General features: G+C 66.2%; 49 protein-coding genes and 1 riboswitch (2 of these 50 cut by a window edge). Of the genes, 19 read left to right on the top strand and 30 right to left on the bottom strand.

What is annotated here, in order from left to right; all coding sequences use genetic code 11:
* The 15 genes from tssM to tssA form a co-directional block, all read right to left on the bottom strand.
* A protein-coding gene (gene tssM / locus EU800_RS13145; RefSeq protein ID WP_129633053.1) for a type VI secretion system membrane subunit TssM crosses the window boundary here: on the bottom strand, positions 1–1,897 show its 5' portion. It extends 1,673 nt beyond the left edge of the window; the window shows 1,897 of its 3,570 coding nt (coding positions 1–1,897); its start codon is at positions 1,895–1,897; the stop codon falls past the left edge of the window.
* A complete protein-coding gene (gene icmH / locus EU800_RS13140) occupies positions 1,897–3,327 on the bottom strand; it encodes a type IVB secretion system protein IcmH/DotU (RefSeq protein WP_129633051.1) in 1,431 nt (476 codons plus the stop codon). The genes tssM and icmH overlap by 1 nt, the downstream gene beginning before the upstream one ends.
* Before the next feature lie 21 nt (positions 3,328–3,348).
* Positions 3,349–4,686 (bottom strand): type VI secretion system baseplate subunit TssK, encoded by a 1,338-nt coding sequence (tssK, locus tag EU800_RS13135; RefSeq protein WP_129633049.1) that lies wholly within the window; start codon positions 4,684–4,686, stop codon positions 3,349–3,351.
* 19 nt (positions 4,687–4,705) lie between these two features.
* Positions 4,706–6,304, bottom strand: coding sequence for a type VI secretion system-associated FHA domain protein TagH (gene tagH / locus EU800_RS13130; protein WP_371685629.1), 1,599 nt, complete (start codon positions 6,302–6,304; stop codon positions 4,706–4,708).
* A 131-nt stretch (positions 6,305–6,435) separates the two neighbouring features.
* Positions 6,436–7,035 carry a hypothetical protein gene (locus tag EU800_RS13125; RefSeq protein WP_129633044.1) on the bottom strand — a complete coding sequence of 200 codons (600 nt, stop codon included), beginning with the start codon at positions 7,033–7,035 and terminating at the stop codon, positions 6,436–6,438.
* 9 nt (positions 7,036–7,044) lie between these two features.
* Entirely contained in the window at positions 7,045–9,210 is a 2,166-nt protein-coding gene (locus EU800_RS13120; RefSeq protein ID WP_129633042.1) for a type VI secretion system Vgr family protein, read from the bottom strand.
* Between the two features lie 77 nt (positions 9,211–9,287).
* Positions 9,288–11,990: a type VI secretion system ATPase TssH gene (gene tssH / locus EU800_RS13115; protein WP_129633040.1), complete on the bottom strand. Its 2,703-nt coding sequence runs from the start codon at positions 11,988–11,990 to the stop codon at positions 9,288–9,290.
* Positions 11,991–12,024: 34 nt separating this feature from the next.
* Positions 12,025–13,056, bottom strand: a complete 1,032-nt coding sequence (gene tssG, locus EU800_RS13110; protein WP_129633038.1) for a type VI secretion system baseplate subunit TssG — start codon at positions 13,054–13,056, stop codon at positions 12,025–12,027.
* Positions 13,020–14,894, bottom strand: coding sequence for a type VI secretion system baseplate subunit TssF (tssF, locus tag EU800_RS13105; RefSeq protein ID WP_129633036.1), 1,875 nt, complete (start codon positions 14,892–14,894; stop codon positions 13,020–13,022). Before tssF ends, tssG begins: the two co-directional genes overlap by 37 nt.
* A 4-nt stretch (positions 14,895–14,898) precedes the next feature.
* The gene (tssE, locus tag EU800_RS13100) at positions 14,899–15,396 is read right to left on the bottom strand and encodes a type VI secretion system baseplate subunit TssE (protein WP_129633034.1); all 498 of its coding nucleotides are present in this window, start codon (positions 15,394–15,396) and stop codon (positions 14,899–14,901) included.
* A gap of 4 nt (positions 15,397–15,400) precedes the next feature.
* The gene (locus EU800_RS13095; RefSeq protein WP_242500567.1) at positions 15,401–16,252 is read right to left on the bottom strand and encodes a type VI secretion system accessory protein TagJ; all 852 of its coding nucleotides are present in this window, start codon (positions 16,250–16,252) and stop codon (positions 15,401–15,403) included.
* A 97-nt stretch (positions 16,253–16,349) separates the two neighbouring features.
* Complete coding sequence (locus EU800_RS13090) at positions 16,350–16,835, bottom strand: type VI secretion system tube protein Hcp (RefSeq protein WP_129633030.1); 486 nt, start codon at positions 16,833–16,835, stop codon at positions 16,350–16,352.
* Positions 16,836–16,917: 82 nt separating this feature from the next.
* Complete coding sequence (gene tssC / locus EU800_RS13085; protein WP_129633028.1) at positions 16,918–18,414, bottom strand: type VI secretion system contractile sheath large subunit; 1,497 nt, start codon at positions 18,412–18,414, stop codon at positions 16,918–16,920.
* A gap of 3 nt (positions 18,415–18,417) precedes the next feature.
* A complete protein-coding gene (gene tssB / locus EU800_RS13080; RefSeq protein WP_207209904.1) occupies positions 18,418–18,936 on the bottom strand; it encodes a type VI secretion system contractile sheath small subunit in 519 nt (172 codons plus the stop codon).
* Positions 18,937–18,990: 54 nt separating this feature from the next.
* Positions 18,991–20,010 carry a type VI secretion system protein TssA gene (gene tssA, locus EU800_RS13075; RefSeq protein WP_371685628.1) on the bottom strand — a complete coding sequence of 340 codons (1,020 nt, stop codon included), beginning with the start codon at positions 20,008–20,010 and terminating at the stop codon, positions 18,991–18,993.
* Positions 20,011–20,196: 186 nt separating this feature from the next.
* Between tssA and EU800_RS13070 the strand changes: the two genes are divergently transcribed.
* Genes EU800_RS13070 through EU800_RS13050 form a run of 5 tightly spaced genes read left to right on the top strand, consistent with a single transcriptional unit; the run spans position 20,197 to position 24,048 of the window.
* Positions 20,197–20,661: a hypothetical protein gene (locus EU800_RS13070; protein ID WP_242500565.1), complete on the top strand. Its 465-nt coding sequence runs from the start codon at positions 20,197–20,199 to the stop codon at positions 20,659–20,661.
* 4 nt (positions 20,662–20,665) lie between these two features.
* Entirely contained in the window at positions 20,666–21,292 is a 627-nt protein-coding gene (locus EU800_RS13065; protein WP_129633022.1) for a MotA/TolQ/ExbB proton channel family protein, read from the top strand.
* A 28-nt stretch (positions 21,293–21,320) separates the two neighbouring features.
* A complete protein-coding gene (locus tag EU800_RS13060) occupies positions 21,321–21,740 on the top strand; it encodes a biopolymer transporter ExbD (protein WP_129633020.1) in 420 nt (139 codons plus the stop codon).
* Positions 21,737–22,141, top strand: a complete 405-nt coding sequence (locus tag EU800_RS13055) for a biopolymer transporter ExbD (protein WP_129633018.1) — start codon at positions 21,737–21,739, stop codon at positions 22,139–22,141. The genes EU800_RS13060 and EU800_RS13055 overlap by 4 nt, the downstream gene beginning before the upstream one ends.
* On the top strand, positions 22,138–24,048 hold the full coding sequence (locus EU800_RS13050; RefSeq protein ID WP_129633016.1) for a DUF4384 domain-containing protein: 1,911 nt from the start codon (positions 22,138–22,140) through the stop codon (positions 24,046–24,048). The genes EU800_RS13055 and EU800_RS13050 overlap by 4 nt, the downstream gene beginning before the upstream one ends.
* A 120-nt stretch (positions 24,049–24,168) precedes the next feature.
* Here EU800_RS13050 and cobM read toward each other — a convergent pair whose 3' ends face one another.
* From cobM to EU800_RS13020, 6 genes are read right to left on the bottom strand one after another with little or no spacing between them, the layout of a single operon-like run.
* Positions 24,169–24,933, bottom strand: coding sequence for a precorrin-4 C(11)-methyltransferase (gene cobM / locus EU800_RS13045; RefSeq protein ID WP_129633014.1), 765 nt, complete (start codon positions 24,931–24,933; stop codon positions 24,169–24,171).
* Positions 24,930–26,756 (bottom strand): precorrin-3B C(17)-methyltransferase, encoded by a 1,827-nt coding sequence (cobJ, locus tag EU800_RS13040; protein ID WP_129633012.1) that lies wholly within the window; start codon positions 26,754–26,756, stop codon positions 24,930–24,932. The genes cobM and cobJ overlap by 4 nt, the downstream gene beginning before the upstream one ends.
* Positions 26,749–27,447 carry a precorrin-2 C(20)-methyltransferase gene (cobI, locus tag EU800_RS13035; protein ID WP_129633010.1) on the bottom strand — a complete coding sequence of 233 codons (699 nt, stop codon included), beginning with the start codon at positions 27,445–27,447 and terminating at the stop codon, positions 26,749–26,751. The genes cobJ and cobI overlap by 8 nt, the downstream gene beginning before the upstream one ends.
* Positions 27,444–28,640: a precorrin-6y C5,15-methyltransferase (decarboxylating) subunit CbiE gene (gene cbiE, locus EU800_RS13030; RefSeq protein WP_129633009.1), complete on the bottom strand. Its 1,197-nt coding sequence runs from the start codon at positions 28,638–28,640 to the stop codon at positions 27,444–27,446. Before cbiE ends, cobI begins: the two co-directional genes overlap by 4 nt.
* Positions 28,637–29,392: a precorrin-8X methylmutase gene (locus EU800_RS13025; protein WP_242500564.1), complete on the bottom strand. Its 756-nt coding sequence runs from the start codon at positions 29,390–29,392 to the stop codon at positions 28,637–28,639. Before EU800_RS13025 ends, cbiE begins: the two co-directional genes overlap by 4 nt.
* The gene (locus tag EU800_RS13020; RefSeq protein WP_129633007.1) at positions 29,389–30,513 is read right to left on the bottom strand and encodes a sirohydrochlorin chelatase; all 1,125 of its coding nucleotides are present in this window, start codon (positions 30,511–30,513) and stop codon (positions 29,389–29,391) included. Before EU800_RS13020 ends, EU800_RS13025 begins: the two co-directional genes overlap by 4 nt.
* Positions 30,514–30,952: 439 nt before the next feature.
* Here EU800_RS13020 and EU800_RS13015 point away from each other — a divergent pair, with 439 nt between their 5' ends.
* The 6 genes from EU800_RS13015 to EU800_RS12990 all read left to right on the top strand — a co-directional run bounded on the left by EU800_RS13015 (position 30,953) and on the right by EU800_RS12990 (position 36,901).
* Positions 30,953–32,932: a cation-translocating P-type ATPase gene (locus EU800_RS13015; RefSeq protein ID WP_129633005.1), complete on the top strand. Its 1,980-nt coding sequence runs from the start codon at positions 30,953–30,955 to the stop codon at positions 32,930–32,932.
* 61 nt (positions 32,933–32,993) lie between these two features.
* Positions 32,994–33,210: riboswitch (cobalamin riboswitch) on the top strand.
* Positions 33,211–33,372: 162 nt separating this feature from the next.
* On the top strand, positions 33,373–34,146 hold the full coding sequence (locus EU800_RS13010; RefSeq protein WP_242500563.1) for a DUF4198 domain-containing protein: 774 nt from the start codon (positions 33,373–33,375) through the stop codon (positions 34,144–34,146).
* Positions 34,147–34,154: 8 nt separating this feature from the next.
* On the top strand, positions 34,155–34,772 hold the full coding sequence (gene cbiM / locus EU800_RS13005) for a cobalt transporter CbiM (protein WP_129633001.1): 618 nt from the start codon (positions 34,155–34,157) through the stop codon (positions 34,770–34,772).
* Between the two features lie 8 nt (positions 34,773–34,780).
* A complete protein-coding gene (locus tag EU800_RS13000) occupies positions 34,781–35,443 on the top strand; it encodes a cobalt ABC transporter permease (protein ID WP_242500562.1) in 663 nt (220 codons plus the stop codon).
* Positions 35,440–36,234, top strand: coding sequence for a cobalt ECF transporter T component CbiQ (gene cbiQ, locus EU800_RS12995; RefSeq protein ID WP_129632997.1), 795 nt, complete (start codon positions 35,440–35,442; stop codon positions 36,232–36,234). Before EU800_RS13000 ends, cbiQ begins: the two co-directional genes overlap by 4 nt.
* Complete coding sequence (locus tag EU800_RS12990) at positions 36,221–36,901, top strand: energy-coupling factor ABC transporter ATP-binding protein (protein WP_129632995.1); 681 nt, start codon at positions 36,221–36,223, stop codon at positions 36,899–36,901. Before cbiQ ends, EU800_RS12990 begins: the two co-directional genes overlap by 14 nt.
* A 12-nt stretch (positions 36,902–36,913) precedes the next feature.
* Here the strand turns inward: EU800_RS12990 and EU800_RS26830 are convergent, their stop codons facing one another.
* Both EU800_RS26830 and EU800_RS12985 read right to left on the bottom strand, forming a co-directional pair.
* Positions 36,914–37,084, bottom strand: a complete 171-nt coding sequence (locus tag EU800_RS26830) for a hypothetical protein (protein WP_165354656.1) — start codon at positions 37,082–37,084, stop codon at positions 36,914–36,916.
* A 117-nt stretch (positions 37,085–37,201) separates the two neighbouring features.
* Positions 37,202–38,731 (bottom strand): UxaA family hydrolase, encoded by a 1,530-nt coding sequence (locus EU800_RS12985; RefSeq protein WP_129632993.1) that lies wholly within the window; start codon positions 38,729–38,731, stop codon positions 37,202–37,204.
* A gap of 219 nt (positions 38,732–38,950) precedes the next feature.
* On the opposite strand from EU800_RS12985, the gene EU800_RS12980 reads away from it, so the two are divergent.
* The 3 genes from EU800_RS12980 to EU800_RS12970 are packed head-to-tail and all read left to right on the top strand — an operon-like array spanning position 38,951 to position 43,594.
* Positions 38,951–39,436 carry a MarR family winged helix-turn-helix transcriptional regulator gene (locus tag EU800_RS12980; RefSeq protein WP_165354655.1) on the top strand — a complete coding sequence of 162 codons (486 nt, stop codon included), beginning with the start codon at positions 38,951–38,953 and terminating at the stop codon, positions 39,434–39,436.
* Positions 39,433–40,509, top strand: coding sequence for an efflux RND transporter periplasmic adaptor subunit (locus EU800_RS12975; protein WP_129632989.1), 1,077 nt, complete (start codon positions 39,433–39,435; stop codon positions 40,507–40,509). Before EU800_RS12980 ends, EU800_RS12975 begins: the two co-directional genes overlap by 4 nt.
* 13 nt (positions 40,510–40,522) lie before the next feature.
* Entirely contained in the window at positions 40,523–43,594 is a 3,072-nt protein-coding gene (locus EU800_RS12970; RefSeq protein ID WP_129632987.1) for an efflux RND transporter permease subunit, read from the top strand.
* A gap of 106 nt (positions 43,595–43,700) precedes the next feature.
* Here EU800_RS12970 and EU800_RS12965 read toward each other — a convergent pair whose 3' ends face one another.
* The 6 genes from EU800_RS12965 to EU800_RS12940 form a co-directional block, all read right to left on the bottom strand.
* Positions 43,701–44,525, bottom strand: coding sequence for an inositol monophosphatase (locus EU800_RS12965; RefSeq protein ID WP_129632985.1), 825 nt, complete (start codon positions 44,523–44,525; stop codon positions 43,701–43,703).
* A 115-nt stretch (positions 44,526–44,640) separates the two neighbouring features.
* On the bottom strand, positions 44,641–45,975 hold the full coding sequence (locus tag EU800_RS12960) for an FAD-binding oxidoreductase (RefSeq protein ID WP_129632983.1): 1,335 nt from the start codon (positions 45,973–45,975) through the stop codon (positions 44,641–44,643).
* Positions 45,972–46,787: an ABC transporter permease gene (locus EU800_RS12955; RefSeq protein ID WP_129632981.1), complete on the bottom strand. Its 816-nt coding sequence runs from the start codon at positions 46,785–46,787 to the stop codon at positions 45,972–45,974. The genes EU800_RS12960 and EU800_RS12955 overlap by 4 nt, the downstream gene beginning before the upstream one ends.
* On the bottom strand, positions 46,784–47,674 hold the full coding sequence (locus tag EU800_RS12950) for an ABC transporter permease subunit (protein WP_129633073.1): 891 nt from the start codon (positions 47,672–47,674) through the stop codon (positions 46,784–46,786). The genes EU800_RS12955 and EU800_RS12950 overlap by 4 nt, the downstream gene beginning before the upstream one ends.
* An 11-nt stretch (positions 47,675–47,685) precedes the next feature.
* On the bottom strand, positions 47,686–48,840 hold the full coding sequence (locus tag EU800_RS12945) for an ABC transporter ATP-binding protein (RefSeq protein WP_129632979.1): 1,155 nt from the start codon (positions 48,838–48,840) through the stop codon (positions 47,686–47,688).
* Positions 48,841–48,926: 86 nt separating this feature from the next.
* Positions 48,927–50,012 carry a polyamine ABC transporter substrate-binding protein gene (locus EU800_RS12940; protein ID WP_242500561.1) on the bottom strand — a complete coding sequence of 362 codons (1,086 nt, stop codon included), beginning with the start codon at positions 50,010–50,012 and terminating at the stop codon, positions 48,927–48,929.
* 158 nt (positions 50,013–50,170) lie between these two features.
* On the opposite strand from EU800_RS12940, the gene EU800_RS12935 reads away from it, so the two are divergent.
* The 3 genes from EU800_RS12935 to EU800_RS12925 all read left to right on the top strand — a co-directional run bounded on the left by EU800_RS12935 (position 50,171) and on the right by EU800_RS12925 (position 53,720).
* On the top strand, positions 50,171–50,854 hold the full coding sequence (locus EU800_RS12935; RefSeq protein ID WP_242500560.1) for a GntR family transcriptional regulator: 684 nt from the start codon (positions 50,171–50,173) through the stop codon (positions 50,852–50,854).
* A gap of 88 nt (positions 50,855–50,942) precedes the next feature.
* Positions 50,943–52,313 (top strand): glutamine synthetase family protein, encoded by a 1,371-nt coding sequence (locus EU800_RS12930; RefSeq protein ID WP_129633071.1) that lies wholly within the window; start codon positions 50,943–50,945, stop codon positions 52,311–52,313.
* A gap of 15 nt (positions 52,314–52,328) precedes the next feature.
* Positions 52,329–53,720 (top strand): aspartate aminotransferase family protein, encoded by a 1,392-nt coding sequence (locus EU800_RS12925; protein WP_129632973.1) that lies wholly within the window; start codon positions 52,329–52,331, stop codon positions 53,718–53,720.
* 30 nt (positions 53,721–53,750) lie between these two features.
* Here the strand turns inward: EU800_RS12925 and EU800_RS12920 are convergent, their stop codons facing one another.
* Entirely contained in the window at positions 53,751–54,914 is a 1,164-nt protein-coding gene (locus EU800_RS12920) for a sialidase family protein (RefSeq protein ID WP_129632971.1), read from the bottom strand.
* 99 nt (positions 54,915–55,013) lie between these two features.
* Between EU800_RS12920 and EU800_RS12915 the strand changes: the two genes are divergently transcribed.
* Complete coding sequence (locus EU800_RS12915; protein ID WP_129632969.1) at positions 55,014–56,330, top strand: FAD-binding oxidoreductase; 1,317 nt, start codon at positions 55,014–55,016, stop codon at positions 56,328–56,330.
* Between the two features lie 100 nt (positions 56,331–56,430).
* Positions 56,431–57,671, top strand: the 5' portion of a protein-coding gene (locus EU800_RS12910; RefSeq protein WP_129632967.1) for a DNA polymerase IV. 13 nt of this gene lie beyond the right edge of the window; only the first 1,241 of its 1,254 coding nucleotides appear in the window; it begins with the start codon at positions 56,431–56,433; the stop codon falls past the right edge of the window.

Raw genomic sequence — 57,671 nt, 5'->3', positions numbered from 1 at the left:
CGACCAGTGCCTCGAGATGACCCAGCAAGTCCAGCCGCAGCGGCTCGCGGACGGCGCCTGCGTAGAACTGCTCCCAGTCCTGCTGGAACCAGTCCATCACCTGCTCCTTGTTCACCGGTCCCTGCTGGCCGAGCATGAGATAGACCTTGAGCGCCTCGTAGAGCCGGTCCGGGTCGTTCATCGAGGCCTGCATGTATTCGTCGAGCCGCAGGATGAGGCGCGGAAGCATGTGCTGGTTGAGAGCGGCGCGATAGGTCTGCGCCGTCGAGTTGCCCACCAGTTCGCCCTGGTATAGGCCGAAGCCGAGGCTCGTCGGGCGGTCGGTGTCCTGGGTGCGCGGGTTGACCGGCACGTCCCGCAGGATGTTGAGCGCCGGCACGATGCTCGGGAAGTCGGTGTCGCCGATCGGGCTTCTCGGGATCAGCGCCGCGGATTCCTGGTAGGCTTCGACGCGAACGGCCGCGTCCGCGATCAGCGCCTGGTTTCCGAGGTAGCTGCGGGTCCAGAGCCCGCCGATGGCCAGCACGACCAGAACGGACGCGGCGATCGCGATCCGGCGCGACCAGCGATAGCGGCGCGCCACCTTGTCGTCGATCGAGACGAGGCCCGCCTCGGGAAAGACCACGCCCTCGAAGAGGCGGGTCAGGAAATAGCTGCGGCCGGTGCCCTTGCCCGAGCCGATGGCCTGCCGGCCGATGCCGAATGTCTGGGCCATGCCCAGCATCAGCCGGTCGATCGGGTTGCCCTCCTGGGTGCCGGAGGTGAAATAGACCCCGCGCAGGATGTGGCGCTGCTCGTAGCGGCTGTCGGCAAAGACCTCGTCCAGAAAGTCATAGGCGATCTGCCGGACCGAAGAGACCTGGCCCGCGAATCCGGCGATAAGGCTGCGCCGCGCCGGGTTGGTCTCCACCTGCATCCGTTCCAGCGATTGCGCGTTGAGCCGTTCAAGAAGCGCCGCGAATTCCTCGTGGAAATCGGTCATTGGCGAGTGCTCGCCCTTCGACTTGTCGAGCGGCAGGGTGAAGCCCCAGACCTGCTCGCGCTCCTCCTTGCCCATCTGGTCGAAGGTCTCGGTGAAGCCGGCGATCAGGTCCGACTTGGTAAAGAGCACGTAGACCGGGAAGCGCACACCGAGCTGTTCGCGCAGTTCGCTGAGCCGGCGCCGTATCGCCGTGGCATGGCTCTGCCGGGTCACCTCGTCCTGCAACGACAGGTCCTGCAGCGAGATTGCCACGACAGCGCCGTTGATGGGTTGGCGCGCGCGATATTTGCGCAGCATCTTCAGGAAGCCGAGCCAGGCGGCGTTGTCAGCCTCGGAATTGCTCTCCTGCGTGGTGTAGCGGCCGGCGGTGTCGAGCAGGACCGCGTCTTCGGTGAACCACCAGTCGCAGTTGCGCGTGCCGCCAACGCCGGCAATCGACTGCACCCCGTCCTCGCCTGTCAGCGGGAAGCGGAGACCCGAATTGACGATCGCGGTGGTCTTGCCCGCCCCCGGCGGGCCGATGATCACATACCAGGGCAGCTCATAAAGATGCCTCCGGCCCATCTTCGACTTCCGAAGCTGGGTGATCGCCCCGCGCAGCTTCGTCTTCATCTCATCCAGCTCGGCCTGGACGATCTCGTCATTGGGGTCGACGTCGGCCGCCGCGCTCTCGACGATCTCTTCGGCCAGGTTCTTGTCACGGCGCGCCCGCACGATGGCGAGGATGACGATCCAGAGGATCGCGATGAACCACATCACGCCGACGACGATGCCCCGCCACAGGTAGCCCGCGAAGGGCTGCCATTCCTCGCCGCCGATCAGCGGGCTCAGGAGCCAGAAGGTGAGCGACAGGATCAGCGTCACCATGAAGATGACGAAATAGGCTGAGATGAAGAAACGCAGCACGGCTTTCATCAGGATTCCGTCCTCACCAGAAGCACTTCGATACGGCGGTTCTTCGCCCGCCCTTCGGCCGTCTCGTTGGTGGCCAGCGGTTCACTGTCGGCCCGCCCCTCGGCGGAGAGCCGCGAGGGATCGTTGAGCACCGCGGCGATCATGTTCTCCACCGTCTTCGCCCGATCAAGCGACAGCTCCATGTTGGAGGCATAGCGGGAGGACCGGATCGGCACGGAATCGGAATGCCCGACCACGAGCACCTTTCCGGTCTCGTCGTTGAGCGCCTCGGCCACCCGGTTGACCGGCTTCACGAACTTCTCCTGAAGCACGTTGGAGCCGGAGGCGAACATGCCGGCGCCCTTGATCCGGATGGTGATCGTGTTGGCGTCACTTTCCACCTCGACGAGGCCCTCGGCGATCTCCTGGTTGAGAAACTCCTTGAACTTCTCCGGCACCGCGACGACCGGTGCGGGCGGCGGCGGCGGCGGCGGCGCCTTGATGTCGATCCTGGGCGGCGTGTTTGGTTCCAGCGAGGCGAGCCGGCCGGTCACGTTCTCTGTCGCGCCGCCGAGCAGCCAGCTCAGCGCGAAGAAGCTCGCCAGCAGCACCACGGCCGCGACCGAGGCCGCGATCCACACCGGCCGCCAGATCGATAGCGCCTTGTTGGGAACCTCGAGTCCCTTCCAGTGCGGTGAGATCTCCCGCTCGACCGGTCCGCGCTGACCACGGATCAGCCGCGCCAGGCCGGCACGCACATCGAGGTGGCGCTGACCGCCATTCTGCTCGACCCGGAGCCGCCCCTCGAACCCCAGGGAGAGGCACATGTAGAGGAACTCGAGCATCTCGATGTTGTTCGGCGGGTCCTGTTCGAGCCGCGCCAAGAGGTCGTAGAACCGGTCGCCGCCGACCACCTCGCGGTGGAAGGTCGCCACCATCGATTGCAGCGACCAGGAGGAGTTCTCGCCCCAGGGCGTGTTCAGCACGACGTCGTCGAGCGTGGCGCAGATGGCATAGCGGGCGATCTTGACATCCTGGTCGGAGCAGCCGGCCTGATGCGCGCGGCTCTCGAATTCGCGGATCTCGCCGATGACGCTTTGCCGGAGCTTGTCGGGGTCGGCATGCTGGGCGCGGTTGGAAATGCGCGAGATCAGCGAGAAGAGCGGCGCGGCACAGGCCACAAGCCGGTTCATCCCGGTGAAGGCAAGCGGCAGCAGCGCCGCCTCGTCTCGGGCCGATTGCCCGGACCGGGCGCCACCCGGCGTGCCACCGGCGGGGATGCCGTACCCCATCGACCCGCCGGACGCGCCGGATGGCTGCGGCGGCTGTTGATAAGCAGGCTGCTGTGGCGACACCGGCGTGGACTGCGCGGGCCGCCGTCCGCCCGGGTTCGGCCGGATGATGGTGCGTTCGCTGTCGTCGCTTTCGGAGAAAGGATCGTCGCTTGCCATAACCTGCTTCCCGTTCCCCCGTTATCCCTGGCGGATCGCCCAGAGTTCCATCTTGAGACCCGGATAGGTGCCCGAGACATGCACGGCGATGCCGCCCGATGTGGTCATCTTCGCCCAGTACTGGCTCTCCGGGTCGAGTTCGAAATAGACCGAGCCGGCGGTATAGGGGATCTGCCGCGGCGCGACCGGCAGCGGCCGCAGCGCGATGCCGGGCAGCGCCGAGTTCACCAGCTGGCGGATCTCCTCGACCGGTCCGACCTTGGACTGGCCGGCGAAATGGCGCCGCACGTTCTCGGGCGGCGCCTCGGAGGAGACGGCGAGGACGAAACCGGCGTTGCGAATGAGCTTGCGGTCGGCAATGACGCCAACCGAGATGCCATATTTGCGCGGCTCCAGCGGGATCGAGATCGCGTTCTGCTCGAGCACGGCGGAGAGGTATTTCCGCAGGTCACGGATCACTGGTCCGAAGCAGCCGGTCAGGTCGTGGTGCTGGTATTTCGGGAAGTCCGCAGGCCGCATCTTCGGGTCGATGAAGGTCGCGAGTTCGCCAGTGAGCGCGACGCAGTCGCGGAAGAAGCTCTCGGGATGAACGTTCTCGATCGACAGCAGGTGGCGCACCTGCGGCAGGATACGGTTGATCGTGTGCAGCAGCAGGAAATCCTGGATCTCGGCCGAGCCTCTGGTGCCGGCCTGGGTGAGCCGGCCAGACAGCGCCGTGGCGCGGTGGTTCAGCAGGCCCTCGAGTTCGCCGAGGAACCCATGCAGCGGCGCGGCGGCTCTTATGTCCATGCAAGTGGGCACGAAGCCGCCGTCGAGGACCACTTCCTGGTCCGACTTCACCTCGATGATCCTGGCCACAGGGATCACCAGCCGGTCTGCCAGGTCGTCAACCTGGAGCGCGAATTGCAGCCGGAGCTTTCCGACGCCAAGCGTCGCGGACTTGCGGCCCGGGCTCGTCACGTCGGTCACTTCGAGCTCGGCGGGCCGCAGTCGGGCAGCGGAAAGCTCGGCGCCGGTCATGTCGACCTCGAGCGCGCCCTGCCGGCGCTGCGGTACCGAGAGATAGACGATGCAATCCTTGATCGTCGAGGGGACCTCCAGCGCCGGCGGGTGGGTTTCGGTCTCGGGCACCCGGAAGACCGCGCCATCCGGCGTGACGCCGGAACAGGAGCGGATGGCGAACTGGCCGATCTTCAGCACTTCGCGGTCGATCTCGAGCTGCGAGACCCCCCAGGCATAGGGCCGCAAACGCCCCGCCAGCCCGCCCAGCTGCGCCTCCATATACCGGTCGGCCTGCTGGAAATGGTGCGGCTGGAGGAACAGCCCCTCGCTCCAAAGAACCTTGCTCTCCCAAGACATCAGCGCATCCCGACCCTGGTCATTGTCCGTCCTTCAGCTTGTTCAGCTGTTCCTGGTAGGCGCGGGCGAACTCGCGGCTGAACAGCTCGTGAAAATCGTTCTCGGCCGCGTCGGCCACGTCGGCATAGATGCGCTCGTAGGTCTCCCAGTAGCGCGCCTTCTTGCCCTTCAGCAGGTTGCCGAGGCCGCCCGCGTCGCTGATCTCGGCCTCGAGCGTTTCCGGAGAGAGCCGCTTGAGCACTCCCTTCAGCGCCGCCTCCATGCCGGTCATCGTCGCGACCTCATGCGCCTTGATATCTTGCAACGCCTGTTCGGCCGCGGCTTCGGCAGAGAGATAGCCGCGCTTGGGCGCGCTCACCATGACCTCGACCGCCTGTTCGGGCGTCACCGAGAACTTCAGCGGGTTGTTGCCCGAGGCGGAAATGCGGGTCTGGTCGATGCGGAACTCGGACTTGATCGAGGTCCGCGTCATCAGGATCTCGCGCATGCCGTGGATCATCACCCGGAGCACGTTTCCGATCCGCGCCGCGGTCTCCTGGATCTCGTTCTCGGCGATCTCGATCTCGCCGACACCGGCCGCATCCAGCAGCGTTCGCAGCGCCTTGACCTGGGCCTCGGGCACGCCCGCCGCAGCGCCCGGCAGCGGTGAAGCGGGTTGCGGCGGCGGGGCCGGAGGTCGGGCCTCGGCCGGGCTCGGCGCCGGCTCGGGCGTCAGCGGCAGATCCTCGGCTTCGGTCAGCGCCTCGAGCGGATCCTGCGGAGCCTCCGGCTCCGGTGACGGCGGCTCGGGCGGCTTCGGTTCGGCTGCCGGCGGGCTGCTCGGCTCGCCGAGATCGAAGTCGAGATCCTCGGGGATGAAAGCCTTGCCACTCTCGATCCCGCCAGCAGGCTCGCTCGGGCCGATCTCGGAAAAGGGATCCTCGGGCGTTGTATCCGGCTCTGAGGGCGTTGTATCCGGCTCCGAGCCGAGCGGACTTGCCGGCAGGTCGAGATCCCAGTCGTCGGGAATGGTCGAAGACGAGACCTGCGGCAGCGGCATGTGATCCACCATCGAGGGGTTGTGCATGTGCTGGCTGGAGCCGATCTGATCGTCGATGGAAGGCCCCTGTGCAAGCGGGTCGTCGATCTCGTCGTCCCCAAGCGGCGGCAGAAGCCCGTCCTCGCCGAGCTCCGGCCGTTTCACTCCCTTCGGCCCCACCGGGTCGCCCGGCGCGTCCAGCAGGTCGTTTATCACGTCCGTGCCTCTGCCCGAGGAGGGCGCATCAAGCAGGCCGTCGAGATCGGTGTCGATCTTGGCACCGGAGGGGGCGATATTCGCACTCGCAACAGGGTCGAGCAATTGCGGCCCCTCGGGCTTGCCGGAGGAGATCTGCACCGCGAGTTCGTAGCCGCCGATCGAGAGAATGTCGCCGTCGTTCAGCGGGGTCGGAACCCTGCCGAGGGGAATTTTCCCGTAGTTCAGAAAGGTTCCGTTGGTCGACAGGTCGATCACCACCACGTTGCCGTTCTGGTCCTCGATCGCGCAATGGTTCGACGAGATCACCCGATCCGGGTCAGGCAGGACGAGGTCGTTGTTGTTGCCGCGCCCAATCGTGAGGGAGTTGCCGACCATCGACACCGGACGCCCATCGCCCGGGATCGCTCCTGAGGACTGGAAATGCAGAACGACGCCCATTGCTTCCTACCTGCCTGACTTCCTGTGCGCCTGCACCATCAGGCACTTGGCGGGCGAGTGCAACGGGCGAGATCTCATGCTTCCGCCCCCGCCTTGCGCTCGATCATGCCATTGCCGCCGCGCGCGATGTCGAGCGCGCGGTCGATCAGGTAGTCGACGGCGTCGTGGAGGTCTCCGCCGAGCGCTTCCAGCGCCATCAGATTCACTCCGGCGGCCATTGCCGCGACAGCACCATCGGGCGCCGGGTGTTCCTTAAGGTCGCCCGGGCCGAGCGTCCCCTGCCCGAACACGGCCATGGTGGCGACGATCGAACTGTCGTCTGTCGGGTTTGCAGCCTCGGATGCCCTGTGCGCCGCTGCCTGGGTCTCCTCGGAAGGTTTGAACACCCAGGCCTCGGCCGCCTTGAGGCAGGGGGTCGGCTTGACATCCGGCCCCAGCACGTCGCGCATCGCCAGACAGCCCCACCAGACCGCCTCGCGCGGCGGCAGGCTCGCGGCGATCAGCTTGATCATGTCGATCGCCGCCTCATGGCTGGCCAGTTCGGCGAGCACGACCGATACCCCGGCCGACGCCGGGCTTTCGAGCTTGGTGTCCAGTTTGAGGTTGGTACCGGCCAGCAGTCGGGCGGCCGGCACTTCCGGGATCTTCTTGAGACCTTCGAATCTGTCACTCATGGCGCGCCTCTAGTTGATCGTGGTGAGGCCGCCCTTGAGGATCAGCAATGCATCCCCCTTGACGGTCGTCACCGGTGATTTCGCGGTGAGCATCACGTCCCCTTTGACCGTGACCATGAGCCCCTTGATGGTGATGCCCCTCTGGTCGATCTTAATCGAGTTGCTGCCGACCTTGAGTTCGATGGATTGCATCGCCTCGTGCTCCGTCTTGCCGAGATTCACCTTGGTCGTGTGGTTCCCCATCTTGATGGTCTCGGTGAAATTGCCCATCGAAACCTCGTTGGTCATGTTGCCCATCGAGACCTTGTTAGACTGGTTGCCCTTCTCGACCGTCGTGTCGTGATTGCCCTTCTCGACATTGACCTTGAAACTGTTGCCGATCACCTCGGTCCGGTTGTTGTAGACTTCGTGTTTCATGTCGCCGGGGCTCTTGCCGCCTTCACCATAGCCGACCTTGACCTTGAGATCGTTGCCGACCTCCTCGGTCTTGTCGTGGTAGATCTCCTGCGTGAGATCGCCCTTGTCCTTGTCGTCGAAGCCGATCTTGACCGTGGCGTTGTTCTCGACGACCTGGTTGTAATCCTTCTCCGCGTGGAAATAGATCTCTTCCTGGCCCTTCTTGTCCTCGAATCGCAACTCGTTGAAATTGCTTGACGATCCTTCCTTGGAGGACCGTGTCTTCACGCCCGACTGGGTCTTGTTTTCCGGTAGGCCGTAGGGCGGCATCGTGTCGGCATTGTAGAGCATTCCGATGATCAGCGGCCGGTCCGGATCACCCTCCTCGAAACTCACAACAACCTCCTGGCCCACGCGCGGGAGCGCGATCATGCCCCAGTTCTTGCCGGTCCAGGGCATCATGCAGCGCACCCAGCACGTGGAGTGCTCGTCCTTCTTGCCCAGCCGGTCCCAGTGGAACTGGATCCGGATGCGACCGTATTTGTCGGTGTGGATCTCCTCGCCGGAGGGGCCGGTGACAACCGCGGTGTGGCAGCCGGCGATTTCGGGCCATGGGGTCACCGGCGCGGGCCGGAACTTCTCCATTTTCGGGATAGCCGTCACATGCACCTGGTAGGGGTCTTCCTCGTCCATCTCGGCGCGCACAGACCCGGAGGGAAAGCGCGTGACCTCCAGCGCGCTGAGCTCGCGCTGGTTGAGCTGGAACAGATGCGTCGCCGCCCGCACCACGAATTCCTCGCTGTCGCTGGTGGAGGGATGCTTGGACACCTTGAAGGTCTTGCCAACCTCGACATTGGAGACGAGGCCGGCGCCCTTCCACGTCTTGTAGCGGATCGACCGCTCTTCCATCTTCACCTTGGCGTAATGATCGCCGTCACTGGTCTCGCGGTAATGGCCGGGATAATCGTAGATCTCACGATCCTTGAGCGTGTGCTTGCCCTTGGGCATCGTCTTCAGCGTCTCGAGCTTCGCCTTCGGCTTCTCGAAATTGTAGTCGGTATGGGTATATTTTCCGGTCGTCGCCGTGTGGTCGGCATGCCATTGGAAGAAATGCTCGATGTCGCGGCGCGGGCTGTCCACAAGATCCCTGAACTCGATCGTGTTCTCGCAGGGCACCGTCTCGTGGGCAGCCGAGTCGTCGTGGAGCACCATCTTCTCTTCGCTGCCGTCGTAGGTGAAGAAGTAATGCATGCCCTCCTCCTCCATCAGCCGATGGACGAAGGCGAGGTCGGTCTCACGATATTGCACGCAGATGATGCGGGTGCGGTAGGTCTCGGTGAACTTGTCCTCGAAATTGATCCCGTATTCGCCGAGCACTTCCTTGATGATGTCGGCCGCGGTCTTTTCCTGAAAGATGCGGCAATCCTGGTTGAGCGTGAGGAACCACAACCGGGGACGGATCTCGGCCCAGTAATGGGCCATGCCGTCGTATTGGCCGACGAACCGCACAGAGGTGCAGATCCCGATATGCTTCCGGTCGCGTTCGCCGGCTTCCAACCGCTTCGGCCCGTCCGGAACCTTGGTGATCAGCTCGACCTTCTGCCCCATCAGGTCGTCGAGATCGATTTTGGCATTGTCCGCAAGAAATTCGATCCGCGCCAAAGAGGGCATGTTGAAGCCCTCCTCGATCTTTGCCGCCACCAGGACCAGCGTGTCCGGGCAAGTGGAACAATCCATCTTGATCGGGTAGTTCTCCACTACAAACTTATCAATTGCCATGGCCAATCCAATCGTTGAAGCTGCCCGAGTCTACACCCGGGCAGGCGATACCACCAAGAGTCTCGGCGCCGATTTCCTCACCCGAAATCGTAGGTGAACTCACCCTCGACCGCGTCGACAGTCACGCCGTTGATCTCTTCGTCAATCATCATGCGCCGCAGGAACTCGTTGGAAACCTCCGGCAGCATCGTGTTGGTCACGATGGCGTCGATCATGCGGCCGCCCGATTCCAGCTCCTGGCAGCGCGAGACGATTTCCTGGACCACCGCGTCGGTATAGGTGAACGGCACGCCGTGGCTCTCCTCGACCCGCTTCTTGATGCGGTTGAGCTGGAGCACTGCGATCTTGCCGATCACCTCCGGCGTCAGCGGGTAGTAGGGGATCGTGACCAGCCGCCCGAGCAGGGCGGCGGGAAAGATCTGCAAGAGCGGGTCGCGCAGCGCCGTGGCGATGCCCTCCGGCTCCGGCATCAGGTCCGGGTCGGAGCACATGTCCATGATGAGGTCGGATCCGGCGTTCGAGGTGAGCAGGATGAGCGTGTTCTTGAAGTCGATCATCCGGCCTTCACCATCCTCCATCTGACCCTTGTCGAAGACCTGGAAGAAGAGCTCGTGCACATCCGGGTGCGCCTTCTCGACCTCGTCGAGCAGCACCACCGAATAGGGCTTGCGCCGCACCGCCTCGGTCAGCACGCCGCCCTCGCCATAGCCCACGTAGCCCGGAGGCGCGCCCTTCAGCGAGCTCACGGTGTGCGCCTCCTGGTATTCGGACATGTTGATGGTAATGACGTTCTGTTCGCCGCCATAGAGCACCTCGGCCAGCGCCAGCGCGGTCTCGGTCTTGCCGACGCCCGAGGTGCCCGCGAGCATGAAGACGCCAATCGGCTTGTTGGGGTTGTCGAGCCCGGCGCGGCTGGTCTGGATCCGCTTGGAGATCATCGCCATCGCGTGGTCCTGGCCGATCACCCGCTTGGCGAGATGCTCCTCGAGATGCAGCACCGTGTCGATCTCGTTGCGCACCATCCGGCCGACCGGGATGCCGGTCCAGTCACCGATCACCGAGGCCACCGCCTGGGCATCGACAATCGGCAGGATCAGCGGGCTTTCGCCCTGGATCTTCGTGAGTTCACGGTTCTTGGCGCGCAGTTCCTCGACCATGGCCTTGCGCTCGTCGGGTCCGAGAGGGCTGGCCTCGGTTGCCGCCTCGTCGGTTGCCTCGACCGGTACGCCGCCCTCGCGCAGCTTGGCGCGGAGCGCGAGGATCTCGTCAACGACGCCCTTTTCCTTGAGCCAGCGCTCGTCGAGCCCCTTGAGCCGCTCCTCTTCCTCCGCCTTCAGCGCCGTGATCGCCGCCCGGCGATCCTCGACGTCGTATCCCGCTGTTTCGTCGCGGTCGATGATCTCGAGTTCGGTGGTGAGCGCCTCGATCTTCTTGCGGCAATCGTCGACTTCCGCTGGCACCGCGTGCTGGCTTACCGCCACGCGGGCACAGGCGGTGTCGAGCACCGAGACCGACTTGTCGGGAAGCTGGCGCGCCGGGATGTAGCGCGCCGAGAGCTTCACCGCCGCCTCGATCCCCTCGTCCAGCACCTGCACCTTGTGGTGCTTCTCCAGCATCGAGGCGATGCCGCGCATCATCAGGGTGCCCTTCTTGACGTCCGGCTCGTCCACCTGGACGACCTGGAAGCGCCGGGTCAGCGCCGGGTCCTTCTCGATATGCTTCTTGTATTCGGCCCAGGTAGTGGCGCCGATGGTGCGCAACGTGCCGCGCGCCAGTGCCGGCTTCAGAAGGTTCGCCGCGTCACCGGTGCCCGCCGCGCCGCCGGCGCCGACAAGCGTGTGAGTCTCGTCCACGAACATGATGATCGGCACCGTGCTCGCCTGCACCTCGTCGATCACCGAGCGCAGCCGGTTCTCGAACTCGCCCTTCATCGAGGCGCCGGCCTGCAGAAGGCCAACGTCGAGCGACAGGAGCCGCGCCCCCTTGAGCGAGGGCGGCACGTCGCCGCGCGCAATCCGCTGGGCGAAGCCCTCGACCACCGCCGTCTTGCCCACCCCGGCCTCGCCGGTGAGGATCGGGTTGTTCTGCCGCCGCCGCATCAGGATGTCGACGATCTGGCGGATCTCGTCGTCGCGGCCGACGATCGGGTCCATCTTGCCCTCGAGCGCCTGCGCCGTCAGGTCCGTGCAGAATTGCTTGAGCGCTTCTTCCTTGCCCATCTGCGCCGGCGACATGGCGCCGGACGCCTCGCCCGGCACCGCGCCGCCGCCGGTAACAGAGCCGTCCTGCGGACGCAGACGATCCTCGGGCGAGCCGTCGACAACGGTCAGAAAATTGTCGGCGAGATCGTCCGGGCCAACCTTGCGGAACTCGCCAGAGATGCCATGCAGCACATGGCGTAGCTCGGAGGTCTTGACCATCCCGAGGATCAGGTGGCCGGTACGAACCTGGCTCGAATTGTACATCAGCGAGCCATAGACCCAGGCCCGCTCCATCGCGTTTTCCAGGTGCGCCGAGAGGTCGCTGATCGAGGTCGCGCCCCTCGGCAGCGCGTCGAGCGCCCGCTGCATGTCGGCGGCGAGCCGCGCCGGCTCCAGGTCGTAGTGCTTCATGATCCGGTGGATGTCGCTGTCCTGCAACTGGACGATCTGCGCCAGCCAGTGGACGATCTCCACATAGGGGTTCCCGCGCATCTTGCAGAAGACCGTCGCGCCCTCGACCGCCTTGTAGCCCAGCTCGTTGAGCTTCCCGAAAAGTGCAACCCTGCTGATTTCCGACATGTTCCGTCCCTTCCCTCGTCAAAGCGACCCGGCCTCAGGCCGCTGGCCGAATATCCCTCTCGGGCGCCACGTATAGATCGTCCGCGTCCCCCATCCGTGCGCGGTCGCCGACCCAGCTGGTCAGACCGAGCCGCGTATCCGCGCCCAGGATCGCCGGCGGCACGTCTTCTGCGCGCAACACCAGGTTCACATCCCAGTCGAGCGTGTCGCCGACATGGTTGCGCACGATTGCCGCCAGTTTGCCCAATGACTCGCCGCCCGGCAGCAGCCGCTCGTAGTCTTCCCGGGAGAGCGGACCGACGGTGAGCCGGAACTTGGCCGCCCGGCTCCAGACCCGGTCCCCGATCGCCGTCGCCTGCCCGAGCCCCGAGGGCCCGCCGAGCTTCCAGCAATCGTCCGGTTCAAGTTCGAGCCAGGAGCCGATGAATTCCTCGATATGCACATCCGCGCCGAAGAACAGAGATAGCATCGAGACCAGCCCCTCGGGCGTGCGCGGTCCGGGCACGAGGTGGCCGGCGAAATGCCGCTTTGCGAGGTCCGGCATGGCGTCGCGGTCGCGCAGCGCCGTGCCGTTCAGCCGCGACAGCGAGGCAACGGCCCGCTCGGTCGGCCCGCCCATGCCTCGGTCGAGTTCCGCCGCCGGCTGACCTGTCTTCCAGGCCCGGAAAAGCAGCGTCGCCAACCGGTGCGTGAGCATGTCGGCAAAGGCGACGAAGGTTTCGTCGTATTCGTTCTCGACCCTGTCGTGGGCATATTCGGTTAGGTGCAGCGGCAGCGGGCCGTTGGGACCGAACAGCCCGAAGAACCGGTTGGTCAGCCGGTGGGGCCGGCCCTCTTCACCGAGTTCGAATTCGGTCAGCGTGGTCGGCGGGAAGGCAAGCGACGGCTCCTGGCAGAAGCGCATCTGGTCCTCCCGCGGACGGTGGGTCGCACCCAGGGGACGGCCCTCGCCGCGCGCCGCGTCGAGCAGGCGCATCGCCAGGTAGATGTGATGCTCCCCGGGCCGCTCCGCGAGCCCGGAGAACCATCTCAGATGATCCGGCCGTGGCCCGTCGTCGGACGCCATCGCTTCAGCTCCCCTCGCTGCTGGCTGCAGACAGCCGTTTCGGTGAAAGAATTGATCGTCGCGTAGCCGCGGAAGAACTGCTCCATCACTGCGCCCAGGAGATAGACGCTGGTACCTTCGAAGAAGCTCTCGTCAAAGGTGAGCTTGATCTCGAGCCCGCGTACCGCAGTCGAGAGCACTTCGTCGGTCATCCGCCGCACGATCGGACGCGACGCCACCTCGACAAGCCCTTCGAGCTGCCGGCGGATTCCGCGATCGCCCGCAGGCGCATAGAGGCCGATCAACTCGCGCAACGCCGCCGCGGCGGAACCGCCCTCGCTGTCGGCGATGGAGAGGTAGTTGAGCCCGAGATGCGAAATCAGCCGCCAGGCGGTGTCGCCTTGCGCCAGCGTCGGCCGCGGGCGGGTCGGCGAGATCGGCGTAGTGACCTTGGCCACCGGGCCGCCTTCGGGAAGGTGGAACACGTCCGGCACCGCCGTCGAGAGCAACAACGGCAGGTCGCGGTTGGTTACCATCGCGCGCACGGCGAGCTGGCTCAGATCGGATTTGTAGGGCGCGTTGTCGCCGTCGACCAGCGACAGGAAGACCTCCGACCCGAGGTAGTTGGTCCGGCCGCCGCGCAGCCGCTCGCGTTCTGTGCGGTGCCGCATCTTGCGGGCGATAGTGTAGAAACACTTGCCGCCTTCGCCGATCGGCGTGAGGTCCTTCACCGAGTAGAAGGGCTCGAAGGGAAGGTCGAGTTCTCCCTCTGCGCCGATGCCGGTGACGCTTTCGATGGAAAAGATCTCGAAATCGAGCGGTGCGGTGCGGTCCGCGACGACATGCTGCTCGAAATCGGAATTCGAGACATGCACCCGGTCACAGCGCTTGGGAAAAAGGTTCACCGCCGGCACGCAATTGAGCTGGAAGGCTTCCGGACGCACCGCCGGGGCGACTTCCGGCATGCCGTCGCGCAGCAGAATGTAGATGTCGAAATCGGAATCCGCCGTCCGCATCACCGCGTTCTTCAGCCCGTCGATCTCGACGAAGAAGAAGCGCTCGGGCATCGCAAAATATTCCTGCAGCAGGCGGTAACCGTCGAAGCTGCGGCGTGGCGTCGGCAGCAGCGCCTCGTCGGGGGAGAAGCCGCGCTGGCGAAGCTGGCCTCGGATGGGCTCGACCCAGTCGGCCCGCCGGTCGGTGGAGCGCGCCGCCAGCCCGGTGGTCTCGGTGCACAGCAGTTCCAGCAACTTCCAGCCGGGCGTACCCTGGCTGCCGAGAAAGAAGGTGATCGCGTCGAGCGAAAGCTCGTTCATCGGCGCGCCGGCGTGGCGCCGGATCCTGAGCCGGATCCCCGCCCGCGCCTCGACAACGCCGGCAACACCGGCGGCCACAAGCTCGCCGCGCCCGTCGATATATTCCGCCTCGGTGACCTCGATCGGCCAGAGCGGAAGGTCCATCGCGGTGCGGAAGACGCAGGGCGAACTGGAGCCGTCGGGTGAGTCCGAGCGCAACACGGTTTCGCGCTTGACCGTGTAGCCGTCTGCCAGCACCGCGTTATCCATGTCTGGATGGAGCCGGGCGATCATCATCGACGGTGTCGGCGAAAGGTAATGTGGATAGACCAGTTCCAGCAAGTGGCTGGTGAATTGCGGGTACTGCAGCTCGAGCTCGAGCTGGACGCGGGCGGCGAGAAAGGCCGACCCCTCCAACAGACGCTCGACATAGGGGTCGTGGACTTCGAGCGACTCGATGCCGAGCCGGGCGGCGATCTTGGGGAAGCTCTCGGCGAATTCTGCCCCCATCTCGCGCATGTAGGCCAGTTCGGCTTCGTAGTGGCGCAGCAGTCGCGTGTCCATTGCGTCAGCCCCTCTGCTCGAGGCTCAGATGGCCGCTCATCAAGTCGACCTCGGAGCGGAGGTAAAGCTCCAGCGGCATCGGCTGGGCCCACATTTCGGCGTGAATGTCGAAGAAGACCGAGGTCTGAGCCCCCTCCTCGTCTTCCCGGATCTGCACGTCGAGGGTTTCCGGCCGCAGCCGCGGTTCGAATTCCTTGACCGCAGTGGCGATCGCGGCACGGATCGCCTCGGCCTTGCGGGAACTCGACGAGCCACCCGCCACCGGGCTCACACCGTAGTTGAGCACCGAGCGAAAGGCGTGCGGATACTTCTTACGGTCAATCTCGCTCTCGTTGTTGATCGTGTTCAGCAACCAGCCGAGGTCGCGCTTGAGGATCTCGCGCAGCCGGCGGATATCGATCACTCGAGCGTCGCGGGACTCGCTTGTCTCCTTGGGCGCGTCATCGGTCAGCCGGTCGAGCAGCGACGGCTGAAGGCGGTCGTCGATCGTCTTGTCTGCCATGGGCTCAGGCCCCGGCCGGCGGCGCGGAGGCCTCCTCGGCATCGGACGCCGCGGCGCCCGGCGCGGCGTCCATGTGCAGGGTCCGCAGGTCCATCAGGGCGGTGTCTCCGGTTTCGGTCGCAAGCAGGCGCTGGCCGATCCCGACGAAGGTCTCACCGCCGGCATCCACCCAGTCGGTCAATTTCGAGAGCATCGCCGCGCCGTTGCCGCTCTCCACGGTGCCGGGATAGCGGGTCGGGATGAAGGCAGTCACCTCACCGCCGTTCTGGAGCGTCACCCGCGCGCCGGTCCAGACCGCATCGCGCAGGTCTGCAGGCTCCTCGACATGAAGCTCGCGAATTGCCGCGAATGGCATCCAGAAATAGCGGCCGTTCACCACTGCTTCGAGCACCGGGCCGAGCCGCATGTCGGCATCCGCGATCCACTCGAAACGCTCTCCGTTGATCTCGCCGCCGATCGCCGGCGCGGCCTCAAACGCCTTCTCGCGCAGCGTGGCCGCCTCGCCGGGCTTGCCGGCGGCCAAAAGCTTCAGCGCCTCCATCAGCAGCGCAATCCATTCATTTGGCTCGCCAAAGACCAGCGGCTCGCGCTCGCCGGTAAAGACCTTCTCGCGGAACACCTCGCAACGCAGCACCTCGCGATAGGCCTTGGCCATCTCCTCGGCGTCCTTGTCCATCGTCGCCGAGAGCTTGAGCTGGTTGATCGCGCGCTTCCAGTCGCCCATGACGCAGAGCAACTGGAACAGGAAAATTCTCAGCTTGGCATCCGCCGGCTTGGCGCGCACGGCGTCCTGCAACGCGTCGAGGGCCCCGGTCAGATCATTGGCAAGCAGAAGCTCTTGGGCGCGGCTTTGCAATGGGGTCTCTCCCGCTGTGTCGTGTCGTCGAATTCGACAGAATGTCCCGCCGCGCAACAGCGCGGCAGGACCTTTCGAATGGGCCAGTCTGCAGCGGTCAGAGCTGCTTGTTCTCGGCAATGCTCCACTTGAATTCCGGCTTGGCGCCGGCACCGCCGTCCGGCTTCTGCTCGGTGTAGAGCACTTCGACATCGCGGAAGTTGAGCGAGATATTCTCGGTCAGGCGATCCTCGCCGCCGGAACCACCGGTCGAGACCGAGGTGACCAGCACCTTCTTCATCGTGATGATGAGATACTCGAGCGGATCCTTGCCGGCCTTGCGGACGGTCAGTTTCGCGCTGTCGAAGTGATCGCCATTGGCGCAATAGAGCATCAGGATCGGCGAGGACTTGTCGACCCATTTGGTAACGGAGATGTCCTGGAAATTGGCCTTGCCGGCGCCGCCGCCGCCGCCGGTGTGGAAAGTGCCGGACTGCGACACGCCCCAGGACCATGCCAGAACGTCGATCTCGTCCTTGTGTTTGTGATCCTGCGATTCACCAGCAATTTCGCCCTCAATATCGAGGAACATGTCAACAGCCATCGTGCTTTCTCCTTAAATGAAGGGGCGGACCTGCCGCCGATTGTAATGGCCGGGCGCCGGCCGATGACGCCCGATCCGGGAGTTATTGCCCCTTTTCAGAGGGCAGTTTCGCCACCAGCCGAAGCGAGACCGTGAGGCCCTCGAGCTGATAGTGAGGCTTCAGGAAGAACTGCGAGGTGTAGTATCCCGGGTTCCCCTCGACTTCCTGCACCACCACTTCCGCCGCCGTGAGTGGCTTCATCGCTTTGGTTTCTTCCGATGAATGCGCGGGGTTGTAGTCAACATACTGGCTGATCCACTCGCCCAACCAGCGCTCCATGTCGTCCCGGCTCTTGAAGGAGCCGATCTTGTCGTGAACCATTTTCTTGAGGTAGTGCGCGAAACGACAGGTCGCGAAGAGATAGGGCAGCCGCGCAGCAAGATTGGCGTTGGCGGTGGCATCCGGATCGTCATACTCGGCCGGCTTGTGCAGGGATTGGGCACCGATAAAGGCCGCGACGTCCGAATTCTTGCGGTGGATCAGGGACATCATGCCATTTTTCGAAAGCTCGGCTTCCCGGCGCTCCGGGATCGAGATTTCGGTCGGGCATTTCATGTCCACACCACCATCGGCAGTCGGGAAGGTGTGGGTCGGCAGACCTTCCACGATCCCGCCCGATTCCACGCCACGGATCCGCGAGCACCAGCCGTACATCTTGAACGAGCGGGTGATGTTGGTGGCCATGGCATAGGCGGAGTTCGCCCAGGAGAAATACTCCGACTCGGCATTGCCGGTCTCTTCCTCAAAGGCGAATTCATCCACCGGGTCCCCCTTGGCGCCATAGGGCTGGCGGGCCAGGAAACGCGGCATCGTGAGGCCGAGATAGCGGGAATCCTCGCTGTCGCGCAGCGACCGCCAGGCCGCATATTCCGGCGTCTGGAAGATCTTGGTCAGGTCGCGCGGGTTGCTCAGCTCCTGCCAGGTCTCGAACTGCATGAGCGACGGGTCGGCGCCGGTGATGAAGGGCGCGTGGATCGCAGCCGAGATCTTGGAGATCTCGCCCAGCATCTCCACATCCGGCGGCGAGTGGTTGAAGTGGTAGTCGCCGACAAGGCAGCCATAAGGCTCGCCGCCGAAGACGCCATATTCCTCTTCATAGAGCTTCTTGAAGATCGGCGACTGGTCCCAGGCCGTGCCCTTGTATTTGCGCAGGGTCTTGTGCAGCTCCTTCTTGGAGATGCACATCACCCGGATCTTCAGCATCTCGTCGGTCTCGGTGTTGTTCACCAGGTGATACAAACCGCGCCAGGCGCTCTCGAGCTTCTGATATTCCTCGTGGTGGATGATCTTGTTGATCTGGTCGGTCAGCTTCTTGTCGATCTCGGCGATGATCGACTCAAGCGACTGCAGAACATCGTCGGAGATGACCGAAGCGTTCTCCAGCGCCTGCTGCGCCAGCGTCTTGACCGCGCTCTCGACCGCCGTCTTGGCGGTGTCGGTGCGCGGGCGGAACTCCTGCTGCAGGAGCGCCGCGAAATCGGATTCGGTGGCTTCGGCGGCCTGTGCGCCACCAGCGGATTCGAGGGCTTCTTCGGCCATGGGTTACTCCTTGTCCTCGCTGTCGCCTTCGTCGGCCGGCTTCGCCTGTGCCGCCAGCGACTGCATCAGCGCCGGGTCCGACATCACCTTCTGCATAAGGTTCTCGGCGCCGGGCTTTCCGTCCATGTAGGTCATCAGGTTCGAGAGTTCCTTGCGCGCATCGAGCAGGTTCTTGAGCGGCTCGACCTTCTCGGCGATCGCCGCCGGCGAGAAATCGTCCATGCTCTCGAAGGTAAGATCGACCGAAAGGTTGCCCTCGCCGGTGAGCGTGTTGGGAACCGCGAAAGCCGCGCGCGGCTTCATCGCCTTCATGCGGCTGTCGAAATTGTCGACATCGATCTCGAGAAACTTGCGATCGTCGACACCGGGCTGTTCGACCTCAGACTTGCCGGCAAGATCGGCCATCACACCCATCACGAAGGGCAGCTGCACCTTCTTCTGGGCGCCATAAAGCTCGACATCGTATTCGATCTGAACCCTGGGCGCCCTGTTACGCGCGATGAACTTCTGTGAACTTGACATCAACGTCTCCCTTCGATGTTCGCCCGGCACCGGCACCGCGCGGATATGCTATTCCTAGTAGCCGCTTCCGTCGTCCTCGGTGATCCCGCCGACGAGCTTCACGTTGTCGAGCCCGTTCGGGGCAAGATCCTTGACGATGGTGATAAAATCCGCCCCCACGAGCCGCCGCGCCCTCTCCAGAAGGATCGGCACAGGGTTGGAGGGCTGGGTGCGGGCGTAATACTCGGTAATCTTCTCGAGCGCGGCCAATACGTCGCGGTCGGAATTGATTGCGCCGGGAACGCCAACCGCCGCCGCCGGAGCGCCGGCCGCAGCCTCGCTTGCGGCGCCAGCCTCGCCGGCGACCTCCTCGACCGCAACGCCGGTTTCCTCGCTGACCACAGCGACGATCCGGACCATCATCTTCTTCAGTTCGTCGAGGTTCGGACCCTGGCCCGGAATCTTCTCGTCGAACACCGCGTCGATCGCGTCGATGTCCTCCTTGGCCTGCTGGATCGAAACGATGATCTCGTCCATGACCTCGGTCTTGGTGTCCTTGAAGGCGGCCGAGAACCCCGCGGCGTCGGGAACATGCTCGTCGCTGTCGCTGGGCGAAACCTCGCCTTCGATGATCTGCTTATGACGCAGGCAGATATCGCCGAAGGCACCGCTCCTCGCGATCGGAGCAAGCCTGAGCGCCCGGAGCATCGTCTCCGGCGCCGCCAGGCCCTGAACCGCGTTGACCCGCATCGTCGGATCCCCGTCATCTTCGTCAAGTTGCGGGTGGCAGCTGTCCCAGAAGTCGGACAGGCAGCCGCGAATATAGCCCACCGCCTCCGCGAAGCCCGGAAATCCGTTCCGGCGCAACTCGGCATGGGCAAGGTAGATCGCCGCGCGCAGATCGTGGCTCTGCTCGAGCACAATGCGCGCTTTGCGTATCACGTCGGCGTAGTCGGGCTCCTCTGCGGCAACGATCTCGTTGCCCATCTGCCGTTCCTCGCCGGGCTGGGCGGCTATCTCCAACTCGGTAAAGACGGTTTCGTACTCCAGATTCGCACCAGAGGGCGCATCATCGCCGAAACTGACCAGCTCCAAGACCAAAAGACAATCTCCCTGTGGCACCTGCCCCAAAATACTGACGGTGCATTTGGACGTACGGTAGCAGAACCTCCGGACAAATCCACGATTCATTTTAAACCGAAATACTCGAATTGAAAGGGCCTTGACCCGGGCCAGCCGTCTCGCGCCTTCTGGTATCAGGTCAATGGGAGAGAGATCCGAATGATGGGACGAATTAACCTGAGCAGTCTTAGTGGCGCGCGGCTCTTTGCCGCCTTGTCGCTTTCGGCGTTGCTGCCCGGGGCGGCCGCCGAAGCGCAGGACGGCGCCGGAAGCGGCCGCCTCGGCGTGGAACTCAACAAGTTCGAGCCGGCGGAGAGCGGCGGTTGCCGCAGCTATTTCCTGTTCCGCAACCAGTCGGGAATGACGCTCGAGGGCTTTGAGATGTCGCTGGCGATTCTCGACCGCAACGGCGTGATCGACCAGCTCCTGAGCATCGACGCAGCGCCGCTTCCGGTCGCGCGCACAACGCTCAAGCTCTTCGAGATCCCCGACATCGCCTGCGGCGACATCTCCGAGGTGCTGCTCCACGAAATGACCGCCTGCAAGCCGCAGAACGCCGATCCGGTCGACTGTTTCGAGATCATGGAGCTGAGCTCGAAGACCGCCGCCGATTTCGTGAAATGAAGCCATGGAAGGACTCCTTTCGCTCCTGATCCGCGGTGGGCCGATCGTCTGGCTGCTGATCGCATTGTCACTTGTCACCGTGGCGCTGATCCTCGTGAAACTCGCCGATCTCGGCGGTGCGCTTGGCGGCGGCGCGATGCGCGAGACCGCGCTTTCCGACTGGGCCGCCGGCCGCCGAGACGCCGCGATGACGGCGGTCGCGGCCGGCCGGTCACCCGTCGACGCGCTGCTCGCCGCGGCGATGAAGGGTCTGGCCGAGGGAAGGTCGCGCACGGCCCTCGACGAGGAGCTCGAATGGCGCGGCAACGCCGTGCTCGACCGTCTCGGCCGGCACCTCCGCACACTCGAACTCGTGGCCATGATCAGCCCGCTCCTGGGCCTGCTCGGCACCGTGCTCGGCATGATCCGCGCCTTCCAGGAACTCGCCCTGGCGGAGGGCGCCGCCAATGCCGCGTTGCTCGCCGGCGGCATCTGGACGGCACTGCTGACCACCGCCGCAGGGCTCATCGTCGCTATCCCGGCCGCCATCTCTGCCAGCCTGCTCTCGGCCCGCGTCGACCGGGTCGGAACGGCGATGGAAGTGTCCGTCGGCCGGCTGATGTCGGTCGAGGCGAACGGCGAGACGGGGTGATCGGGGCGACGCGGCAGGAGGCACACCAATGCGACTGAAGCAGGCCGTCCCGGCCAGCGCGACGATCCAGCTGGTGCCGATGATCGACGTCCTTATGATCATGCTGGTCTTCTTCATGGTCACCTCGACCTATCTCAACCTGCGCATGATCCCGATGGCCGAGGGCACCGACGCCCCCGCGACCGACGCCGCACCGGCCACCGGCACCGCTTCGGCCCTGCTCATCCGCCTCGATGCCGACGGCATCCCCCGGCTGCGCGGCACCCCGGTCCGCGCGCCCGAGTTGAAGCAGGTCCTCGAAGCGCGGCTCGCAGAGACACCGGCGCTGTCCGTCGTCCTCCTCCCGTCCGGCCAGGCCAGCACGCAGGATCTCGTCTCGCTGCTCGACGTGACCACCGCAGCCGGAGTTCGTCAGATCCGGTTGGTTCGCCTCGGAGAGGCGCCATGAAGCTCGCCCGCCGCCGCCGTCGCGACCGACCCGAGCCGATCATCGCGCTGATCGACGTGGTGTTCTTCCTGCTGGTGTTTTCGATGCTGGTCGGCCGGATGGACGCCACCGCGCCCTTCCGCGTCCAGCCCGCCCAGTCCGCGAGCGGCGCAACCTTGCCCGGCGGCGGCGAGACGGTGGCGATCGCTGCCGACGGCGCGCTCGCCTTCAATGGTGCGTCGATCGACGAAGCCACTCTGCTCGAAAGTCTCGCCGAGGTGCTCGCCGCGCAGCCGCAGCGCCTCATCCGGATCAATGCTCACCACGCCGCTGAGCTGCGCGATTTCCTGCCGCTCGTCGCCCGGATCGAAGCGCTCGGCGCGCAGGACGTGGTGCTCGTCGTGACGCCGGTGGGGCAATGACCGCGCGCCCGGCGACATGGGCGCTGGCGGGCGCCGGTTCGGTCGCCCTGCATGGCGGTGCGCTCTTGCTTCTCGCCCTCGCCCTCGTGCCGCGGCCCGTTCCCGAGCAACGGCCACCGCCGACCGAGGTCACGCTCTCGGCGGACACGCTGCGTCGCACCCGCGCGCGAGAAGAGGCGGCCGAGGCGCGCCCGGCGGAGGGACGCGAAGCGCGGGGTGAAGCGCTCGGCCTCGACGCGCCCCGCCGGACCGAGGCGCGCCCGGCCGTGCCCGGAACACAAAGACTTGCCGCCGCGGCGCCGGAAGTCGCCCGGCCCGACGCCCTTACTGACACGGCCGCGCAGGCCTTGCCTGCGACGCCCCGGGCCCAGGCGCTCGAAAGCGCCGCCGCAAGCATCCCGCCCGCGGCCGATGCTCGCCCTGACGTTACCCGCAGTGAAGCGCTGAACGCGGAGCCGGGCACCGCCGCAGAAGCCGTGGCCACCAGCCGCCCGGCCGCCGGCCTGGAACCCGAACCCGCCCCGAGACCAGCGCTCGTAACAACTGGTGAGGCGAGCGCGGCGCTCGAGGCTCGCCCGCGCGTCGCCCGTCCCGACCCGCCCGAGACCACCGCCACTTCCCTTGCTGGTCTGACCGCGGCCAGCCGCCCGGCCCGGCTCAGCCAGCGCCGCCCCGAACCCGCCACCACCCTGCCCCCTGTGGTGGTCCCGGCCCGCGCCGGAGAGACGCCAACGGAAGCCGCCAGCCAGTTGGCCCCGGACAGCCCCACCGCCGGTCTCCTCACGGATGTCGCGATGCCCGCCGAGTTGCTTGCCGGCCCGTCGGAGAGCCTGGCCGCCGACGATTCACACCCTCCTCCGGCGCCAGCCGGCGACCCCATGGCGGACAGCACAAAGCTCGCGCGCCTGGAAGCAGGAGCCACGCCGCTCGGCGCCACCCCGCCCCCGTCCGGCCCTCCGGCCGCGACCCTTCCCGCGAGCGGTGCGCCGGTTGTGCCCGGCAGAGCGGAAGCCACCACCGCGGGCCGGATCGACCCGGACCGACCAGCCGCCAGCGAAACCCCGGCTGACGCCGCCGCCTCCCGGATCACCGCCGCGCTGGCCTGGCAGCTCGGCGACACGAGCCTTGCCGACCCCGTTTCGATCGCCGCCGTCCAGGCTTTCATGCAACCCGAAGCCGCCGAAAGTGGCGGCGCGCCGGTGCGCGACGCGCTCGAAGCGCTGCTTACCGGCATCCCCTGTGCCCGGCTGCAGACCGAGTTCGTGCCCGAAACCGCGACGCTGGAGTTGCGCGGCCACATCCCTGAGGACAGTCTGCGCGCGCCCCTGCTCGAGGCGCTCGGAGCGCAGATGGGAAGCGAGATCCGCGTTGCCGACGAGATGCGCCTGCTGCCACCGCCGCAATGCAACGCGCTCTCCGGCATCGCTGCGGTCGGCCTGCCGCAATCGGAGGACCAGCGGCAGGATCCGCGGATCGTCGGCACCAATGCCCATGTCCGCGAATACCGCTTCGGCGCGGGCGAGCGGCTGGAGCTCGACTTGCAAGCCCCCGACTACGACGCCTTCCTCTATGTCGACTATTTCGATGCCGACGGGAACGTCCTGCATCTGCAGCCCAACGAGTTGGTTCCGCTCGCTTCGGTCCCTGCGAAGGCCAGCCGGCGCGTCGGCTCGGATGCCGATGGCGAGCCCGCGCTCGACATCACGATCGCTCCGCCCTTCGGCCAGGAGATCGCCGTCGCCTTCGCCACCTCCCGGCCGCTTTACGACGGGGAGCGACCGCTGGTCGAGCCTGCCGGGCCGTATCTCGACTTCCTGCGCTCCCGCGTCGCCGAGGCACGGGCGGAAGAGGACGATTTCAAGGGCGAATGGGTTTATTTCTTCATCGCCACCGGACCGGCGGGGTGACGGGGGTTCATTCCGTGATCAACCTGTCTTTCCCCGGGTGCGACGACCTCCGGCCGGTTTCCCGCGCCGGGCTGCCAAGCCAAAGCTGGCCCTACTCGGTGTCGAACATCGGGACTCCAATCAGCCCTTCGGACGCGGACGCAACACGTGGGGTATCTCGGGGTCATAAAGTGCTGAATCGGGAAAGTCGTGATCCTCGAAGACACGGCCGACGAAGACAAGCGCGGTGCGGGTGAGCTTCTCGCCCCGGACCTTGTCGCGGATGTCGGCCAGCGTGCCGCGGATATACATCTCGTCCGGCCAGCCCACACGATAGGCGACGATCACCGGGCAATCCGGCCCATAGATTGGTGACAGCTGGCGCTCGATCTCCAGAAGGTTGCGCACCGACAGGTGGATTACCAGCGTCGCGCGCGAGGCGCCGAGCGTGGCAAGGTCCTCACCCTCCGGCATGCCAGTCGATTTCATCGCCGTGCGGGTGAGGATGACCGTTTGGGCCACCTCCGGAACGGTCAGCTCCTGCCCCATGCCGGCGGCGGCGGCGCAATAGGCCGGCACGCCGGGCGTGATGTCATAGGGGATGCCAAGGGCGCGGAGGCGGCGGACCTGTTCGGCGATGGCGCCATAGAGCGACGGATCGCCCGAATGGACACGGGCGACATCCTCGCCGCGGGCATGGGCCGCCTCGATCTCGGCGATGATCTCGTCGAGCGCCAGCGGCGCGGTGTCGATGACGCGCGCGCCTTCGGGCGCGCCAGCCACCACCTCCGCGGGCACCAGCGAACCGGCGTAAAGACACACCGGGCAGGAGGCGATCAGGCGCTGCGCCTTGAGCGTCAGAAGTTCCGGGTCACCGGGGCCGGCGCCGATGAAATGAACGGTCATGAAGCGTCTCCGTCGATGTGCTTGGCATAGCCGCGCGGTGTGTAGATCCATTCGCCACCGGCGCCGGCCGAGATATCGCCCGAGGCGACGCGGCGGGATGCGGAGGAGCCAATGAGCACGATCGTCATCATGTCCACCTCGTCGACTTCGAGCGTGTCGAGCCGGCGCAAGACCAGTCGCTCCTCCGGGCGGCCGAGCGAGGTCGCCAGTAGGACCGGCGTGTCGGCCGGGCGGTGCCGAAGCAAGATGTCACGCGCCTCGGCCAGCAGCGTCCGCCGACGGCGCGACACGGGGTTGTAGAAAGCGATGACGAAATCGCCTTCGGCGGCGGCGTGGAGCCGTTGCAGGATCGCCTCGCGCGGGGTCAACAGGTCCGAGAGCGAAATGGCACAGAAATCGTGGCCGAGCAGCGCGCCGGCGCGGGCGGAGGCGGCCTGCAAGGCCGAGATGCCGGGGGCATGGATCAACTCGACGCGCCGCGCCGCGTCAGAGACGCCGCCCGCTGACTCGTCGCGGTCGAGGAGTTCCATCACCAGGGCGCCCATTGCGAAGATGCCGCCGTCGCCGGAGCAGATCAGCGCCACGCGGCGTCCCTCCCCGGCGGCTTCCAGCGCGTAGCGGCAGCGCGCTTCCTCCTCACCGAGGGTGAAGTCGCGGCGCATCCGGCCGCGCGCTTCCGGTCCCAGCAGGTCTATATAGAAACCGTAACCAACGAGCTCGTCGGCCTCGGCGATGAGCCGGGTCGCCTCCGGCGTGCGCCAGGCGGCCTGTCCCGGCCCGATGCCGATGACGGCGAGGTGCCCGCGCGGAGTGCCCGCTGCGCCACCTTGGCCGATCGCCGCAACTGCAAAGGTGGCCTCGGCAGATTTCACTTTCTCGACCAGAAGCTTGCCATCCGGCCCCGCTGCCGCCAACGCCGCGCCCTCGGCGACACCGTGGCAGCCAACCTCGGCGAAGACCACGTTGGAGGGGTTGGCCAGCCGAGGCGCTTCCTCCTCCAGCCGCGCGGCCGAATGGAAGCGGGCGGGAACTCCAAGGTGGCGGGCCAGCGCGTGGATCGCGGCCTCGTCGGATTTCAGGTCGATCGAATGAATGGCGGCGATCTCGCCCGCGGAGATACCCGCTTCCGCCAGCGTCCGGCCGACCAGCCCGATGAGCTGATCGGGGTCGCAGCCACGGGCGCAGCCGACACCGAGCGCCAGCGCGCGGCGGCGATAGACCAGTGGCGGCACGCCGGGGACGCTCAGCACAAGCGGCGCTTCCGGGTCGGCGGCGACGCGCTCCACCGCGCCCGCGGTCTCGAGCGGTGCGATCCAGCCCGCCTTGGGGCCGGAGAGCTGTCCCTTGGTCCCGGAAACCAGCGCCGCCATCACCGCCTTGGCGTCCTCGGGATTGTCGAGCCGCCAGTCCTCGGGCGGCGCGTCGAGCGCGACGCCAAAGGTCACGTCGCCCGCTGTCGTTACGGCCGCAGTCCCGCCGATCGCCTCTGCGATCCGGCCAGCCAGTGCATTCGCCCCATGATGGCCGCCGAGAAGCGGCACCACGGCGGCGCCGTCCGCAGAGACGGCCAGCACCGCCGGCTCCGTGCGCTTGTCGCCGAGATGCGGCGCCAGCAGACGGATCAGGATGCCGGCAGAGGCGATGCCGACCAGCGGATGTCCGGCATGGAAGAGCGCCGCGAGATGCGCGCCCAGATCGTCGAAATCCTCGCCACGGATGTCGAGCCGCGCGTCGAGGGCCCCGGCGATGCGCCGGCCAAGCGGGGCGTTTGCCGACAGCAGGCAGAGGACTACCGGAAGCGGGCCGGCGCCGCGCTCAGACATGGGCGTCCTTTCCCGGCACGACGATCATCGAGAAATAGGGCGCGGTCTCGGGCGCCTCGGCGAGCGGGCAGACCTGTTGCTGCGGCAGCGTGGCGTGGGAAACGAAGACGGCGCGCTCGGCCAGCCCGAGGCGTTCCAGCACCGCCCGGGTGCGGGCGAAATGGCGACCGAGCTTCATGATCGCGGCGGCATTGGCAGCGGCAAGGTGGCGTTCGAGTTCGTCCTCCGGCAGCGTCGCCGGCAGCACGGTCAGCACCTCTTCGCGGGCGATGAGCGGCTGGCGGGCGACCGCCGTCACCGCGCCGAGCGAGGACACGCCCGGTACGATCTCGGCCGGGAAGCGCTCGGCGAGGCGGGCGAAGAGATACATGAAGGAGCCGTAGAAGAACGGGTCGCCCTCGCAGAGCACGACCACATCCTCGCCGGATGCGAGCGCATCGGCGATGGTTTCGGCGGCGGCGTCATAGACCTCCTGCGCCGGGAAGCGCTCGGAGCGCATCGGGATCACGATCGGGATCTCGCGCGCGCCTTCGGGGATGAACTCGGCGACGATGCCACGGGCGAAGCTCTCGCCGCTGTCCGGCGCGGGATAGGCGATGGTGGTGGCTCCGGAGATCAGCCGATGCGCTTTCAGCGTCAGCAGGTCAGGGTCGCCGGGGCCGACGCCCAGGCCATAGAGGGTACCGCTCATAGTGAGAGACTCCATTGGGTGACGGGCATCGCCGGTTTCCATCCGGTGCGCCGGCCGACGGGCTGGGCGCGGGAAATGGCGATGCGGGTGAGGTCGCCGCCATGGCGGGCGTAGAGCGTGGCTAGCACGGCTTCGGATTCTAGCGTAACGGCATTGGCGACGAGGCGGCCGCCAGGCTTCAGCGCGTCGAGTGCGGCCTCTGCGGTCACCTCCGAAAGCCCGCCGCCGATGAAGATAGCATCCGGCGCGGGAAGCCCCGCCAGCGCAGCCGGCGCGGGATCGGGCCGGATGTCGAGCCTTGGCGCTCCAAGCCGCGTGGCATTGGCCGCAGCCATGGCGCGACGTTCGGACGAGGGCTCAAGGCCGATGGCACGCATGTCGCGGTCCGCGCGCATCCACTCTATGGCGACCGAGCCACAGCCGAGGCCGATGTCCCAGAGCAACTCGCCGCGGCGCGGGGCCAGCGCAGAGAGCGTCAGCGCCCGGATCTCGCGCTTGGTCATCTTGCCGTCATGGGTAAAGGCGTCGTCGGGGAGGCCGGTGCGCGGCGGTACATGGGCGCCGGGCGCGGCAATGCACTCGACGGCCAGCAGGTGGAAATCCGGCGCTTGCGCGTTCCAGTCGGCCGCGGTGCCTTCGATACGGCTCTCGCCCGGCCCACCCATTGCGCCGAGCACCGTCAGCCGGCTTGGGCCGAGCCCGTTCTCTGTGAGCAGGCGGGCGATGGTTGCCGGCGAACTGCCATCCTCGGTCAGGATCAGCAGACGCTGACCTGGGCCGAAGTACGGGATCGCCTGTTCGGCAGGGCGTCCGTGGATCGTCAGCGTCTCGACATCGGCCAGTGACCATTTCATCCGAACGGCGGCGAGTTGGAAGGCAGATAGCTGCGGGTGGTAGAGGATCTCTTCGGGCGAGAAGCGGCGCTGGTAGAGTGCGCCGGCGGAATACCAGAGCGGGTCGCCCGTCACCAGAACGGCAACCCGGCGACCTCGCATCGTTTCCAGTTCCTCGGCCAGCTCGCGGAAGGGCGAAGGCCATTCGATCCGTTCGGCGGCAAGCTCCGGCACCAGCGCATGGTGGCGCGGGCCGCCGACGATCACCTCGGCCGCCTCCAGCCGGGCACGGGCAGCGGGCGCGAGCCCGTCCAAGCCATCCTCGCCTATGCCGATCACGTCGAGCCAGGGCGTCGTCATGTGCCGTCTCCTGTCAGGCCAAGCGTCAGCGCATTCACCGCCGCAGCGGCCATCGCCGAGCCGCCGCGGCGGCCGAGCAGCGTCACGAAGGGCACGCCGTGGGGCAGGTCTGCGAGCGCCTGCTTGCTCTCGGCGGCGCCGACGAAGCCGACTGGGAAGGCAAGGATCAGGGCGGGCTTCGGCCAGCCCTGTTCCAGCCCCTCGAGCAGATGGAAGAGCGCAGTGGGCGCGTTGCCGATGGCGACGATGGCGCCGCCGAGCCGGTCGCGCCAAAGCTCGGTGGCGGCAGCGGATCGGGTGGTGCCCAGACACTTCGCGAGGTCAGGCACGGAGGGGTCGTTCAACGTGACCACGGGTTCGACGCCTTCTGGCAGGGCGCGAGCGATGATGCCGCGGGCGACCATTTCGCTGTCGCAGAAGATGGGGAGAGCACGCCGGTCCTCGGTTCCGCCCGGCGGCAACGCCGGGCCGCTGCCGACCGCCGCTCCGGGCGGGGGCTTCTCGCCCGCCCGCGACCGGGGGCTGCCCTCTGCACTATCGCTGATCTGTCGAAGCGCACTCTGACCCGCCACCACCGCGCCCTCCGACAGCCGCAGGTCCTGCGCCACATCCACCATCCCGCAGGCGTGGATCAGCCGGATCGCCATCGGGCGGGCATCTTCGGGCAGGGCCGAGAGATCCGCCTCGGCCTCGATCGTGGCGAAGCTCCTGGCATAGATCGCCGCCGGGTCGCGCTCGTAGTGGAAATTCATTCGGTCTTCAGATGCTTGCGCACGCTTTCCGGCCCCATCGGGTGGTCCGCATGGGGATAGACCGGGTGATGGTGCCCGTGGTCATGGGAATGACCGTGATCATGATGATGATGGTGATGTCCGTGCCCGTGCGCGTGGCCATGATCGTGGTGGGGATGGTGCCCCCTGTCGAGCCGGCAGGCGCCGGTACAGAACGTGTCGCAGAGCGCGCAGTCCGCCACATTGGAGCCGGGCGCGCTCGCCCCCTGCCCCTCGACATGGTGATGGTGGCTCTCCTGCTTCATCCCGACTTCGGCCTCGAAGCCGAGGACCTGCGTGCGGTATTTGCAGAGCGCGCAGTTCATGTCGTTCTTCCCGTCCAGGATCTCGGTGACCCGCTCTGCAAAGGTCTCGAGCACCAGCGGATGGTCGGCAAGATAGCCGGCCTTCACCCATTGCGCCTGCGGGTTGGCCGCGGCGACCATGTCGGTGAAGCCGTAGATCCGGTCGATCAGCACGCCGGTGAAGAGGAAATAGGGGAAAACGATGTAGCGTTTGAACCCGAGTTTTGCGGCCTGTTCCAGCGCCGGCTCGACCAGCGGGAAGGTCACGCCGGAATAGCCGACCTCGCACCAGCCGAAACCCATCCCTTCCCAGAGCATCCGGGCGATCTTGGAGACATTGGCATTGGCGTCCGGGTCTGAGGCGCCGCGGCCGATGACGACGAGGCAGGTCTCGTGCAGAGGCACGTCGCCAAGCTCCGCGTCGGCCTGCGCAATGGCCGCTTTCACCCGGTCGGCGGCGGCGGCGATCATCTTCGGGTCGACTCCGAGGTCTCGGCCATACTCGACCTTGATCCCGTGCTCGGCGGCATAGGCGTTCAGCACCGAAGGGATGTCGTTCTTGGCGTGCATCGCGGCAAAGAGCATGCCCGGCACGGCGAGAATGCTCTCGCAGCCGGCCTCGCGCAGATTGTCCAGTCCGACGCGGATCACCGGGTTGGCAAATTCGAGATAGCCGTAATCGACCATCCAGTCCTCGGGCAGCAGCGCGGGAAGCTTCTCGGCCAGAACGGAGAATTCGTCCACCGCGGCCTGCGAACGGGAGCCGTGTCCGCACAGCATGACACCGATCTTGCTCATGCGCTGCATTCCCGGGACAGTTTCGTCTGGATAGCGGTCATGGCCTGGCTCCTTCGCTTGCCCTGCCGACTGGCAAGACGGGGCCGGCGCGGGTGCGCCCGGCACCCGCCTCGACGACGATCGGCCGCCCCCCGCATTGGGTCGGGGCCACCGCTCTCCCGTTCAGCCTTCCGGCATCGTCGCGCCGAGCGGTAGCAGCGCCGGCCGGACACCGCAACCTGAGAAAGGCCGGACAAAAGGCAGCAGCGGCGGCAACGCGGGCGCGTCCGCGTCCTTCGGGACGGACGGCGGCCCTTGCCTCCTCCACGAGACGGCGAATATGTCCGATAGAGGTCGGCTGCCGGTCGGGGTAGACTCCGCCTGGTCCTGCAACTGTCGCGGGACCGGTCGGGCGCTGGCACGCCTCCGCCTCGGCCGTTAGTGAGCGAGGATCTCCCAGATGCCCTGGATCGACGAGGAAACCCGGCCGCTGGTTCTGACCGGGTTGACGCTGGCCGGAATGGTCCTTGCCGCGATCGCGCATTGGGCCTTGCCGCAGGGCGTGATCTGGGGGCCGGTTGCGGGCAACCTGGCTCTCCTCGTCGTCTTTGCGGCCGGTGGCATTCCGCCGGGGATCAGGGCGATCAGGGCGCTCTGGACCGAAGGAGAGCTCGATATCGACCTGCTGATGGTGGTCGCGGCGCTTGCCGCCGCCGTCGTGGGCGCGGCCTTCGAGGGCGGCGTGCTGCTGGCGCTCTTCAGCCTGTCCACCACGCTGGAGGAACGGGCGATGGGCCGCGCACGCCGCGCCATAGAATCGCTAATGGAGCTGCGGCCGGACCGGGCTCTGCGCCGGACCGCCTCCGGCACCGAGGAAGTTCCGGTGGCGTCGCTCGTCCCCGGCGACGTGGTCATCCTGCGTCCCGGCGCGCGGGTGCCGGTCGACGGCGAGATTGTCGAAGGCGAGAGCGAGATCGACGAGTCCACCATCACCGGGGAATCCGTGCCGGTTTTGAAGGCGGCCGGCGCGCAGGTCTTCGAGGCGACGGTGAACCAGAACGGGATCCTCGCCATCCGGGTCGACCGGCCACTGGCGGAGAGCACCGTGGCGCGGATGATCGCGCTTGTCACCGAGGCCCAGGCTGCCCGCGCCCCTTCGGAGCAATTCTCCGACTGGTTCGGACAGCGCTACACCATTGCCGTGCTCGGGGGCTCGGTGCTGGCCTTTCTCGTCTTCCTCCTTCTCGGCAACGGCTGGAACCAGGCGCTCTACCGCGCCGCGACGCTGCTGGTGGCGGCCAGCCCCTGCGCCATCGTTATCTCCGTTCCCGCGGCGATCCTCTCGGCGCTCTCGGCCTCGGCCCGGGGCGGCGTGCTCTTCAAGGGGGGCGCGGCACTGGAAACCCTCGCCTCGGTCTCGAATTTCGCATTCGACAAGACCGGCACGCTGACCACCGGGCGGCAGGAACTGACCGGCCTGCACTGCGAAGGGGACGAGGCCGATTTCCTCGCCCGGCTCGCCGGGCTCGAGGCGCAATCCGAACACCCCGTCGCCGATGCGATCCGCCGCGCCGCCGTGGCGCGCGAGATTGCTCCCGTCGCCGTGCGCGAAGCGCGCGCCGTGCCCGGCGAAGGCATCGTCGGAGTCGACGACGAGGGGATGCTCTGGGCCGGCAACGAGCGGCTCGCGGATCGCATGGCCAGACACAGCGCGCCGATGGACTGCCCCGCCTTTCTCGCCGCTCTCCACGACACGCCGATGACGCTGGTGATGATGGGCCGCGGCGCGCGCATTCTCGGGGTGGCAACCGTCGAGGACCAGCCGCGGCACACTGCGCGCGCTGGTCTGGCCGCGCTCCGGAACCGGGGCGTCACGCAACTGGCGATGGTGACCGGCGACCGGCAGGCAGTGGCGGACCGGGTCGGCGCGGAGCTCGGCTTTGCGCCCGATGCAATCCACGCGGGCCTGCGCCCGGAGGACAAGGTCGAGATCGTGGCCGATCTCGCCAGTCGCGGGCGGGTGGCCTTTGTCGGCGATGGGGTGAACGACGCGGCGGCGCTGGCGCGGGCCGATGTCGGCATCGCCATGGGCGCGGCCGGCTCCGAGGTCGCGCTCCAGGCGGCGGACGTGGCGCTCCTCTCCGACGATCTCCGTCGCCTCGCCGCGGCGCACCGGCTGGCGCAGCGCGCGGAACGTATCATTCGCCAGAATCTCGTATTTGCGACCGGAGCCATGGTGACGTTGGTCGCGTCCGGTCTCTTCTTCCACCTGCCGCTTCCGATCGCAGTGGTCGGCCACGAGGGCGGCACCGTGCTGGTGGTGCTCAACGGGCTGCGCCTGCTGGCCGATCCGATCCGCATCCCCGAGGGAAGCACCGGCGGAAACCTCGACACCGCGACCAAGCGGCAGGGCGAGCGGCCGGCTGCGGCAAGTGCCTGAGGTCGCAACCTGGTCCCCCGGCCGGCGAATTGTCCGATTGACATCTCAGGGCATCCGCGCTCACAAGAGCGTCATCTTCGGTTCCCCCGACGGATCAAGCGCCCGGGGGATTAAAGAGGGAACACGGTGCGGCGTACCCATCAGGGACCAAATCCGTGGCTGCCCCCGCAACTGTAAGCGGTGAGCGCGGTCGAACATGCCACTGGGATGCGCCCCGGGAAGGCCGACCAAGCGATGACCTGCAAGTCAGGAGACCTGCCGAAGTAGGGTATGCGGCCAGTCCGCATGCTCTCATCCACCGGACGCCGGGGTGAGCGTCTGGCGCGAAGCGGTCAGGCGCAGTCCATCCACTTCGGGCCATAACCCCTCCGTCCTTTCAGCTCCGCCGCGAACCTGAGCGGCAATGTTTGAGAGGAAACGTAGTGAACGTTTGCAAGTTAGTGTTAGCTCTGACCACGAGCCTATGTCTTCCCGTCGCCGCATCGGCGCATTTCCAACTGGCCTATTCGCCCGACACGATCATCGAACGGCCCGGCGATGTGCCGATAAAACTGATCTTCTGGCATCCATTCGACAATGGCCATGTGATGGAGATGGCGCGGCCGCTGGAGTTCTTCGCGGTCCATCGCGGTGCCCGGATCGACCTGATGGACCGGCTCGTGCCCAGCACCTTCACTGGTGTGACCAACGCTGCCGCAGCCTGGGACGGATCGGTGCCGGTCAAGCGCTCCGGCGATTACGTGATCGTGGTTGTCCCTGAGCCCTATTTCGAGCCGAGCGAGGACATCTACATTCAGCAGATCGCCAAATCCTATCTCAACCGCAACACCATGCCGACCGACTGGATGGAACCACAGGGGCTGGTGACCGAAATCCTGCCGCTCGTGAAACCGGGCAACGTGATTGCCGGCTCGACCTTCTCCGGCCAGGTGCTGCGCGAGGGCGTCCCTGTCCCCGGCGTCGAGATCGAGGTCGAATACCTGGCGGCCGAGCCCGACATGGAGACTGGCGCACCTGGGCCCGCCGTAACCGGGCCGATGCCCGGTGGCACGGTTGTCATCGTCGCCGATGAGGACGGAGTCTTTACCTTCGGCGTGCCCAAGGCGGGGCACTGGGGGTTTGCCGCGCTTGGTTCGGGCCCGGAGACGGAGTTCGAGGGCAAGCAACTCTCTCAGGACGCGGTGATCTGGATTCGCGCCTGGGACATGGAATAGGGCACGCCATGCATATCGTCGACGGAGCCCTGTCCAATCCTGTGGTCATTGCCGGCGCAGCCCTCTGCGTCGGCGGCCTTGCACAGGGCCTGCGATCGCTGCCGATCGACAAGATCCCGGCGGCGGGCGTGCTCTCGGCCACGTTCTTCGTGGCCTCGCTGGTCCATGTTCCGATTGGACCCTCCTCGGTGCATCTGGTGATGAATGGTCTTGCCGGGCTGGTCCTCGGCTGGGCCGCCTTCCCCGCGCTTTTCGTCGGCCTGGTGTTGCAGGCGGTGTTCTTCGGCTTCGGCGGACTGACGGTGCTCGGAGTCAACACCGTAGTCATCGCCGGCCCGGCGGTGATCATGGGCATCGCGCTGGCCGGCCCGGTGCGGCGAGCCGGGCCACAGACCGCCGCTTTGCTTGGTGCGCTCTGCGGCGGCGGCGCCATCGCGCTTACTGCCGGTTTCGTCGCCGCGGCGCTGGCGCTCACCGGCGACGCATTCCTGCCGGCCGCGAAGCTGGTCTTCTTCGCGCATGTTCCGGTGATGGTGATCGAGGCGCTGCTGACCGGCGCGGCGGTCTTCCTCGCCAAACAGGTCAAGCCGGACCTCTTCGACGACCTGCAAGGGGTGACCCCGTGAGACGCGTGATGCTTCTCACCCTTGCGCTCGCCCTCGCGCCGCTCCCGGCGGTGGCCCACAAGGTGATCATGGGCGTCTTCCCCTCCGGCGACCGGATCGAGGGAGAGGTCGGCTTCACCGGCGGCAAGGCGCCGGTCGGCCTGACGATCGAGGTCTTCGACCCGGCGGGCACCAAGCTCGGCGAGACAGAGACCGATGCCGAGGGGTTCTTCGTCTTCACACCGACGCAACCGGTCGAGCACCTGTTCCGAACCGATCTCGGCGCGGGCCATGTCGCGGAGACAACCATGTCCGCGGCGGATGTCTCCACTATCATCGCGCGGTCGGGTGCCGACGCAGCGGCGGCGACACCCGGCGCGGAAGCAACCATCGCATGGACCGAGAGCGCGCAGGCCGCATCTGCCGCCCCCGAAACTGCGCCTCCGGCCAGTTCCGCGAGCGGCATCGCCTGTTCCCCGCCGCAGGTCACCGTGGCAGCGGTGACCCCCGGCGAGATCGACGCCATCGCCAAGGCCGTTCGTGACGAGATGCGGCCGCTGCGCCGGGAGATCTCGGCCTACAAGGAGAAGAATGACCTTCAGACGATCCTTGGCGGCATCGGATATATCGTCGGCCTCTTCGGTCTCGGCTTCTACCTCGCTGCCCGACGCAAGCTGAAAGCGACCGGATGAGCCCTGTCCTCGCCACGCTCAGAAAGCCGACCGGCCCAACCGGCGCCAACCGGCAGCTGAGCTGGCTCGGCCGGGTCGACCCGCGGGCCCGCATCCTCGCCGCGGCGGGCTTCGCTGTGGTGACGGTCTCCCTGAGCGGCTTCGTCGCCCTGACCGCCGCGCTCTGCGTCGCGCTCGTGTTGCTCTCGGCCTCGCGGCTGCCGGCGAAACCCACGCTGAAGCGCATGGCGGCGATGGACAGTTTCATCCTGTTCATCCTCGCGATGCTGCCCTTCACCGTGCCGGGCACACCGATCTTCACACTCTGGGGTATTCCCGCCTCCTGGGAGGGTCTGCGGCAGGCCGCCGAGATCGCGCTCAAAGCCAACGCGGCGGTGCTGGCACTGATGGCGCTCGTCGGGACGATGGAACCGGTGACGCTCGGGCACGCGCTGCATGCGATGCGGGTTCCAGCCGCGCTGGTGCATCTCCTGATGTTCACGGTCCGCTATATCGACACGCTGCGCGAGGAATACCTGCGCCTGAGACTGGCGATGAAGGCGCGCGGCTTCCGCCCCTCGACCCGCTGGCACTGCTACCGCAGCTTCGGCTACCTGGTCGGCATGATGCTGGTTCGGTCGATGGAACGGTCCGAGCGCATCCTTGACGCCATGAAATGCCGCGGCTTCACCGGCAACATCCCGCTGCTCGACCGGTTGGCCTTCGGCGCCGGCGACATCGCCTTCGGTGCAGGGTTTGCGGCGGTTCTGGCCGGGCTCGTCGTCCTGGAGCTCCTGCATGGCCTTGCTTGAGCTCGCAGGCATCCGCTTTGCCTATCCGCACCGCCCGCCGGTGCTCGCCGGTGCCGACCTTGTGCTCGAGGCCGGCGAGCGGCTGTGCATCACCGGCCATAACGGCGCCGGCAAGTCGACGCTGCTGCGCATCGTCGTGGGGCTGCTGCGCCCCTCCGAAGGGCGCGTGATCGCATTCGGCGCCGAACGCCGGACGGAGGCGGAGTTTCACGAGGTGCGCCGCCGCGCGGGTTTCGTCTTCCAGGACCCCGACGACCAGCTCTTCTGCCCGACCGTCGCCGAGGACATCGCCTTCGGGCCGCTGAACCTCGGCGCGCGCCGGAGCGAGGCGATGGACATCGTCGAGCGGGTACTGGTCCGGCTCGACCTGATGCATCTGCGGGACCGCATCACCCACACGCTCTCGGGCGGCGAGAAGCGGCTGGTGACACTCGCCACCGTTCTGGCGATGGACCCGGAGGTGCTCCTGCTCGACGAGCCGACGAATGCGCTCGACGAGGAAAACGAGGCCCGGCTCGTCGAAATGCTTCTGAGCCTGCCGCAGGCGATGATCATCGTCAGCCACAATGCTCATTTCCGCCGCCATCTGCTTACGCGGACGTTGCGGCTCCAGGATGGTCGCCTGACCCCGCCAGATCCAAACTGTCCGCACGCCGTCGGCGCGTAAGCCGCCTCGTCCTCAGCGTTTCTCGCAGACCCAGCCACGCATGTTCGAGGCGCGATTCTCGCAAAGCGACTTGCTGGGGTAGCACTGGATGGTCTTGCCGTTCAGGTTGATGAGGCAGAAATCCTCCGCCTGCGCGACGCCACCGACGCTGGTCAGCGCCGCAGCCAGAACGAGTCGTTTCATCGGGTCCTCCGTAGTCCTCTCGCACCTCGTCCAGCAGGTAGCCCGGGCGTGGTCGGCGTCAAACCGGCCCCGCGCGGACGGGTGTCGCGAGGGACTCACGCCGGGCTCTTGGGATCGCTACATGACCGAGCCGACGATCCAGGGCGTGAACTCGTTGTCGCCAAAACCGAGTTCCTCGCTCTTCGTGCGTTCCCCCGAGGCGACGGCGAGGCAGTGCTCGAAGATCTGCCGTCCCATCTCCTCGGTGCTCACGCCCTCCGAGACGATGACGCCGCAATTGATGTCCATGTCGTCGGACATGCGTTCGTACATCGCGCTGTTGGTGGCGAGCTTGAGCGACGGCGCGGGCTTGTAGCCGAAGACCGAGCCGCGGCCGGTGGTGAAACAGACGAGGTTGGCGCCGGCGGCCACTTGTCCGGTGATGGACACCGGATCATAGCCGGGACTGTCCATGAAGACGAAGCCGGGCGTCGTGACCTTCTCCGAATAGTCGTAGACGCCGACGAGGTTGCTGCTGCCACCCTTTGCGGCCGCGCCGAGCGACTTCTCGAGGATCGTCGTCAAGCCGCCGGCCTTGTTGCCGGGGCTCGGATTGTTGTCCATCGAGCCGCCGTTACGCGCCGTGTAGTCCTTCCACCACGCGATCCGTTCGAGCAGCCTGGCGGCCACTTCGGGGCGCTCCGCACGGCGGGTCAGAAGGTGCTCGGCGCCGAAGATCTCCGGCGTCTCGGCGAGGATTGCTGTGCCGCCGTGGCGCACGAGGATGTCGGTGGCAACTCCGAGCGCGGGATTGGCGGTGATGCCGGAATAGCCGTCCGAGCCGCCGCATTGCAGCGCGATCGACAGGTGCTCGGCCCCGACCTCCTCCCGCTTCATCGCATTGACCTGCGGCAGCATTGCCTCGATCCGGGCGATCCCCTCGGCCACCGTTTTACGCGTTCCACCGGCTTCCTGGATGTTCATGCGGTGGAACCCGGCGCTCTCGGTCAGGCCATAGGTTTCCATCAGCATCGAGATCTGCGCCATCTCGCAGCCGAGCCCGATCATCAGGATGCCGCCGAAATTCGGATGCGTCGCGTAGCCTGCGAGCGTCCGCATGAGCATGCGGTATCCCTCGCCTTCCATGATCATGCCGCAGCCTGTGCCGTGAACGAATGCCGCGACACCGTCGACGTTGGGGTAGTCGGCAAGGACCTCCGGCGTGAAATGCGCCGCCACCATTCGCGCCACTGTCGCCGAGCAGTTCACGGTGGTCAGCACGCCGATATAGTTCCGCGTGCCGACGCCGCCGTCGGGGCGGCGAAAGCCGCGGAAACGCGCGCGCGCCTCGGGCGCGACGTGTTCGGTCGGGCGCGCATCGACGCCTGGAGCCGGATCGCGGTCGAAATCGGCGCGGTAGTCGCAATTCTGCACATGTACATGTTCGCCCGCCGCGATCGAACGGCCCGCGAAGCCGATGACCTGGCCGTATTTGCGGATGGCCGCCCCCGGAGCGATCGCGAAACGCGCGATCTTGTGCCCCATTGGCACCGATGCAGCGGCGACAAGCGCCCCGTCGAGCATTTCTCCCGGGGCGATTTCCTTGAGCGCTATCAAAACGTTGTCGTCGTCGTGTAGGCAAAGTGTCGAATGCGTCTGCTGAGTCATGGCGGTATCCGGTCCCGAAGATGGCCGCAGAATAGCGAAGGCCAATCAGTATTCAATCGTTAAAATACCCTCTGAACCTCCCGGCATGTCGGGGGCGTCACCGGCGCATGACAATACCCTATCCCCTTGAACATTTCGAATTTCGAAGTATTTCCCGTGACAAGCCAAAGGGCCGCGATGACCGATTCGAAACCTTTCCGTGGCAGTCAGGAGACCGCGATGACCGACTCGAAGGACTGCATTCTTGGAGACGAGATCGAGAGGATCCCGCGCGAGTTGCGGATCATCTTCGGGAACCTGCTGCTGACGCGCAGGCTCGAGGAACGCATGGAGGAATTCTCCATCGACGTCCCGCTCAGCAAGTCCGAGCGGCATATGCTGGTGCATCTGGGCGTGCCGCGGCGGATGGGCCGGATCGCCGAAGATCTCAACACCCAGCCGTCGACGGTCACCGCGGTCGCCGACGAACTGGAACGCAAGGGCCTTCTCGAGCGCGCTCGTGACCCGGACGACCGGCGCGCCTGGAAGTTGCGCCTGACCGACCGCGGCACTGCCGCGCGACGGGACCTGATAGAGACCACCGTCGCGAAGTTCCGGGAGATCACCGGCCTCGACGCAAAAGACATGGACGACCTCGCCGCGCTGATGGACCGCGTGACCGCGCGCATCCTGGAGACCGGCTTCCCCAAGGGATTGACGCTATGAAATCGAAACACGCAATTGCCATCGCGATCACCGCCACGGCCATCGCCCTCGGTGCGATCGCCCAGGGCGCGATGGACAGCGCCCCTGCGCCGCAAGAAACCGCGCTCAAGCCGGTCAAGCTGATGACCGTGGATGCCGAGGAACGGGTGCTGCAGCGAACCTTTTTCGGAAAGGTGGTCGCCCGTCGGACGGTCGACCTCGCCTTCCAGGTCGGGGGTCAGATCCGTGAATTCCCAATCACCGAGGGCAGCACGATCGCTCAGGGCGAGCTGATCGCCCGGCTCGACCTCCGGCCCTTCGAGCTGGCCCTGGAGCAGGCGAAGCTGCAAAAGACACAGGCGGATCGCGACGTGGCGCGGCTGCGGAAACTCAAGGGCACCAGCGTCAGCCAAGTCTCGATCGACGATGCCGAAACGGCCGCGGCGCTGGCCGAGATCAAGGTCGAGAATGCCGAAATCGCACTGGACGACGCCACGCTCCATGCCCCGTTCGATGCGCTCATCGCCTCCCGCTCGGTAGAGAACTTCACAACCATATCGGCAGGCACGCCGGTCGTGCGGCTGCATGACATGTCCGAGATTCGGGTCGAGGTGGATGTGCCGGAAGTGCTGGTCCAGAAGGCGAACCTGGCCGACAACGTGACCGTCCTCGCCCGCTTCCCAAACTCAAATGTCGACTACGCAATGAGCGTTCGCGAAATCAAGGCCGAGACATCGACCATCGGCCAGACCTACCGCGCGACTTTCGGCATGGCCCCGCCAAAGGGGCTCGCCGTGCTACCCGGATCGTCGGTCACCGTGACCGCAACGCTGAGCCGCGACGGCAGCCGCATTCTGCTGCCGGCTTCTGCGATCGCCATCGACCCTGACGGCGCGACATATGTCTTTCGCTTCGAGCCCAGAGGTGCAGACACCGGACGGTTGTCTCGCGTTCCCATGTCGATCGAACCGACGGAGGACGGGCGGGTCGAGGTGACCGCCGGACTGCTGGTCGGGGAGGAAATCGCACTCGCCGGTGTCGACGCGCTCGAACAAGGCCAGCAGGTGCGCCGTTTCACCGGCTTCGGCAAGTGACGGGGGCATCCGGATGACCATCGCAAGCGCTTCCATCGAGCGGCCGATCTACACCTGGCTGGTGATCCTCGGCTGCCTTCTTGGCGGACTCTGGGGCTTCGACAGCATTGGCAGGCTGGAAGACCCCGCCTTCACGATCAAGAACGCCGTTATCGTCACCACCTATCCCGGCGCCACGGCCGAGCAAGTGGCCACGGAAGTGTCCGAACCCATCGAGTCCGAGATCCAGAAGATGGGCGAGGTCAAGACGATCACGTCGATGAACCGGCCCGGCTATTCGCTGATCGAGGTCGAGGTGAAGTCCAATTTCGACGGCAGCGAGTTGCCGCAGATCTGGACGGACCTGCGCAACCGCGTGGCTGACGCCCCCTTGCCGGAGGGCGTCAGCACGCCCTTCGTCAACGACAGTTTCGGCGATGTCTTCGGTCTCTTCTACGCGATCACCGCACCGGGTTTCTCGGATGCCGAGAAACACGACCTCTCCGCCTTCCTGCGCCGCGAATTGCTCGCCGTGGACGGCGTCGCGGATGTCGAGGTCTCGGGACTGCCCAACGAGGCGATCTTCGTCGAGCCGAGCATGGCAAGGGCAGTCAACCAGAACATCTCGCCAAATGCGCTCGCCGCCGCCATCGCGACGGCGGATTCGGTTGCGCAGGCCGGGGCTGTGGACCATGCGCCGAACCGCACCATCATCCAGCACCCGCAAGGCGACGACAGTGTCTCGGACATCGCCGGGCTCACCGTCGGCGTCGCCGGCGAGGTGCTGAACCTCATCGACGTTGCCGATGTCTCGCGCGGTCGCCAGGACAATCCCGCGATCATCATTCGCCACAATGGCGAGGAAGCGTTCACCCTCGGCGTCGCCGGCATCGAGACCGAGAACATTGTTGCGGTCGGCGAGCGGGTCGACGCGCGACTCGCCGAACTTGACGACGAGATTCCCTTCGGCGTCGGCATCCAGCCGATCTACCAGCAGCATGTCGTTGTCGACCAGGCGGTGAACAATTTCCTCCAGAGCCTCGCGCTCTCGGTGGCAATCGTGGTCGTGGTGCTTGCGCTTGCCATGGGCTGGAGGGCCGCGATCGTGGTCGGCGCGACTCTCCTGCTAACGGTGGTCGGCACGGTCTTCTTCATGGACGCCTTCTCGATCGAACTCGAGCGGATCTCGCTTGGCGCACTGATCATCGCAATGGGAATGCTTGTCGACAATGCGATCGTGGTCGCCGAGGGCATGCAGGTCGCCATGCAGCACGGCCGCCGCGGGCCGGAGGCGGCCGACGAAGCGACCCGCAAAACCCAGATCCCGCTGCTCGGCGCGACGGTGATCGGTATCATGGCCTTTGCCGGAATCGGCACCTCGGACGACGCCACGGGCGAGTTCCTGTTCTCGCTCTTCGCCGTTATCGGCATCTCGCTCATGCTGTCCTGGGTGCTGGCGATCACGGTGACGCCCTATCTCGGCAACAAGCTCTTCCGGCAACTCGAAGAGGGCGCGCACGATGCCTATGGCGGCCCGCTCTTCCGCGCCTATGGCTGGATGCTCGGGATCGCGCTGCGCCTGCGCTGGCTGGTCGTCCTCGGCCTAGTCGTGCTCACCGCGTTCTGCTTCGATGCTTTCACTCGGCTGCCGCAGCAATTCTTCCCCGACAGCAATACGCCGCTCTTCTTCGTCCACTACAAGCTGCCGCAGGGCAATTCGATCGAGACCACTTCCGAGCAGATGAAGATCGTCGAGGACTGGCTCGCGGAGCGGGAGGAGGTCGTCGCTGTCACGACCTTCGTCGGCCAGGGCGCGACCCGCTTCATGCTCACCTATTCGGCGGAGAACCAGAACCCGACCTATGGCCACATGATCGTGCGCACCCACACGCTCGACGAGATTCCGGCGCTCAAGGCCGATCTCGATCGTTTCGGAGCCGAGGCCCTCCCGGAGGGCGAGTTCCGCAGCAAGCGTCTGGTCTTCGGCCCGGGCGGCGGCGCGGATATCGAGGCCCGGATCTCGGGGAACGACTCCGAGGTGCTGCGCAAGCTGGCTGCGGAGGCCGAGAGCATCATTGCGCGCGAGACCGATGGCATCGACCAGATGCGCACGGACTGGCGGGAACAAGAGCTCGTGCTGCGCCCGATCTACTCGACCGATCGCGCCCAGGCGGCCGGCATCACCCGCGACGACATCGCCGGCACCCTGCTTTACGCCACTGACGGCTCGCGCGCAGGCACTTATCGCGAGGAGGACCGGCTGATCCCGATCATCCTTCGCGAGCCGCGCTCATCGGGACTGACCCTGATGGACCAGGTGGTCTATTCGGCTTCGGCCCAGTCCTTCGTGCCGCTCGAACAGGTGATCGACGGTTTCGAGTTCATCCCCGAGAACACGCTGGTGCACCGCCGCGACCGACAGCTCACCATCACCGTCGGCGCCGACGTGGCCGACGGGCGCAACGTCGACGCCGTGCAGGGCGAGATCCGCACCGCGGTCGAGGCGATGGACCTGCCCATTGGCTACAAGCTCGAATGGGGCGGGGAATACGAGAAGTCCACGGAGGCACAGGCCGCTCTCGGCACCAAGCTGCCGATGTCCTTCCTGATCATGGTGCTGATCTCGATCCTGCTCTTCAACGCGCTGCGCCAGCCGCTCGTGATCTGGCTCCTTGTGCCGATGTCGGTCAACGGCGTGGTCATCGGGCTCGGCCTGACCGGCCTGCCCTTCTCCTTCACCGCGCTCCTCGGCCTGCTCTCGCTCTCGGGAATGCTGATCAAGAACGGGATCGTGCTCGTCGAAGAGATCGACATCATGCGGGCCGAGGGCCAGGAGTTGAAACCGGCGATCATCCGCGCGTCGACCTCGCGCCTGCGCCCGGTGGTGCTCGCCGCGGCGACGACGATCTTCGGCATGGTGCCGCTCTTGTGGGACGCCTTCTTCGTCTCGATGGCGGTGACGATCATGGGCGGCCTCGCCTTCGCCACGATCCTCACGCTCGTCGCCGCGCCGACACTCTACTACATCTTCTTCCGGCGCGGCGAGATCCGGGAGAAGCGGGCCAGGACGGCGCGGGAGACAGCGGGACAGGCGTTGCCGACGTAAAGCGGTCGCGCCTGATCCGTTTTGAGGGCGGGAGAAGCGCGTCGGTCAGATCTTTCGATCGACCGCGCGCCCTTGCGCAGATCCGGACGGCGTTGCCGCCAGCTGGTCACTCGAGCAGCCAGACGAACCGGGCGCGAAGCTCCGCCAGCGTCTCCGCGTCGCGCGCGGAGATCATGTAGCCGGAGGTGAAGGTGGGAGAATAGGCGCGGCCGTCGAGCATGCCGACCTCGCCACCGGCTTCCTGCAGCGCGAGGACACCCGCGGCGTGGTCCCAGGGGTTGAGCTTGATCGCGAACCCGAAGCGGCCGTTGCCCATGCAGAGCATCCGGTAATCGTGGCAGGCGCAGCCGAGATCGCGCACGCGGTTGTAGGGCATCAGCCCTTCGAAGAACCGCACGCGCTTCTCCTCCGGCAGCAGCCACGGGCTGGCAAACCCGGAAATCGGATCGCCCCGGGTGACGTCGAGCCGCTCGCGGCGACCATCCGCAGTGCAGAACCACGCCCCGCCCCCCTTTCGCGCCATCACCCAGTCGTCATTCAGCGGATCGTAGAGCAGGCCAAAGACCGTCTCGGCCCGATGCGTCACCGCCAGGAGCACGCCGAAAGTCGAGAGCCCCTTGGCGAAGTTCCAGGTGCCATCGACGGGATCAATGATGACACAGGTCTCGGACGCGCCGATCCGCTCGAGCACCGTCGCGTCCTCGGCGACCGCCTCCTCGCCGACAACCGCGGCCCCGGGCAGGATGTCACCGATGGCGGCGGTGATCGAGAGCTCGGCACGCCGGTCAGCCTCGGTCACGAGGTCTTCGGCATGGGCCTTGGCATCTGCGCCCTCGGGGCCGAGATTGCGGAACCGCGGCAAGATCTCCTCGCGCGCGGCCTTCCGGACCGCCTCGATGAGGGCGGCCTCCTGCTCCTGGGTGGGAATCATGGGATGTCCTTTTCGTCTTTTCAGATCGTCGCGCCTTGGCGCGTCGCCGCCGGTATAGCCGGGCGGAGCGGTCGGTGTCAGCGCGTTGATCCACCGCACCGGCGCGCTCTGCGGGTCAGGCGCCGTCCATCATGGCGTGGAGGGGAAGGATCGCGCGCAGCAGGGTGCGGCGATGGCGGCCAAAGGGGAAGCGAGCGAGTGGCTTGGCCATGAGCTTCGGATAGGGAAGTTCCGGGGGGCGGCCAAGGGCGAGCCGGGCGAGCAGCGCGCCGGCATAGCTGCCCATGGCGACGCCGTTGCCATGATAGCAGAGGCCGGCAAACGCCGCCTCGACACCCGGAAGCGGGCCGACGAACGGCGTCCGGTTGCGGGCCAGCGCGACGAACCCGGACCACAGATGCGTCGTCTCGACGGTCGCCCAGGCGGGAAAGAGCCTGTCGAAATCGGCCCGGGCGCGGGCGCCGATGGCCGCCAGCGCCTCAGGCGTGGCGCGGATCGCACCGCGCATTCCGAAAAGCATGCGTCGGTCGGGCAGCAGCCGGAAGTAATGCAGAAGGGTGCGGCTGTCGTAGCACATTTGCCCGGTGGTCCAGCCCTGCGCGGCGATCTCGGCGGTGGTGAGCGGACGGGTAACGAGGATGTTGGATTGCAGCGGCAGATAGCGGGCGGCAAGGCCCGGGAGGTCGTCCGAACTGTAGCCATTGGTGGCCAGGATCAGGCGGCGCGCGGTCAGCTCGCCCGCGGGGGTGGCAATCTTCCAGACATCACCCGACCGGCGAATGGTCTCGGCCGGGCTCGCCGCAAAGACGCGGGCGCCAACATCCGCGGCCGCTTGCGCGAGCCCGAGTGCATATTTCAGCGGGTTGAGGGAGAAGCCGACAGGCGTCGTGACCGCACCGTGGAACGCGCCGGACGCCATGCCGGCTGCGGCAAGCTCCGCGCGCGACAGGATTTCGCAGGTTACGCCATGGACGTGGCGCATGTGTCGGGCGGTCGCCTCGAGCTGCGGGATGGCCTCGGCGCGATGCGCCAGCATCGTCTCGCCCCGGGAGCCGGTGTCCGCCTCGATGCCGAGGCGATCCAGCAGGTCGGCAACGAGGTCAATGGCGGCGCGTTCGGCGTCGAAAAAGCACTGCGTGTCCTCTGCGCCGTAACGCCTCGCAAGGCCGTCCGCGTCGAGCGCGGTGCCCCCGAGGCAGCAGAAACCGCCATTTCGGCCGGAAGCGCCCCAGCCGGGGGCGTTCGCGTCGATGAGCGCCACATCCGCGCCCGCCTCGGCGAGGTGGAGTGCGGCGGAAAGGCCGGTATAGCCGCCGCCGACAATGGCGATGTCGGCGCGCATGGCGCCGTCGAGGCGCGGCCAGGCGTGGCGTTCGGAGACGGTCGAGGGCCAGTAGCTCCGGGCGACCGGCCCCTCGCCGTAGCCGAAGGGCTCGTAGATCCGACTCACGCCTGCGCCGCGTCGCGTTCCTCGCGGGCCTGCCGGGAGATTGCACGCTTGGTGACGAGCGAGGCCGTGATAACGCCGATCGCGACGATCGCGATCATGATCGTCGACAGCGCGTTGATCTCCGGCGAGACGCCGAGACGGACGGAGGAGAAGATCTTGATCGGCAGCGTCGTGGAGGACGGCCCGGCGGTGAAGGAGGCGATCACGAGGTCGTCCAGCGAAAGCGTGAAGGCCAGCAGCCAGCCCGAGAGGACGGCCGGGAAGATGATCGGCAGCGTGACCAGCCGGAACGCCTCGAAGGGGGTGCATCCGAGATCGAGCGCGGCCTCCTCGACAGACCGGTCGAAGGAGACGAGCCGCGAGGAGACGACGACCGAGACATAGCACATCGAGAAGGTCGTGTGCGCCAGCACGATGGTGAAGACGCCGCGGTCGAGTCCGACGGCGATAAAGAGCAGCAGAAGCGAGAGGCCGGTGATGACCTCGGGCATGACCAGCGGCGCGTAGATCATCCCCGAAAACAGCGTGCGGCCGAAGAAACGGCCGCCGCGGACCATGACATAGGCCGCCATCGTTCCGAGCACCGTCGCCAGCAGCGAGGAAGCGAACGCGACCTTGAAGGTCACGAGCGCGGCGTCGAGGAAGGCTTCGTTGCGGATCAGCTCGCCATACCACTTGGTCGAGAAACCCGCCCAGACCGTCACCAGCTTGCTCTCGTTGAAGGAGAAGATGATGAGGATCAGCATCGGGATGTAGAGGAAGGCGAAGCCGAGCGTCAGCGAGACGGTGTTGAACCAGGTGAGGCGTCTCATTTCCCGGCCTCCTGCTGGCGTTCCTGCTGGCGCTGGAAGAGCACGATCGGGACGATCAGCAGCAGGAGCAGGATGACGGCGACGGCGGAGGCCACGGGCCAGTCGCGGTTGGAGAAAAACTCCTCCCAGAGAACCTTGCCGATCATTAGGGTCTTCGAGCCGCCCAGCAGTGACGGGATGACGAATTCGCCGAGCGCGGGGATGAAGACGAGGAAGCAGCCGGCGATAACACCGGGGCGCGAGAGCGGCAGGGTGACCAGCCAGAAGGCAGATGTGCGGGTGCATCCGAGATCTTCGGCGGCCTCGAGCAGCGAGATGTCGAGCTTCTCCAGCGTGGCGTAGATCGGCAAGATCATGAACGGCAGGTAAGTGTAGACGATGCCGATGAAGACCGCCCAGTTGGTGTTGAGGATGGTAAGCGGCTCCGAGATCAGGCCGGTCCAGAGCAGGAACTGGTTCAGGAAACCCTCGTTCGACAGGATCCCCATCCAAGCGTAGACGCGGATCAGGAAGGAGGTCCAGAACGGGAGGATCACCAGCATCATCAGTGCAGGGCGCCACTCGTCCGGCGCGTTGGCCATGCCGTAGGCGATGGGAAAGCCAACCAGCAGCGTAAGCAGCGTCGAGGTAACAGCGATCTGGAGGCTGGAAAGATAGGCCTTCCAGTAAAGGTCGTCCTGCGTGAGCCAGGTGAAGTTCTCGAAATCGAGCTGCGAGAAGAAGTTGCGGAGCCCCTGCAGGCCGGCCGAGAGATCCAGCGTCGGCGTGTAGGGCGGGATAGCGAGCGCGGTGTCGGAGAGCGAGATCTTCAGCACGATCGCGAACGGCACCAAAAACAGGCCCAGAAGCCAGAGATAGGGAACGAGGATAAGGACGGCACGCCGCAGGTTCATCGCGCTCACTCCGTCAGAACGACGCCGGCGGATTCCGACCACGAGAGCCAGACCTCGTCTTCCCAGGTGAACGGGCGCCTGGAGATCCGGCGGCGGTTGGATTCCTCGGCCTTGATGATCTGGCCGGTCGGAAGCTGGACATGGTAGGTCGAGAGATTGCCGAGATAGGCGATATCGAGGATACGCCCCCGCATGATGTTGGCCTTGCCCTCGGGATGCTCCTTGGTGATGTTCACCTTCTCGGGACGGATGGCGAAGGTGCAGCGCGTGCCGTCTGCGATCGGTTGCATCGGCGTGCCGACGATCGGCGGGGCGCCCTCGGCCCAGTGGATTACCACCTTGCCGTCCTCGTGATGCGCGGTGGCGTTGCCCTCGACGAGGTTCACCTCGCCGATGAAATCCGCGACATAGGCGCAGTTGGGCAGCTCATAGATCCGCGCGGGCGTGTCGACCTGCACCATGCGGCCGTGATCCATCACCGCGACGCGGGAGGCGACCGTCATCGCTTCCTCCTGGTCGTGGGTGACGATGACGAAGGTGGTCTCGGTCTTTTCCTGGATTTCCATCAGCTCGAACTGCGTCTGGGTCCGGAGCTTGGCGTCGAGCGCGCCGAGCGGTTCGTCGAGCAGCAGGAGCTTCGGCGCCTTGGCGAGGCTGCGCGCCAGCGCAACCCTCTGCCGCTGGCCGCCGGAAATCTGGTGCGGCTTGCGGGCGGCGAATTTCTGCAGCTGCACGAGCCGCAGCATCTCCTCCACCCTTGCGTCGATCTGATCCTTGGGCATCCCCTCGCGTTTCAGGCCGAAGGCGATGTTGTCGCGCACCGAGAGATGCGGGAAGAGCGCGTAGGACTGGAACATCATGTTGACCGCCCGCTTGTTGGGCGGCACCGCGCCGATGTCGCGGCCATCCAGCAGGATGTATCCCTCGGTCGGCGTCTCGAACCCCGCCAGCATCCGCATCAGCGTGGTCTTGCCGCAGCCGGAGGGCCCCAACAAGGCGAAGAACTCGCGCTCGTAGATGTCGATGGTCAGATTGTCGATCGCAGTGAAATCACCGAACCGCTTGGTGACGTTCTGAAACTGGATCAGCGGTCGTTTCGCGGGGTCGTTCCAGGGCTCGAAAACAGCCGGACCGGGCGCGGCGGGAGCGGGATCGGACATGGGATTCCTTTCCGGAGGAATACGCGCGTCAGGATTTTGCGCGTCCCGCGCGACGAAACGCGCGGGACGCAGGGCACCTGTCGGCCTCAGGTGCCGGACTTGATCTTGGTCCAGAGCCGCGTCACGACCCGCTGAACCTTGGGATCGAAGGGTGTGGTGGTGAAGAGGTTCGCCAGCGTCTCCTCGTCGGGATAGATCGCCGGATCGCCGATCACGTCCTCCTCGAGGAACTCCTGGCTCGCCTTGTTGCCGTTGGCGTAATAGACGTAGTTCGACGCCGCCGCCATGTTCTGGGCATCCATGATAAAGTTCAGGAAGGTGTGCGCGCCCTCCGGGTTCGGAGCATCGACCGGAATGGCCATCTCGTCGAACCACATCTGGGCGCCCTGCTTGGGCGCGTGATAGGCGATCTCGACACCGTTGTCGGCCTCGTCGGCACGGTCGCGTGCCTGGAGGATATCGCCGGACCAGCCGACGGCGACGCAGATGTCACCATTTGCCAGCGCGTTGATGTATTCGGAGGAATGGAACTTGGCGATATATGGGCGAATGCCCATCCAGACCTCTTCGGTCTTGGCGATCACGTCCGGGTCGTGGCTGTCGGGGTCCTCGCCGATCCAGGCCAGCGCGGCGGGAATCATCTCAGCCGGCGCATCAAGGAAATAGACGCCGCATTCCGCCAGTTTTTCCATGTTGGCTGGATCGAATACCAGCTCCCAGCTGTCGATCGGTGCGTCCTCTCCCAGCACTTCCTGCACCTTGTTGACGTTCACGCCGATGCCGGTGGTGCCCCACATGTAGTTGATCGCATATTCGTTGCCCGGATCGTATTGCGCGGTGCGCTCCTCGATCACGTCCCACATGTTGTCGATATTCGGCAGCTTCGACTTGTCGAGCTTCTGGAAGGCCCCGGCCTCGATCTGCCGTTGCAGGAAGGTGCCCGAGGGCACGACCACGTCATAGCCCGAGCCGCCCGCGAGCAGCTTGGTCTCCAGAACCTCGTTGCTGTCGAAAACGTCGTAGATCAGCTCCAGTCCGGTCTCTTCCTCGAACTTGGCCAGCAACTCCTCGTCGATATAGTCCGACCAGTTGTAGACCCGCACTTCCTCCGCCTGGACCGCACCGGCCAGCGTCGCGGACGCAAGCGCGAGCGTCGCAATCTTCCGTTTCATTTGTGTCTCCCCTTTGGATTGACGGGATTGGTCCCGCATTTTATTTGATCAAACCTTAGCTTTCGGTGCATGCTTCCCAAGAAACGCGCGGAATGCAAGCCCCACGTCCCCATGGCGTGTCGCGTCGCGCAATCGTGAGCAAGAAAAGGGCAAGGCCGTTGCACAGGCAAGAGGCAAAGACACCGGAGCACGAAGCGATCTATCGCCGACTGCGCGACATGATCCTCTTCGGCGAGGTCGAACCGGGCCAGGCCGTGACGATCATGGGGCTGCGCGATCATCTCGGCGCAGGCATGACGCCCGTGCGCGAAGCGATCCGGCGGCTCACCGCCGAGGGCGCGCTCGAGGCGCTCGGCAACCGCCGGATCACCGTCCCGGTGCTTTCGCCTAACCAGTTGGAACAAATTTCCTTTTCTCGCCAGGCGGTGGAGCCGGAACTGGCCCGCAGGGCCGCGGAACGGGCTGATGCGACGCTGATTTCCGAGCTGCGGGAAATCGACCGCCGGATCGATTCGGCGATCGAAAAAGGCAATATCCGGCTCTATCTCGAGCAGAATTTCCGCTTCCACTTCCACCTCTACGCCCGCGCCGAGGCGGAGGTGCTGGAGCGCCTCGTTCTCGGCCTTTGGCTCCGGGTCGGCCCGTCACTCCGGATCGTCTGCGGACGTTACGGCACATCGAATCTTCCCGATCAGCACGGCGCGACCCTCGACGCCCTCGCCACAGGCAATCCGCCTAAAGTTCAGGCAGCCATCGAACGCGACATCCTCCAGGGCCTCGAACAGATTCGCCTGTCGATGCTCGAGGCGCCGGAATCCGTCACCGGCGACGGCGCTGATTGACACTTCCCATAATTTGATCATAAATCGAGGGACAGCGGAACGGGCCATGCCCCGCCCTGCTGCGTCCGCATTCAACGAGGGTTTCTCCATGTCGCGCAACCGCAAGAGCTGGATCGCGCATCTGCCCGAAGCGTTCACCGAGTATCTCGGCGAGCGCCGGCTCGAGGAGGTCGAGGCGATCATCCCCGACATCGTCGGCATGTCGCGCGGCAAGGCGATGCCCAGCCACAAGTTCAGCCCCGACGAGAGATTCTTCCTGCCGATCTCGCTCTTCTACCAGACGATCTCCGGCGAATATGTCGACATGGATATCGAGGACCAGTGGCTCGAGCGCGACATTGTCCTCCGGCCCGACATGTCTACCGCCGTTGCGGCCCCCTGGGCCGAAGACGCGACGCTTCAGGTGATCTGCGACCTGGAAACCCGCGAGGGCGCGCCGCTGCCGATCGCGCCGCGCAATGTCCTCAAGCGCGTGCTCGGCCTCTACGCCGAAAAAGGCTGGCAGCCGGTGGTCGCCCCGGAGCTCGAGTTCTATCTCACCAAGCCCAATACCGACCCCAACGAACCGATCGAGCCGCCGCTCGGCCGCACCGGCCGCAAGGGCGCCAGCCGACAGGCCTATTCGATGGTCGCGGTGGACGAATATGGCGAGGTGATCGACACGATCTACGACTATGCCGAGGCGCAGGGGCTCGAGATCGACACAGTGATCCAGGAAGGCGGTGCCGGCCAGATCGAGATCAACCTGCTGCACGGCGACCCGCTGAAACAAGCCGACCAGGTATTCTATTTCAAGCGTTCGGTCCGCGAGGCGGCACTCAAGAACGGCGTCTTTGCCACCTTCATGGCCAAGCCGATGCGCGACGAGCCGGGCTCGGCGATGCATATCCACCAGTCGGTGGTGGATCGCGCGGGCGCGAATATCTTCTCCAACCCCGACGGCAGCCCCTCCGACGCGTTCCACCATTTCATCGGCGGCAGCCAGAGATACCTGATGTCGGTCGTGCCGCTGCTCGCGCCCTATGTGAACTCCTTCCGCCGCTTTAACGCGGAAGGCATGAGCGCGCCGACGAATCTCGAATGGGGCCAGGACAACCGCACCACCGGCCTTCGGATTCCCAATTCGAAGCCGGCCGCACGGCGGGTCGAAAACCGGGTGATCGGAATCGATTCCAACCCCTATCTCGCGATCGCCGCCAGCCTCGCCTGCGGCTATCTCGGCTTGGTCAACCGGGTCGAGCCGCGACCGATCGCCGAGCACGAGGTCTACGAGTGCGACACGCGCCTGCCGGAGGATCTCGGCTATGCGCTGGAGCTCTTCGACGAGGACCACGAGGTCCGGGAGGTGCTGAGCCCCGAGTTCTGCCAGCTCTACTCGGACATCAAGCACGCCGAACACGATGAATACAAACGCGAAATTTCCCCCTGGGAACGACAGCACCTGCTGCTGAACGCCTGACGGAAAGGACACCTCATGAACATGCTGACCAACCACCCGCCCACCGAGGCGCTGCAGGCGATCGACTCGGCGCATCACATGCACCCCTTTACCAACGGTGCGGCGCTGGCCGAGATCGGCCCGCGGATCATAAAATCGGCCAGGGGCGTCTGGCTCACCGACACCAACGGCAACAGGATCCTCGACGCCATGGCCGGGCTGTGGTGTGTCAACGTCGGTTACGGACGGGACAGCATCGCCGAGGCGGCCGCGCGGCAGATGCGCGAGCTGCCCTATTACAATACCTTCTTCCAGACCTCCCACGTACCCGCGATCGCGCTTGCTCAGAAGCTGGCGGAGATCGCGCCGGGTAACCTGAACCACGTCTTCTACGCGCTTGGCGGGTCAGATGCGAATGACACCAATGTCCGCCTCGTGCGCCATTACTGGGCGGCGATGGGCAAGCCGACGAAGACGGCGATCATCTCGCGCAAGAACGCCTATCACGGCTCCACCATGGCTGGCGCGAGCCTCGGCGGGATGAGCGGCATGCATGCGCAGGGCGGCCTGCCGATCCCCGGCATCCACCATATCAACCAGCCGGACTGGTGGTCGGAGGGCGGCGAGATGAGCCCGAAGGACTTCGGCATCGCACGAGCACGTGAGCTCGAGGCGAAGATCGCCGAGCTCGGAGAGGACAATGTCGCCGCCTTCATCGCCGAGCCGATCCAGGGCGCGGGTGGCGTGATCATTCCGCCCGAGAGCTACTGGCCGGAGATCCAGGCGATCTGTGACGCGCACGAGATCCTTCTGATCGCCGATGAGGTGATCTGCGGCTTCGGGCGGACCGGGAAGATGTTCGGCTCCCAGAGCTACGACATCCGGCCGGACATCATGACCGTCGCCAAGGGGCTGTCGTCGGGCTATGCCGCCATCGGCGCCTCGATCGTCAGTGACGATGTCGCGCAGGTCGTCGCGGAGGCCGGCGAGTTCAACCACGGCTATACCTATTCCGGACATCCGGTGTCTTGCGCCGTGGCGCTGGAGAACCTGCGCATCCTCGAAGAGGAGAAGCTCGTCGAGAACGTGGCCGAGGTGACCGGCCCCTATCTCGCCGAGAAATGGCAGGCGCTGGCCGATCATCCGCTGATCGGCGAGGCGACGATCCGGGGCTTCATGGCCTCGGTCGCGATGACGCCGGACAAGTCCGCCCGCGCGCCCTTCGAGGCGCCCAAGGGGACGGTGGGCCTGATCGCCCGCGGCCACGCCTTTGCCAACGGTCTCGTCATGCGCCATGTCGGCGACCGGATGATCGTCGCGCCCCCGCTCGTCCTGACGAAATCCGATGTCGATCTGATGATCGAGCGCGCGGTGAAGGTGTTCGACCTGTCGCTGGCGCAGATCAAGGACGAGGGAATCTACAGGTAGGGGACGCCTCCCGTGCCTGCCACGACCCTCCTATCGTTCCAGCACCTCCACGCTCAGCACCGTCGGCAGGTGCTGGGCGATGGCCTGCCAGCTCTCGCCCTCGTCGAGACTGGCAAAGATGCTGCCGCTGTTGCTGCCGAAATAGACCCCCGCCGGCGTGCCGCTGTCGGTCGCCATCGCTTGCCGGAGCACGGTGAAGTAGCAGTCCTTCACCGGAAGCCCGTTCTGGCACTTCTCCCAACTCTGGCCACCGTCGCGCGATCGCCAGACCGCCGCGGAGGCGTCGGGCGGGAAACGGCCCTTGCTGTCGCCATTGAGCGGCAAGGTCCAGATCACGTCGGGGTCGCGCGGATGCACGGCGATGGGAAATCCGAAATCCGACGGCAGGCCGGCAGTGATGTCGCGCCAGCTTCGCCCGCCATCGACGCTGCGAAAGACGCCATGATGGTTCTGCTGGTAGAGCAGTTCGCCGTCGCCCGGTGCCTTGACCATGTTGTGAACACAGAGGCCGATCGTTCCCGATGCGGTCTCGCGCTCGTGGCCCGGATGCGGCGGGTGGTCGCCCGAGGCGGGCTCGTTGGCAAGCCGGACACGCAGGTCCCAGTTCTCGCCGCCATCCTCGGTCGCGAAGACGCCGGCCGCGGAGATCCCGATCCAGATCCGTCTCGCGTCCTCCGGATCCGGCAGGATGGTGTGCAGCGTAAGGCCGGCCGCACCGGGCTCCCAGCTCTCGCGACCCGGAATCTCCCCGAGCGCCGGCAGCAGTTCCCAGGTGACGCCGCCATCGTCGCTGGCGAAGAACGCGGCAGGCTTGGCTCCCGCGTAAAGCCGGCCGTTGGCGCGGCCGAGCGACCAGAGCGCGTCGACCGTGCCATCGAAGGGCGCCGCCGGCGCAACCTCCATGCCCCATTCCTCCGCCAGCTCGGCATTGGCGGCAATCCAGTCATTGGCCGCACCATTGGCGAACTGGCTGACCTGCCAGCTCTCGCCGTGATCGGTCGAGCGCCAGACGCCGGCCCCCGGCCACTGACCGCCGCCCGCGGCCCAGATCGTGCCACTCTCGGGGTCGCCGATCATGTGGTTGATGCCCCATCCGTCGCAGAACGGACCGCGGATCATCCAACCCTGGCGATCCGCGCCTGCGTCGAGCAGGAAAGCCCCCTTCGTGGTTCCGACAAGCAAGGTGATGGTCATGGCGTTTCCTCCGCACCGTCGGCGCAAAGTAGCATGAGAGCATCGCCCCGACCGAGTCCGATCTCTCCGCCCCTCCCCTTTCGAAAACAGGCCTGACCCGTGTCCCAGTCCCTCGATCTGCTCACCGTCAACGACACACCCGGGGAGTATCCCGGCTCCTATTACGCGAGCGCGGCGCGACCGCTGCCCCCCTTCGCCCCGGCCGAAGGCACGCTGCGCGCCGATGTCTGCATCGTCGGCGGCGGCTATACCGGGCTCTCGGCCGCGCTGCACCTCGCCGAACGCGGCTATGACGTGGTGCTGCTCGAAGCGCAGCGCGTGGGCTTCGGCGCTTCCGGGCGCAACGGCGGTCAGGTCTGGCCGGGGCAACGGGTCGACCAGGAGACGCTCGAGGCGAAGTTCGGCGAGGCGGCCGCGCGGCGGCTCTGGGAAATCTCGCTTCAGTCGGTCGATCTCGTCCGGGACCTCACTGCCCGGCCTGAAATGGAGGACTGCACCTTCCACCCCGGCCTGATCCACGCCGACCACAAGGCGCGTTTCGTGCCGGAGACGCGCGCCTATGTCGACCACCTGCGCGAGCGCTACGCCTATGATCCGATCCGCTTCATCGACCGGGACGAGATCCGCGCGATCATCGGCTCGGACGCCTATCACGGCGGTTTCCTCGACGAAAACGCCGGCCATCTCGACCCGCTGCGCTTCGCGCTGGGTCTGGCCCGGCTGGCGGTCGCGGCGGGGGCGCGTCTCCACGAGGGATCCAAGGTCGTCGAGATCACCAAGGGCGCGCCTGCGCGGTTGAAGACAGCTTCGGCCGAGATCACCGCTGATCACGTTATCCTCGCCTGTAACGGCTATCTCGGCGGTCTGGACGGCCAGGTGGCGGCGCGCGTCATGCCGATCAACAATTTCATCGTCGCCACAGAGCCACTTTCGCCCGAACGGCAGGCCGACATCATCCGCGGCGACTATGCGGTGGGCGACAGCAAGTTCGTGGTCAATTACTACCGTTTTTCCGAGGATCACCGGCTGCTCTTCGGCGGTGGCGAGAGCTATGGCTACCGCTTCCCCGCCGATATCCGCGCCAAGGTCCGGCGGCCGATGCTGGAGGTCTTTCCGCAGCTTCGCGATGTCTCGCTCGACTACGCCTGGGGCGGCACTCTGGCGATTACCATGAACCGGATGCCGCATTTCGACCGGCTTGCCGGCAACATCCTGAGCTTCTCCGGCTATTCGGGCCACGGTCTGGCGATGGCCACGCTCGCGGGTCAGATCGCCGCCGAGACGCTGGCAGGTCAGGCCGAGCGTTTCGATGCCATGGCCTCGGTTCCGATACCGCGCTTTCCGGGCGGGCCGCGGTTTCGCACGCCGCTGCTGGTGCTGGCGATGCTCTGGTATTCGCTGCGCGACAAGGTGTGAGGACAGGACCGAGGGGCCGTCCGCCCCCGGCTACACCGAGGCACTGCCCGATCGCGCGGTTCCTCTCGCGGCGGCGGCCGCGACGCGGTAGTCTTCGGCCATGCCATCGCTTTGCCGAGACTGCCTCGTAACCTTCGACACCGGCCGCCGCTGTCCGGCCTGCGGCAGCCCGCGGGTGCTCGCGCATCCCGAACTCTTCGATCTCTCGATTGCCCATATGGATTGCGACGCCTTTTTCGCCTCGGTTCACAAGGCGATGGAACCGGAGCTGGCCGACAAGCCGGTGATCGTCGGCGGCGGTCAGCGGGGCGTGGTCTCGACCTGCTGCTATATCGCGCGGCTCTATGGCGTGCGCTCGGCGATGCCGGCCTTCCAGGCAAGGAAGCTCTGCCCTGAGGCAATCTGGGTGAAGCCGCGGCACGACATCTATGCGCGGGTGTCGCGGCAGATCCGCGACATGATGGAGGAACTGACACCGGCGGTCGAGCCGCTCTCGCTCGACGAGGCATTCCTCGACATGACCGGCACGGCGCGGCTCCACCACGCGCCGCCCGCCGTCATGCTGGCGCGGCTCGTCCGGCGCATGGAGGTCGAGATCGGCGTCTCGGGCTCGATCGGGCTCAGCCATTGCAAGTTTCTCGCCAAGGTGGCGAGCGATCTCGAAAAACCGCGGGGATTTTCCGTCATCGGGCAGGCTGAGACGCTGGATTTCCTCTCCGACAAGCAGGTCTCGCTGATCTGGGGCGTCGGCGCGGTGACGCAGTCGCAGCTCTCCCGCGCCGGGATTCGCAGCTTCGCCGATCTCCGCCGCTGGGACCGCGCGGCGCTCCAGGACCGCTTCGGCCGACAGGGCGACCGGCTCTGGCATCTCGCGCGCGGACAGGACAGACGGCGCGTCGCCCGGACGGAGGTACCGAAATCGATCTCCAACGAGACCACCTTCGCGACAGATATCGGCGCGCTGGAGGCGCTTCGGGGCCTGGCCTGGCGGATGAGCGAGAAGGTGTCAGACAGGGCCAAGGCGAAACGGCTGGCGGGACGGGTTGTCACGCTCAAGCTCAAGCGGGCCGATCACAGGATCCTGACGCGCCGGCATGCGCTCGAGGAGCCGACACAGCTCGCCGACCGCATCTTTTCGGAGGCCGCACGGATGCTGGAGCAGGCGGTCGGGGCCGGACCGTTTCGCCTGCTGGGTGTCGGTATCTCGGAGCTGGTGCCCGCGCGCCCGGACGATCCGGGCGGCGATTTGCTCGACCCGCAGGGCCGTGCGCGCGCGGCGGCGGAGCGGGCGACGGATGCGATCCGCGAACGTTTCGGCGCGGATGCGATCTTCAAGGGGCG

It is taken from the genome of Tropicimonas sp. IMCC6043, assembly GCF_004146235.1.
In the GTDB taxonomy this organism is placed as follows: Bacteria; Pseudomonadota; Alphaproteobacteria; order Rhodobacterales; family Rhodobacteraceae; genus Tropicimonas.
This window is presented reverse-complemented; position numbering and strand designations above follow the sequence as displayed.

Excerpts from the sequence above, each read along its gene's own strand:
- EU800_RS13020 (WP_129633007.1), bottom strand. The coding sequence starts at position 30,513 with ATGAGCAAGATCGGTGTCATGCTGTGCGGACACGGCTCCCGTTCGCAG.
- EU800_RS12985 (WP_129632993.1), bottom strand. The coding sequence starts at position 38,731 with ATGACTCAGCAGACGCATTCGACACTTTGCCTACACGACGACGACAAC.
- EU800_RS13125 (WP_129633044.1), bottom strand. The coding sequence starts at position 7,035 with ATGAGTGACAGATTCGAAGGTCTCAAGAAGATCCCGGAAGTGCCGGCC.
- tssF (WP_129633036.1), bottom strand. The coding sequence starts at position 14,894 with ATGGACACGCGACTGCTGCGCCACTACGAAGCCGAACTGGCCTACATG.
- EU800_RS13120 (WP_129633042.1), bottom strand. The coding sequence starts at position 9,210 with ATGGCAATTGATAAGTTTGTAGTGGAGAACTACCCGATCAAGATGGAT.
- EU800_RS13000 (WP_242500562.1), top strand. The coding sequence starts at position 34,781 with ATGCTTCTCACCCTTGCGCTCGCCCTCGCGCCGCTCCCGGCGGTGGCC.
- cobI (WP_129633010.1), bottom strand. The coding sequence starts at position 27,447 with ATGAGCGGTACCCTCTATGGCCTGGGCGTCGGCCCCGGCGACCCTGAC.
- tssB (WP_207209904.1), bottom strand. The coding sequence starts at position 18,936 with ATGTCAAGTTCACAGAAGTTCATCGCGCGTAACAGGGCGCCCAGGGTT.
- EU800_RS13015 (WP_129633005.1), top strand. The coding sequence starts at position 30,953 with ATGCCCTGGATCGACGAGGAAACCCGGCCGCTGGTTCTGACCGGGTTG.
- EU800_RS13070 (WP_242500565.1), top strand. The coding sequence starts at position 20,197 with ATGATGGGACGAATTAACCTGAGCAGTCTTAGTGGCGCGCGGCTCTTT.
- EU800_RS12980 (WP_165354655.1), top strand. The coding sequence starts at position 38,951 with ATGACCGACTCGAAGGACTGCATTCTTGGAGACGAGATCGAGAGGATC.
- EU800_RS12990 (WP_129632995.1), top strand. The coding sequence starts at position 36,221 with ATGGCCTTGCTTGAGCTCGCAGGCATCCGCTTTGCCTATCCGCACCGC.
- cobJ (WP_129633012.1), bottom strand. The coding sequence starts at position 26,756 with ATGTCTGAGCGCGGCGCCGGCCCGCTTCCGGTAGTCCTCTGCCTGCTG.
- EU800_RS12920 (WP_129632971.1), bottom strand. The coding sequence starts at position 54,914 with ATGACCATCACCTTGCTTGTCGGAACCACGAAGGGGGCTTTCCTGCTC.
- EU800_RS12945 (WP_129632979.1), bottom strand. The coding sequence starts at position 48,840 with ATGTCCGATCCCGCTCCCGCCGCGCCCGGTCCGGCTGTTTTCGAGCCC.
- cbiE (WP_129633009.1), bottom strand. The coding sequence starts at position 28,640 with ATGACGACGCCCTGGCTCGACGTGATCGGCATAGGCGAGGATGGCTTG.
- icmH (WP_129633051.1), bottom strand. The coding sequence starts at position 3,327 with ATGGCAAGCGACGATCCTTTCTCCGAAAGCGACGACAGCGAACGCACC.
- EU800_RS13055 (WP_129633018.1), top strand. The coding sequence starts at position 21,737 with ATGAAGCTCGCCCGCCGCCGCCGTCGCGACCGACCCGAGCCGATCATC.
- EU800_RS13065 (WP_129633022.1), top strand. The coding sequence starts at position 20,666 with ATGGAAGGACTCCTTTCGCTCCTGATCCGCGGTGGGCCGATCGTCTGG.
- tssE (WP_129633034.1), bottom strand. The coding sequence starts at position 15,396 with ATGGCAGACAAGACGATCGACGACCGCCTTCAGCCGTCGCTGCTCGAC.
- EU800_RS13025 (WP_242500564.1), bottom strand. The coding sequence starts at position 29,392 with ATGAATTTCCACTACGAGCGCGACCCGGCGGCGATCTATGCCAGGAGC.
- tssG (WP_129633038.1), bottom strand. The coding sequence starts at position 13,056 with ATGGCGTCCGACGACGGGCCACGGCCGGATCATCTGAGATGGTTCTCC.
- EU800_RS26830 (WP_165354656.1), bottom strand. The coding sequence starts at position 37,084 with ATGAAACGACTCGTTCTGGCTGCGGCGCTGACCAGCGTCGGTGGCGTC.
- tssC (WP_129633028.1), bottom strand. The coding sequence starts at position 18,414 with ATGGCCGAAGAAGCCCTCGAATCCGCTGGTGGCGCACAGGCCGCCGAA.
- EU800_RS12975 (WP_129632989.1), top strand. The coding sequence starts at position 39,433 with ATGAAATCGAAACACGCAATTGCCATCGCGATCACCGCCACGGCCATC.
- tssK (WP_129633049.1), bottom strand. The coding sequence starts at position 4,686 with ATGTCTTGGGAGAGCAAGGTTCTTTGGAGCGAGGGGCTGTTCCTCCAG.
- cobM (WP_129633014.1), bottom strand. The coding sequence starts at position 24,933 with ATGACCGTTCATTTCATCGGCGCCGGCCCCGGTGACCCGGAACTTCTG.
- cbiQ (WP_129632997.1), top strand. The coding sequence starts at position 35,440 with ATGAGCCCTGTCCTCGCCACGCTCAGAAAGCCGACCGGCCCAACCGGC.
- EU800_RS12925 (WP_129632973.1), top strand. The coding sequence starts at position 52,329 with ATGAACATGCTGACCAACCACCCGCCCACCGAGGCGCTGCAGGCGATC.
- EU800_RS12970 (WP_129632987.1), top strand. The coding sequence starts at position 40,523 with ATGACCATCGCAAGCGCTTCCATCGAGCGGCCGATCTACACCTGGCTG.
- EU800_RS12965 (WP_129632985.1), bottom strand. The coding sequence starts at position 44,525 with ATGATTCCCACCCAGGAGCAGGAGGCCGCCCTCATCGAGGCGGTCCGG.
- tssH (WP_129633040.1), bottom strand. The coding sequence starts at position 11,990 with ATGTCGGAAATCAGCAGGGTTGCACTTTTCGGGAAGCTCAACGAGCTG.
- EU800_RS12930 (WP_129633071.1), top strand. The coding sequence starts at position 50,943 with ATGTCGCGCAACCGCAAGAGCTGGATCGCGCATCTGCCCGAAGCGTTC.
- EU800_RS13050 (WP_129633016.1), top strand. The coding sequence starts at position 22,138 with ATGACCGCGCGCCCGGCGACATGGGCGCTGGCGGGCGCCGGTTCGGTC.
- EU800_RS13060 (WP_129633020.1), top strand. The coding sequence starts at position 21,321 with ATGCGACTGAAGCAGGCCGTCCCGGCCAGCGCGACGATCCAGCTGGTG.
- cbiM (WP_129633001.1), top strand. The coding sequence starts at position 34,155 with ATGCATATCGTCGACGGAGCCCTGTCCAATCCTGTGGTCATTGCCGGC.
- EU800_RS13090 (WP_129633030.1), bottom strand. The coding sequence starts at position 16,835 with ATGGCTGTTGACATGTTCCTCGATATTGAGGGCGAAATTGCTGGTGAA.
- EU800_RS12940 (WP_242500561.1), bottom strand. The coding sequence starts at position 50,012 with ATGAAACGGAAGATTGCGACGCTCGCGCTTGCGTCCGCGACGCTGGCC.
- EU800_RS12955 (WP_129632981.1), bottom strand. The coding sequence starts at position 46,787 with ATGAGACGCCTCACCTGGTTCAACACCGTCTCGCTGACGCTCGGCTTC.